The sequence below is a fragment of the Streptomyces sp. NPDC055962 genome (genome assembly GCF_042270185.1).
In the GTDB taxonomy this organism is placed as follows: domain Bacteria; phylum Actinomycetota; class Actinomycetes; order Streptomycetales; family Streptomycetaceae; genus Streptomyces.
In genome coordinates this window covers 55898-113568 of sequence record NZ_JBHJYN010000007.1, presented here as the reverse complement: position 1 = coordinate 113568, position 57671 = coordinate 55898, and the positions used below count along the sequence as shown (strand labels likewise).

General features: G+C 72.0%; 45 protein-coding genes, 1 tRNA gene and 1 pseudogene (2 of these 47 running past the window's edge). 33 read left to right on the top strand and 14 right to left on the bottom strand.

Annotated features, from left to right (window positions below; translation table 11 throughout):
* Nucleotides 1-1423, bottom strand: partial view of a SulP family inorganic anion transporter gene (locus ACFC51_RS21165; RefSeq protein ID WP_376368693.1) — the 5' portion only. 1085 nt of this gene lie to the left of the window's left edge; only the first 1423 of its 2508 coding nucleotides appear in the window; its start codon is at nt 1421-1423; its stop codon lies off the left edge, out of view.
* Nucleotides 1424-1722: 299 nt separating this feature from the next.
* On the opposite strand from ACFC51_RS21165, the gene ACFC51_RS21160 reads away from it, so the two are divergent.
* Nucleotides 1723-3084, top strand: coding sequence for a hypothetical protein (locus tag ACFC51_RS21160; RefSeq protein ID WP_376368692.1), 1362 nt, complete (start codon nt 1723-1725; stop codon nt 3082-3084).
* 34 nt (nt 3085-3118) lie between these two features.
* Here the strand turns inward: ACFC51_RS21160 and ACFC51_RS21155 are convergent, their stop codons facing one another.
* Nucleotides 3119-4114 carry an ATP-binding protein gene (locus ACFC51_RS21155; RefSeq protein WP_376368691.1) on the bottom strand — a complete coding sequence of 332 codons (996 nt, stop codon included), beginning with the start codon at nt 4112-4114 and terminating at the stop codon, nt 3119-3121.
* 102 nt (nt 4115-4216) lie between these two features.
* On the opposite strand from ACFC51_RS21155, the gene ACFC51_RS21150 reads away from it, so the two are divergent.
* On the top strand, nt 4217-5041 hold the full coding sequence (locus tag ACFC51_RS21150; protein ID WP_376368690.1) for an oxidoreductase: 825 nt from the start codon (nt 4217-4219) through the stop codon (nt 5039-5041).
* Between the two features lie 502 nt (nt 5042-5543).
* Here the strand turns inward: ACFC51_RS21150 and ACFC51_RS21145 are convergent.
* On the bottom strand, nt 5544-6383 hold the full coding sequence (locus tag ACFC51_RS21145) for an HAD family hydrolase (RefSeq protein WP_376368689.1): 840 nt from the start codon (nt 6381-6383) through the stop codon (nt 5544-5546).
* A 502-nt stretch (nt 6384-6885) separates the two neighbouring features.
* Between ACFC51_RS21145 and ssd the strand changes: the two genes are divergently transcribed.
* The 7 genes and pseudogenes from ssd to ACFC51_RS21110 all read left to right on the top strand — a co-directional run.
* Nucleotides 6886-8025: a septum site-determining protein Ssd gene (gene ssd, locus ACFC51_RS21140; protein ID WP_376530410.1), complete on the top strand. Its 1140-nt coding sequence runs from the start codon at nt 6886-6888 to the stop codon at nt 8023-8025.
* Nucleotides 8022-9170 carry a TadA family conjugal transfer-associated ATPase gene (locus tag ACFC51_RS21135; RefSeq protein ID WP_376530183.1) on the top strand — a complete coding sequence of 383 codons (1149 nt, stop codon included), beginning with the start codon at nt 8022-8024 and terminating at the stop codon, nt 9168-9170. Before ssd ends, ACFC51_RS21135 begins: the two co-directional genes overlap by 4 nt.
* A gap of 44 nt (nt 9171-9214) precedes the next feature.
* Nucleotides 9215-10033: a type II secretion system F family protein gene (locus ACFC51_RS21130; protein ID WP_376530409.1), complete on the top strand. Its 819-nt coding sequence runs from the start codon at nt 9215-9217 to the stop codon at nt 10031-10033.
* Between the two features lie 5 nt (nt 10034-10038).
* On the top strand, nt 10039-10833 hold the full coding sequence (locus tag ACFC51_RS21125) for a type II secretion system F family protein (protein WP_376530181.1): 795 nt from the start codon (nt 10039-10041) through the stop codon (nt 10831-10833).
* 102 nt (nt 10834-10935) lie between these two features.
* Nucleotides 10936-11175, top strand: coding sequence for a DUF4244 domain-containing protein (locus tag ACFC51_RS21120; protein WP_376368686.1), 240 nt, complete (start codon nt 10936-10938; stop codon nt 11173-11175).
* Nucleotides 11162-11530: a TadE family type IV pilus minor pilin gene (locus ACFC51_RS21115; RefSeq protein WP_376530178.1), complete on the top strand. Its 369-nt coding sequence runs from the start codon at nt 11162-11164 to the stop codon at nt 11528-11530. The genes ACFC51_RS21120 and ACFC51_RS21115 overlap by 14 nt, the downstream gene beginning before the upstream one ends.
* Nucleotides 11422-11805, top strand: a pseudogene (locus ACFC51_RS21110) (Rv3654c family TadE-like protein); the annotation flags it as partial. The gene ACFC51_RS21115 and the pseudogene ACFC51_RS21110, both read left to right, overlap by 109 nt.
* 133 nt (nt 11806-11938) lie before the next feature.
* Here ACFC51_RS21110 and ACFC51_RS21105 read toward each other — a convergent pair.
* Nucleotides 11939-14533, bottom strand: coding sequence for a DEAD/DEAH box helicase (locus ACFC51_RS21105; RefSeq protein ID WP_376530175.1), 2595 nt, complete (start codon nt 14531-14533; stop codon nt 11939-11941).
* A 79-nt stretch (nt 14534-14612) separates the two neighbouring features.
* On the opposite strand from ACFC51_RS21105, the gene bldG reads away from it, so the two are divergent.
* From bldG to ACFC51_RS21045, 12 genes are all read left to right on the top strand, one after another.
* Entirely contained in the window at nt 14613-14966 is a 354-nt protein-coding gene (gene bldG / locus ACFC51_RS21100; protein ID WP_093799810.1) for an anti-sigma factor antagonist BldG, read from the top strand.
* Between the two features lie 206 nt (nt 14967-15172).
* Complete coding sequence (locus tag ACFC51_RS21095) at nt 15173-15622, top strand: ATP-binding protein (RefSeq protein WP_376368683.1); 450 nt, start codon at nt 15173-15175, stop codon at nt 15620-15622.
* An 880-nt stretch (nt 15623-16502) separates the two neighbouring features.
* The gene (locus tag ACFC51_RS21090) at nt 16503-18953 is read left to right on the top strand and encodes a sodium-translocating pyrophosphatase (protein WP_376368682.1); all 2451 of its coding nucleotides are present in this window, start codon (nt 16503-16505) and stop codon (nt 18951-18953) included.
* A gap of 267 nt (nt 18954-19220) precedes the next feature.
* On the top strand, nt 19221-19847 hold the full coding sequence (locus ACFC51_RS21085; protein ID WP_376368681.1) for a small secreted protein: 627 nt from the start codon (nt 19221-19223) through the stop codon (nt 19845-19847).
* Between the two features lie 353 nt (nt 19848-20200).
* Nucleotides 20201-21706: a methyltransferase gene (locus ACFC51_RS21080; RefSeq protein WP_376368680.1), complete on the top strand. Its 1506-nt coding sequence runs from the start codon at nt 20201-20203 to the stop codon at nt 21704-21706.
* 590 nt (nt 21707-22296) lie between these two features.
* Nucleotides 22297-22494 carry a hypothetical protein gene (locus tag ACFC51_RS21075; protein ID WP_031090916.1) on the top strand — a complete coding sequence of 66 codons (198 nt, stop codon included), beginning with the start codon at nt 22297-22299 and terminating at the stop codon, nt 22492-22494.
* Between the two features lie 279 nt (nt 22495-22773).
* Nucleotides 22774-25644 carry a type I DNA topoisomerase gene (topA, locus tag ACFC51_RS21070; protein WP_376530172.1) on the top strand — a complete coding sequence of 957 codons (2871 nt, stop codon included), beginning with the start codon at nt 22774-22776 and terminating at the stop codon, nt 25642-25644.
* 332 nt (nt 25645-25976) lie between these two features.
* The gene (gene tmk, locus ACFC51_RS21065) at nt 25977-29087 is read left to right on the top strand and encodes a dTMP kinase (protein ID WP_376530170.1); all 3111 of its coding nucleotides are present in this window, start codon (nt 25977-25979) and stop codon (nt 29085-29087) included.
* Between the two features lie 118 nt (nt 29088-29205).
* Nucleotides 29206-30411 (top strand): DNA polymerase III subunit delta', encoded by a 1206-nt coding sequence (locus tag ACFC51_RS21060; protein WP_376368677.1) that lies wholly within the window; start codon nt 29206-29208, stop codon nt 30409-30411.
* Nucleotides 30412-30520: 109 nt separating this feature from the next.
* Nucleotides 30521-32050 carry an alpha/beta hydrolase gene (locus tag ACFC51_RS21055; RefSeq protein WP_376530167.1) on the top strand — a complete coding sequence of 510 codons (1530 nt, stop codon included), beginning with the start codon at nt 30521-30523 and terminating at the stop codon, nt 32048-32050.
* A gap of 98 nt (nt 32051-32148) precedes the next feature.
* A tRNA-Thr gene (locus ACFC51_RS21050) sits at nt 32149-32222 on the top strand.
* A gap of 165 nt (nt 32223-32387) precedes the next feature.
* Nucleotides 32388-33257, top strand: coding sequence for a sulfurtransferase (locus tag ACFC51_RS21045; RefSeq protein ID WP_376530164.1), 870 nt, complete (start codon nt 32388-32390; stop codon nt 33255-33257).
* A 197-nt stretch (nt 33258-33454) separates the two neighbouring features.
* Here the strand turns inward: ACFC51_RS21045 and ACFC51_RS21040 are convergent, their stop codons facing one another.
* Together ACFC51_RS21040 and ACFC51_RS21035 are read right to left on the bottom strand one after the other, a co-directional pair.
* Entirely contained in the window at nt 33455-35932 is a 2478-nt protein-coding gene (locus tag ACFC51_RS21040; protein WP_376530161.1) for an ABC transporter permease, read from the bottom strand.
* Complete coding sequence (locus tag ACFC51_RS21035; protein ID WP_376530159.1) at nt 35926-36666, bottom strand: ABC transporter ATP-binding protein; 741 nt, start codon at nt 36664-36666, stop codon at nt 35926-35928. The genes ACFC51_RS21040 and ACFC51_RS21035 overlap by 7 nt, the downstream gene beginning before the upstream one ends.
* Nucleotides 36667-36799: 133 nt before the next feature.
* Between ACFC51_RS21035 and ACFC51_RS21030 the strand changes: the two genes are divergently transcribed.
* Together ACFC51_RS21030 and ACFC51_RS21025 are read left to right on the top strand one after the other, a co-directional pair.
* Entirely contained in the window at nt 36800-38089 is a 1290-nt protein-coding gene (locus tag ACFC51_RS21030; protein WP_376368672.1) for a sensor histidine kinase, read from the top strand.
* A 7-nt stretch (nt 38090-38096) separates the two neighbouring features.
* Nucleotides 38097-38741 carry a LuxR C-terminal-related transcriptional regulator gene (locus tag ACFC51_RS21025; RefSeq protein ID WP_376368671.1) on the top strand — a complete coding sequence of 215 codons (645 nt, stop codon included), beginning with the start codon at nt 38097-38099 and terminating at the stop codon, nt 38739-38741.
* A gap of 13 nt (nt 38742-38754) precedes the next feature.
* Here the strand turns inward: ACFC51_RS21025 and ACFC51_RS21020 are convergent, their stop codons facing one another.
* Nucleotides 38755-39447: a phosphotransferase gene (locus tag ACFC51_RS21020; RefSeq protein ID WP_376530157.1), complete on the bottom strand. Its 693-nt coding sequence runs from the start codon at nt 39445-39447 to the stop codon at nt 38755-38757.
* A 37-nt stretch (nt 39448-39484) separates the two neighbouring features.
* A complete protein-coding gene (locus ACFC51_RS21015) occupies nt 39485-40540 on the bottom strand; it encodes a DUF2804 domain-containing protein (protein WP_376368669.1) in 1056 nt (351 codons plus the stop codon).
* Between the two features lie 241 nt (nt 40541-40781).
* Here ACFC51_RS21015 and ACFC51_RS21010 point away from each other — a divergent pair, with 241 nt between their 5' ends.
* Entirely contained in the window at nt 40782-42149 is a 1368-nt protein-coding gene (locus tag ACFC51_RS21010) for a carbohydrate-binding protein (RefSeq protein WP_376530154.1), read from the top strand.
* Nucleotides 42150-42210: 61 nt separating this feature from the next.
* Here ACFC51_RS21010 and ACFC51_RS21005 read toward each other — a convergent pair whose 3' ends face one another.
* The gene (locus tag ACFC51_RS21005; protein ID WP_376530152.1) at nt 42211-43917 is read right to left on the bottom strand and encodes a bifunctional 3'-5' exonuclease/DNA polymerase; all 1707 of its coding nucleotides are present in this window, start codon (nt 43915-43917) and stop codon (nt 42211-42213) included.
* 121 nt (nt 43918-44038) lie between these two features.
* On the opposite strand from ACFC51_RS21005, the gene ACFC51_RS21000 reads away from it, so the two are divergent.
* From ACFC51_RS21000 to ACFC51_RS20990, 3 genes are all read left to right on the top strand, one after another.
* Nucleotides 44039-44968 (top strand): NADP-dependent oxidoreductase, encoded by a 930-nt coding sequence (locus ACFC51_RS21000; RefSeq protein WP_376530149.1) that lies wholly within the window; start codon nt 44039-44041, stop codon nt 44966-44968.
* Nucleotides 44969-45164: 196 nt separating this feature from the next.
* Complete coding sequence (locus tag ACFC51_RS20995; RefSeq protein WP_376530147.1) at nt 45165-46346, top strand: DUF2786 domain-containing protein; 1182 nt, start codon at nt 45165-45167, stop codon at nt 46344-46346.
* 56 nt (nt 46347-46402) lie between these two features.
* The gene (locus tag ACFC51_RS20990) at nt 46403-48484 is read left to right on the top strand and encodes an FUSC family protein (protein WP_376368664.1); all 2082 of its coding nucleotides are present in this window, start codon (nt 46403-46405) and stop codon (nt 48482-48484) included.
* A 10-nt stretch (nt 48485-48494) separates the two neighbouring features.
* Here ACFC51_RS20990 and ACFC51_RS20985 read toward each other — a convergent pair whose 3' ends face one another.
* Nucleotides 48495-48989 carry a hypothetical protein gene (locus tag ACFC51_RS20985; protein ID WP_376530144.1) on the bottom strand — a complete coding sequence of 165 codons (495 nt, stop codon included), beginning with the start codon at nt 48987-48989 and terminating at the stop codon, nt 48495-48497.
* Nucleotides 48990-49266: 277 nt separating this feature from the next.
* Here ACFC51_RS20985 and ACFC51_RS20980 point away from each other — a divergent pair, with 277 nt between their 5' ends.
* Nucleotides 49267-49509, top strand: coding sequence for a DUF397 domain-containing protein (locus ACFC51_RS20980; protein ID WP_099173559.1), 243 nt, complete (start codon nt 49267-49269; stop codon nt 49507-49509).
* 123 nt (nt 49510-49632) lie between these two features.
* Here ACFC51_RS20980 and ACFC51_RS20975 read toward each other — a convergent pair whose 3' ends face one another.
* The gene (locus ACFC51_RS20975) at nt 49633-50169 is read right to left on the bottom strand and encodes an ATP-binding protein (RefSeq protein WP_376368662.1); all 537 of its coding nucleotides are present in this window, start codon (nt 50167-50169) and stop codon (nt 49633-49635) included.
* 340 nt (nt 50170-50509) lie between these two features.
* Between ACFC51_RS20975 and ACFC51_RS20970 the strand changes: the two genes are divergently transcribed.
* From ACFC51_RS20970 to ACFC51_RS20950, 5 genes are all read left to right on the top strand, one after another.
* On the top strand, nt 50510-51394 hold the full coding sequence (locus ACFC51_RS20970) for a helix-turn-helix domain-containing protein (RefSeq protein ID WP_376368661.1): 885 nt from the start codon (nt 50510-50512) through the stop codon (nt 51392-51394).
* Between the two features lie 54 nt (nt 51395-51448).
* Nucleotides 51449-52906: an aldehyde dehydrogenase family protein gene (locus ACFC51_RS20965; RefSeq protein ID WP_376368660.1), complete on the top strand. Its 1458-nt coding sequence runs from the start codon at nt 51449-51451 to the stop codon at nt 52904-52906.
* Nucleotides 52907-53041: 135 nt separating this feature from the next.
* A complete protein-coding gene (locus ACFC51_RS20960) occupies nt 53042-53683 on the top strand; it encodes a PadR family transcriptional regulator (RefSeq protein WP_376368659.1) in 642 nt (213 codons plus the stop codon).
* A gap of 85 nt (nt 53684-53768) precedes the next feature.
* Entirely contained in the window at nt 53769-54725 is a 957-nt protein-coding gene (locus tag ACFC51_RS20955; RefSeq protein ID WP_376530406.1) for an ATP-binding cassette domain-containing protein, read from the top strand.
* Entirely contained in the window at nt 54722-55528 is an 807-nt protein-coding gene (locus ACFC51_RS20950) for an ABC transporter permease (protein WP_376530141.1), read from the top strand. The genes ACFC51_RS20955 and ACFC51_RS20950 overlap by 4 nt, the downstream gene beginning before the upstream one ends.
* A gap of 20 nt (nt 55529-55548) precedes the next feature.
* On the opposite strand, the gene ACFC51_RS20945 is transcribed toward ACFC51_RS20950, so the two are convergent.
* The 3 genes in view from ACFC51_RS20945 to ACFC51_RS20935 are tightly spaced (at most 35 nt apart) and all read right to left on the bottom strand, a layout consistent with a single transcriptional unit that may run on beyond the window.
* Complete coding sequence (locus ACFC51_RS20945) at nt 55549-56973, bottom strand: glutamate decarboxylase (RefSeq protein WP_376368656.1); 1425 nt, start codon at nt 56971-56973, stop codon at nt 55549-55551.
* Nucleotides 56974-56984: 11 nt separating this feature from the next.
* The gene (gene wrbA, locus ACFC51_RS20940) at nt 56985-57608 is read right to left on the bottom strand and encodes an NAD(P)H:quinone oxidoreductase (protein WP_376368655.1); all 624 of its coding nucleotides are present in this window, start codon (nt 57606-57608) and stop codon (nt 56985-56987) included.
* Between the two features lie 35 nt (nt 57609-57643).
* Nucleotides 57644-57671: the end of a YbjQ family protein gene (locus ACFC51_RS20935; protein ID WP_376368654.1), read on the bottom strand. Its footprint extends 338 nt past the window's final position; the window shows 28 of its 366 coding nt (coding positions 339-366); its start codon lies beyond the right edge, outside the window — the gene reads right to left on this strand; the stop codon is at nt 57644-57646.

Below are 57671 nucleotides of genomic sequence, written 5' to 3'. Positions count from 1 at the left end.
GGGGGACGGCCAGGAAGGTCAACTGTCCGCGAGCCGACACGAGGTAGCGGCCGTCCTGCTCCGTCACGGTGATGCGCGTCCGGGCGAGCCGGTGCAGGGCGACAGCCACTGCCACGACGATGCCGATGGCCACACCCTCGAGGACTCCGGCGAGGATCACACCGCTGATCGTTGCGCCGTAGACGAGGAACTCCCGGTGTCTGTGCACCTTGCGGATGTGGGCGAAGCTCACCATCTGGATGCCGACGACCATGACGAGGGCCGCGAGCGCCGCCAGAGGAATCCACTCGAGGGCGGTGACCAGCAGAGCGGCTGCCAGGAGCACCCAGACCCCGTGCATCACGGTGGAGGCGCGGCTCTCCGCGCCCGCCCGCACATTGGCGGAGCTGCGTACAGCGCCCCCGGACACGGCGAGTCCTCCGGCCAGCCCCGAGAGCGCGTTGGCGACGCCCTGGGCCCGCAGCTCCCGGTCGAGGTCGGATCGCTGGACCGGTGCGGGAGGCGTGGACCCGTCCTTCGGCGGCGAGGCCGACCGGTCCGCGGCGAGTTTGTCCACGGAGACCGCGGCGAGCAGGGATTCGAGGCTGGCCACCAGCATGACGGTGAACACCGCTGCCGCGAGCCCCGCAACCGGACCCTGCGGAAGCTCGGGCAGAGCGTGCGAGCGCCATGACGGCAGGTCCACCCGGGCGATTCCCGGGGTCGCCACGGCAGCCACCGCGGTGGCGACGACCACGGCGGCGAGGGCGGCAGGAATCCTGCGGAGCGATGCTCCGAGCCGTCCGGGCAGACGTGGCCAGACGACGAGGAGGGTGATCGTCAGCGCTCCGATGAGAGGAGCGGCCGGCTCGAACTGCGCCAAGTGGGCCGGAAGCGACAGGGCGTTGTCGAGGGCGGAGCTCTGCGGTGCCTCGCCGAGCACGATGTGCAGCTGGGCGAGAGCGATGGCCACACCGATGCCCGCGAGTGTGCCGTGGACGATGGCGGGACTGACCGCGAGAGCGCTGCGGGCGGCTCTCAGCGACCCGAGCAGGATCTGCAGGAGACCTGCCCCGACGGTGATCGCGCAGGTGGTGCGCCAGCCGTAGATCTGGATCAACTCGGCCGTGACCACGGTCAGCCCGGCGGAGGGCCCGCTGACCTGGAGGGGGGTGCCGCCCAGAAGCCCGGCGACGATGCCGCCGATGGCGGCCGAGACCAGGCCGGCGGCGAGGGGAGCGTCCATGGCTACGGCGAGACCGAGCGACATGGGTACGGCGATCAGGAAGACGGTGATCGATGCGGACAGATCGGCGCCCGAGACACGGAAGCGTCCACGACGGGGCGGTGGCGGCGGGCTGTGAGGACGCTTGAATCCCGAGGCGCGGGAAGGGCGCGCGTTGCGGGATGAATGGTCGTTGCGGGTAGGGACGCAGGCAGACATGTTCCCGTCTCCTCCGGGGCAGCGCGGTCGCGGTATACGAGTGACGGCGGCCGTGGATCACGGCGTGCAGCGGTGGGGTACAGCGGCGGGATTTCTCAACTCTCCGTAAATGAATCGTAATGGAGAGTAAAGAAGCATGTCCATGTTTTCGAGCACATAGCCCAATGGCTCACTCGTTCAAGTGAATAAGCAGCTTTTCATTCGGCTTGTCGTACTGATTCCAGCAGGACTGCGTGTGAGGTTGGCCGCGCCGTATCGGCACTTGACCGCACGAATCCTGCAAGGAAGAGGGTGGACGGATGATGGCCGCCACGAAGCGGATCGCCCTGGGTGCCGTGGTCACGGCCCTGGTCGCCGGCCTCGCCGGGTGTTCGGGCCCCGGTACAGGGGCCGCCGGTCCGGGAGCCGGGAAGGAGGCGGCTGAGGGGAACTCGCCGGCGGCGGCGCCGAAAGCGGCGGTCGACCTCATCGGTGACGGGTCCACGGCCTTCACGGGGGCCCAGCCGAAACTTCCTGCGGTCAAGCGTCTCCAGCCTGGCCGGAAGCCTCCGCAGTTCGTGGTGTTCTCCTGGGACGGTGCCGGCGAGGACAGCCAGAAGCTGTTCTCGCATTTCCGGAACGTCGCGAAGAAGTACGACGCCAGGATGACGTACTTCCTGAGCGGTGTGTACCTCCTCCCGGAGGAGAAGAAAGCGCTCTACGACCCGCCTCAGCACGCGCCGGGCCGCTCCGACATCGGGTTCAACGACGCCGAGGGGATTCGGCACACACTGACGGAGCTGCGTGCGGCCTGGCTGGACGGGAACGAGATCGGTACCCACTTCAACGGGCACTTCTGCGGGCCGGACGGAGGTGTCGGCACCTGGTCGGTCGAGGAGTGGAAGAGCGAGATCAGCCAGGCGAAGTCGTTCGTGAAGAGCTGGAAGACCAACACCCCGGCGCTCAAGGGCGAAGCGCCGTTGCCCTTCGACTACGACAAGGAGCTCATCGGCGCGCGCACCCCGTGTCTGGAGGGCCAGAAGAACATGGTCGCCGCCGCGCGGACCATGGGATTCCGCTACGACTCCAGCGGCGTCGGCAATCAGGTCTGGCCGGCGAAGAAGGACGGCCTCTGGGACCTCCCGCTGCAGCTCGTCCCCGTACCGGGTCGCGCGTTCGAGACGCTCTCGATGGATTACAACTTCATGTTCAACCAGTCCGGTACGACGACACAGGGAGACCCGGACAAGCACGAGTACTGGGGTAACCAGATGCGGGACGGTCTGCTCCAGGCGTTCGACCGTGCCTACAACGGCAACCGCGCGCCGCTGATCATCGGGAACCACTTCGAGTCCTGGAACGGCGGCAGTTACATGCGCGCCGTCGAGGAGACGATCAAGACGGTGTGCACCCAGCGGGATGTGCACTGTGTGTCCTTCCGCCAGCTCGCCGACTGGCTCGACGCGCAGGATCCCGCGGTGCTCGCGAAGCTGGGAACGCTGAAGGTGGGTCAGGAGCCCGCGCCGGGCTGGACGGCCTTCCTGGCGGGAACGGCTCCGGGAAAGCCTGCGGCCAGCCCCGTGCCCGCCAGGCCGGCGGACGAGCCGGCAGGCAAGGGGGCCGGTGTGAGCGAGGACCAGGAGGTCACTCCGGGCTCAGCTCCACCTGGTCGGACCGGCTGAGCGCGGAGGTCGCTCCTGGCACCGCTCCGCACGGTCAGACCGGCTGAGCGGCGCCCGATCCCGCGCAGTGCTCGTGGAGGACGAAGGCGGGGTCGACCTGGGCAGCCAGGTCGGCGCCCGTCTTCTCGTTGCCCCAGCTCTCCGCGTTCTTCAGATGGAAGTGCACCATCTGCCGTGTGTAGCGCTCCCAGTCGCGCAGCTCGTACGAATCCTCCGCGGCGTTCTGCAGGGCCTGCAGTGCCATCCGGTTGTCCGCCTCCAGCAGATCGAACGGGGCGGGGCGGCCCTTCTCCATCGCGCGCACCCAGTCGGACTGGCCGACACCGACGAGCAGGTCGTCGCCGACCTCGTCGCGCAGGAAGTCCAGATCGTCCGCGCTCTGCACCTTGTTGCCCACCACCTTCAGCGCGATGCCGAAGTCCCGTGCGTACTCCTTGTACTGGCGGTAGACGGAGACTCCCTTCCGGGTCGGTTCGGCGACGAGGAAGGTCAGGTCGAAGCGGGTGAACATGCCCGAGGCGAACGAATCCGACCCCGCGGTCATGTCGACGACCACGTACTCGTCCGGGCCGTCGACCAGGTGGTTGAGGCAGAGCTCCACGGCCCCGACCTTGGAGTGGTAGCAGGCGACACCCAGGTCGGACTCGGTGAACGGACCTGTGGCCATCAGCCGGATGTTCCCGTCGTCGAGACGGACCGTACGGGCGCAGGCGTCGTAGACAGGGTTGTCCTCGCGGACACGGAGGAGCCGGGACCCCTCCCCGGGAGGTGTCGTCTTGATCATCGTTGCCGCGGAGGCGATACGGGGGTTGTTTCCGCGGAGGTAGTCCTTGATGAGAGGCAGCTGGGCGCCCATGGCCGGCAGCGCGGCTGCGTCGTCCTCGTCGAGGCCGAGGGCGGCCCCGAGGTGCTGGTTGATGTCGGCGTCCACCGCGACGACATGGGCTTCATTGGCAGCGAGGTGGCGGATGAAGAGCGAGGACAGCGTGGTCTTGCCGCTGCCGCCCTTCCCTACGAAAGCGATCTTCATGTTCACCTAGGGTAGCGGTGTCATCGCTCAGTGCAGTCGCTCTTCGTGAAGAACGCCACTCCTGGGCGGCATCCGGACGCGGGACGCGTAGCCTCCCTACTTATGAGTACGACTTCCTCGGACCCTCTTGCCGCCCTGGGCGACCTGCCGGGCGTCGCCGACGCGGTGGACTCCGTCCGCAAGGCTGTGGACAGGGTCTACGGACACCGCGTCATGCGGCGCCGCAGCAACGAGGTCACTGCGGAGGCGGCCCTGCGAGGCTCCCGCGGTTCGGCGGCGCTCTCGGGTGCCGACTGGAATCTTGAAGAGGTGCGCCGGCGTACGGACTTCAGTGGTGAGGACGAGGCGCGCATCGTCGGCGCGGCCCTCAGGCTCACGGCGGAGGCCGGGCAGCTGCTCTCCATCTGGCGGCAGTCGCCCCTGCGTGTCCTGGCCCGGCTGCATCTGGTGGCGGCGGGTGGCGCGACTCCCGACGAAACGGTCGGGCGGCCCCGCCTGGCGGGTGAGCCGGTCGACGAACCGTTGATCGAGGCGCCGGTTCCTGACGCCGGTGAGGTGTCCGGGCGGCTCGAGGGTCTCTCCGGGCTGATCATCGCCGGCAGCTCGGCGCCCGCTCTGGTGACCTCGTCGGTGGTGCACGGCGAGTTGCTCGCGCTGCGCCCCTTCGGGTCGCACAACGGCTTGGTCGCTCGCACGGCTGAGCGGATCGTGCTGATCGGCAGCGGGCTCGACCCCAAGTCGATCTGCCCTGCCGAGGTCGGGCACGCGGAGCAGGGGCGTGCCGCCTATGTGGCGGCGTTCGAGGGGTATCTCTCCGGCAGGCCGGAAGGTATGGCCGCCTGGATCGCTCACTGCGGCCGCTCGGTCGGTCTCGGCGTGAGGGAATCGACCGCGGTGTGTGAGGCGCTGCAGCGGGGCGCGGCCTGAGCCTGTCGAGCGCCTGCGAGGGTCGGCATCGGATCCGGTTCATCCCGGTCATGCCGGCCCGACGGATGACGCGGGTGGTGGTGCACGAAGGTGCGCCAGGAAAGGGTTGCGGCGGCACCGTCTCCGGTACCGCCGCTGGCACGTCCGCCCAGTTACCAAGCGTCCTCGATGTATGCCCATCAGGTCGGGTTCTTTGCCCGTCACCTGGTGCGGCTGGCCCGTAATCGACGGGTCGACGTCGCGTGGGTACTCGACTTCCGTGCTCGGTCCGTGGGGCCATCTGTGCGTGGAAGGGAATCCTCTCGGATGCCTTCGGTCTCGCGGGCCGTTGAATCCTTTGTACTCCTGGACCAGGAGGAGCGGAAGCCCTGACTACACTTCTTTACTTTCCTGTTCAAGCACCCTGGAGTCGTTCATTCCGGGCGCGTTTCGTGATCGAGTTCGGGATGGTGGGCGGGCGCGGGGGCCGGTGCTCCTGCGGCGCCGTGTCCTGCCGTTCGGGTCAGGTGGGGAGTGCGGCGGCGCGGCGGCGGTTGGCGTACCAGACCACGCCTGCTGTCACGGCTGCCGCGCCCAGCGCAGCGGCGGCCACGAGGGCCGGTCGAGGCGGCATGGAGAACGCGGGCAGGCGCTGCTTGAGCCGGACCGGTCGGTCGAAGACGAGAATCGGCCATTCCCGCAGAGTGGCCTCGCGCCGCAGTGCCCGGTCCGGGTTGACGGCGTGCGGATGGCCCACCGACTCCAGCATGGGGACGTCGGTGGCGGAATCGCTGTACGCGTAGCAGCGCGAGAGGTCGTAGCCTTCCGACTCGGCGAGCGCCCTGACCGCCTCCGCCTTGGTGGGTCCGTAGGCGTAGTACTCGATCTCGCCGGTGAAGCAGCCGTCGTCCCCCACGACCATCCGGGTGGCGACCACCCGGTCGGCGCCGAGGAGTTCCCCGATCGGTTCGACGACTTCGGCGCCGGAGGTCGAGACGATGACCACATCGCGGCCGGCGGTGTGGTGCTCCTCGATGAGGGTCGCCGCCTCGTCGTAGATGATCGGGTCGATCAGCTCGTGCAGGGTCTCGGCGACGAGGTCCTTGACCTGCTGGACGTTCCACCCCTTGCAGAGAGCCGAGAGGTAGTCCCGCATCCGCTCCATCTGATCATGGTCGGCACCCCCGGCGAGGAAGACGAACTGTGTGTAGGCGGTGCGCAGCACGGCGCGGCGGTTGATCAGCCCGCCTTGGTAGAAGGACTTGCTGAAGGTCAGTGTCGATGACTTCGCAATGACCGTCTTGTCCAGGTCAAAGAAGGCTGCTGTGCGCGGCGAGAAGCAGTTTTCCACAAAGGTGAGCATAGGGGCCCGCCATTCGGCGTAAAGCTCCGGCGGGTGGGTTTGCTTGAGAAGGGGCTCGGGTACACCATGGAAGTCACGGATCGTTCGCGACCGTGCTAACCCGGTCCGGCTCCTCCCCCCCCGAGTCGGCCGTGGGGACGACCCCCGCTCTCCCCCCCGGCGGGGGTCGTCGCATGTCCGGATGCATTTTCGGGCAGGGGGTCGGACTCTGCCGCTCCGACGGCACCTCGGTGATCTCTTCTCTTCCGGTGATTCACCCGATCTTGACTCGTCACCGTGCGTAGCGGAAGGGGTGCGCTCCGAAAGTCCCCTGTACGAGCTACGGAGTTATTCACAGAGCTGGAGTTCTCCACAGTTCTTGAGCAAGATCCACATGTTTTTCCCAGGCGCTGCATGTTGATTCCACCCGCGAAGTCCGCGGGTTCCGGAATCGCGCATCTCGGATGTGTTCGAGATCCCCGCGAAACCGCACCGAAGGGACAGGGAGAAGGGGGCGGAGATCGTGGCTGGATCTATCGCGGGGGAGGGGCCGCCGAGCGCCGAGGGGCATGGGGGCGGTCCGTTGATCGTGACCGAGGACGCGGATCTGCTCGACGATCTGCTCAGGCTCTGTGCTGCGGCCGGGGCGGTGCCCGAGGTGCGCCACGGACCACCGTGGGAGAGGGGCGGCTGGGAGCGGCCCCCGATGGTTCTGGTGGGTGACGACGCGGTGCAGAGGTGTCGTGGAGTGTCCCGGCGGCCTGGCGTCATGCTGGTCGGCCGAGATCAGGACGACCCCGATGTATGGCGCCGCGCGGTCGAGATCGGCGCAGAGTACGTGCTGAGACTGCCCGATTCCGAGAGCTGGCTCGTCGACCAGATCGCCAACGCCGTGGAAGGCGTGGGCCGAGCGGCGCTCACGGTGGGAGTGATGGGGGGCCGCGGCGGTGCCGGCGCGTCCACGCTGGCTTGTGCGCTGGCGGTGTCCGCTGCGCGATCGGGTCGGCGGACCATGCTGATCGACGGTGACCCTTTGGGCGGTGGCATCGACGTGCTGCTCGGTGGCGAGGAGTCCGAAGGCTTGCGCTGGCCGGATTTCGCCCGTTCGAAAGGAAGGGTGGGCGGAGGGGCACTGGAGGAGTCCCTGCCTGCGTTACACGGGTTGCGTGTGCTCAGCTGGGGGCGGGACGACGAGGTGATCGTGCCGCCGCAGGCCATACGGTCGGTGCTCGCCGCAGCGCGTCGGCTCGGTGGGGTGGTCGTCGTGGATCTCCCACGGCGGGTCGACGAAGGCGTGGCGGAGGCTCTCGCGCAGCTGGATGTCGGGCTGCTCGTCGTGCCAGGTGAGCTGAGAGCGGTCGCAGCAGCGCAACGTGTGGCCTCGGCGGTCGGCATGGTGCTGGAAGACCTGCGTGTCGTCGCCAGAGGGCCGTACACGGCGGGCCTGGACGAGCAGTGGGTGGCGCAGGCACTGGCGCTGCCTCTCGTCGGCGAACTGCCCATGGAGGCGGGGCTGCCCGCGGCCCAGGACAACGGTGTTCCCCCGGGCGGGGCTGCCCGCGGTGCGCTGGCCCGTTTCTGCGCGGCCTTCTGGGACCAGGCGGACCCACCCGGCCGATTCGAGGGTTCCCCGGCGCGGGTGTCCGGGAGCGGGACGTCATGACCGATGCGTTGCTCGACGCCGTACGCCAGCGGCTGGCCCGGAGCGGTGCGCCACCCACGCCGGCCGGGGTGGCGGCGGCCCTGAGGGAACAGGGACGCCTGCTCGGCGATGCGGAAGTCCTCGGCGCAGCAGAGGAGTTGCGGGGTGAGCTGGTCGGCGCAGGAGTGCTCGAGTGCCTGCTGGCCGATCCGGCCGTGACCGATGTGCTGGTGTCCGCCCCGGACCGCGTGTGGGTGGACCGCGGAGGCGGACTGGAGCTGACCCGGGTCACGTTCCGGGATGCGGCGGCCGTTCGGAGGCTGGCTCAGAGGCTTGCCGCCGTGGCAGGACGTCGGCTGGACGACGCCAGGCCGTGGGTGGACGCCCGCTTGCCCGACGGGACACGTATGCACGCGGTCCTGCCGCCGGTGTCCGTCGGTTCGACGTGCCTCTCGCTCCGGGTGGTGCGGCCCAGAGCCTTCACCCTGGCGGAGCTGGTGGCGGCCGGGACGATCCCGCCCGGTGGCGACCGGTTCCTGGCCGCGCTGGTCGAGGCCCGGGTCTCCTATCTGATCAGCGGGGGGACAGGGGCGGGGAAGACGACTCTCCTGTCGAGTCTGCTGGGGGCGGTGGGGGAGCGCGAGCGCATCGTGCTGGCCGAGGATTCGGCGGAGTTGCGCCCTGATCACCCGCATGTGGTCCGCCTGGAGTCACGTCCCGCCAACCAGGAAGGCGCCGGGCGCGTGACGCTGCGGGACCTCGTGCGCCAGGCACTGCGTATGCGGCCCGACAGGCTGGTGGTGGGAGAGGTCCGGGGAGCCGAGGTGACGGAGCTTCTGGCTGCGCTCAACACCGGACACGAAGGCGGGTGCGGCACGGTCCACGCCAACGCGGCGGAACACGTTCCCGCGCGTCTGGAGGCTCTGGGTACTGCTGCCGGTCTCGACCGGGCCGCCCTGCACAGCCAGGTCGCGGCTGCACTGTCCGTGGTTCTCCACCTCGTGCGTGGCAGGGACGGGCAGAGGAGGCTCGCCGAAGTGCACGTGCTCGAGCGGGATTCCGCCGGGCTGGTCGTCACCGTACCCGCGCTCCGCTGGGGCGCGGAGGGATTCGAGCCAGAGCAGGGCCGGGAGCGGCTCGGCGCACTGATCGGGGAGGGGACGTGACGGGGGCGGCCTCCGTCTGGCTGACGCAGCTTCCCGGCTGGGTCATGGCGGGTTGTGCGGGGCTGGCCGGCTGCCTGGCCGTGGCGCGTGACCCCGGTGCGCGACGAGCGCGGTCTCTGATGCGACGAGGACAGGAGGAGCCGTGGGGCTCCACGGCAGGGGTGATGCTGCGCGTGCTCATCGAGGGACGGAGGGAATGGCTGTGTGCCCCTGTGGCGGCTCTTCTCGCCGTGCTGGGCGACTCGGTGCTTCCCCTTGCTGCGGGAGCCGTGGCGGTCCCGCTCGTGAGGCGGTGGCTGCGACGGCGGGCGTGCCGCCGTGAGCGTGAGCAGGCCACCGACGCGGTGATGTCGCTCTGTGGTGCGGTGGTGGGCGAACTGCGAGCGGGGCGTGAGCCCGGTGAGGCCCTGATCGCCGCCGCGCGGAGCGTCGGCGCGCTGGGAGCGGCCGAGTCCGCTGTGCTGGCCGCTGCGCGGTTCGGCGGCGATGTGCCCGGCGCACTGCGTCAGGCGTCGTCCGGACCCGGTCTCGACGGTCTGGCGGGGATGGCGGCCTGCTGGCGAGTGGCGGTGGACGGCGGAGCGGGCCTCGCGGCAGGTCTGGCGCGTCTGGAGAGTTCCCTGCGGGGCGAGAGGCGCCGACGGGAGGAGCTGCGGGCGCAACTAGCCGGTGCGTGGTCGACGGTCGCGGTCCTGGCACTGCTGCCCGTCATGGGGCTGGGGCTGGGGACGGCGCTCGGGGCGGATCCCTTGGGCGTCCTGCTGCACAGCTCGGGTGGACTCGTCTGTTCGGTGGCGGGTGGCCTGTTGGAGGCCGCGGGCCTGTTCTGGGCCACGCGGATCGTGCGGGCGGGGGAGGCGTGAACGGGATGTCCGGTCTCGGGGAGACCGTGGGACCTGCCGGCACGGTGTTGGGCACAGCCGCGTATCTCACCGTGCTGATCACCACACGACGGCGTGAGCGAGCCCTGCGGAGGCGGGGCGCGCGGCTGACCGGATGCCGCCCGCGCCCGGGGAAGCGGGGGTGGCGCGGCCTGAGGACGTCCTACGGGAGACGCGCACGGCGATGGGCCGTGTTCCTGGCGGCCTGGGCGATCGGCTGGATCCTCGTCGGCGGACCGGCCGGCTGCGTGGCCGGTCTTGTGGTGGCCTTCGGAGTGCGGTGGTGGCAGCGATCCGGACGACGGCGGCCTGCCGCAGGCAGGGACGCGGAGGCTGTCCTGATCGCCCGGCAGTTGCCGCTCGCAGCCGATCTGTTGGCGTCCTGCATCTCGGCGGGTGCCGGACCGAGGGACGCCGCTGAGGCCGTCGGCGAATCCATGGACGGTCCTGTCGGCGAACGGCTGTCCCGTACGGCGGCTGAGCTCCTGCTCGGCGGCGAACCGGCCGAGGCGTGGGGCCGGTTCGGAGAGATACCCGGAGCCGCGCCTCTGGCGCGTTGCCTGGCGCGCGCCGCGATCACGGGAGCGCCTGCGGCGGAGCCCGTGTCCAGGATCGCCGATGAGATGCGCGCCGAGCGGGCGAGCGCGGCGGTGGCACGGGCGCAGCGAGCGGCTGTGCTGATCACCGCGCCGGTGGGGCTCTGTTTCCTGCCCGCCTTTCTGGCGGTGGGTGTGGCACCGGTGGTGATCGGCCTGGCGACAGGTCTGCTGCACGGCACGTGAAGCTGCGGAAGCACACCCCGGACCGTGCGGGCCTGCTCGGCGTGCTCGACCTTGACCGACGTTCCGAACGAGACGACGCGAGATCTGAACATGGGGGTTGGAATGAAAGCGGTGAGGCTGTTTCGGCGCGGACTGCGTGGGCTGCGCCTGTTCTGGGAGTCGAGGTTCGGCAGGAGCGCCCGGCGCGTCGGCTTCGACAGGGGGATGACGACCTCCGAGTACGCGGTGGGGACCATCGCCGCCTGCGCCTTCGCGGCGGTGCTCTACAAAGTGGTGACCAGCGGAGCGGTGTTGTCGGCGCTCCAGTCGCTGATCAAGGACGCGCTCGATGCGAAGTTCTGAAGCGCGGCGGGGCGACAGCGGCGCGGTGACGGCGGAGGCCGCCATGGCTCTCCCCGTGCTCGTGGCCTTCGTGCTCGCTCTGGTCTGGGCGCTGGTGGCAGCCGCGGACCAGATTCGCTGTGTGGATGCCGCACGGGCGGGAGCGCGGGCAGCGGCCCGGTCGGAGCCGGAGGAGGCGGTACGGGCCGTGGCGCGGGAAGCGGCGCCGGGCAGGGCCCGGGTCGTGGTGGAGCGGGCCGGGGAGCTGTGGCGGGTCCGGGTGGAGGCGCCGACGCCGGGGCCCGGCCCTCTGGCCCTGACGCTGAGCGCCGAGGCGATCGCTTTGGCCGAGGACACGGTGGGGGCCGACCTGTGAGGGGGATCGGGGGTGGCGCGGGCGACCGGGGGCTGGCGACGGTCTGGGCAGTCGTCACGACGGCGACGCTCTGTGCGTTGTTCGCCACGGTGCTCGCTCTCGGCCAGGCTGTGGCCGTGCGGCACCGAGCCGGTGGCGCTGCGGATCTGGCGGCACTCGCCGCTGCGGACCAGGCGCTGCGAGGCGAGGAAACGGCGTGCCGGGCCGCGAGGGGGGTCGCAGAAGCGCAAGGAGCGGAGATCGTGCGCTGCGGAGTCCACGGCGAGATCGCCGACGTGACGGCTCGTGCCCGCTTCGGTCCGTACGCACCGGAGGTCCGGTCGAGGGCGGGGCCGGCGGAGGTCCCCCTGCCCGCCCTGCGTGCGGCGGTCGCCTCGTCCGCCGGGGACCAGGAGCAGGCGGACGGCCTCAGCCCCCCGCTGCTTCCGGGCCTGGCTCCTGGTCAGTTCCTGCCGGACTCGGCTCCTGGTCAGTTCCTTCCTGGCCTGGCTTCCGGTCAGCTCCTTCCGGGTCTGACTCCTGGGAGGCCTCCGGCCGGGCCCCTTCCCCGAGATCCGGTGGCGCGGTTCTGAGCAACTCGGTGAGCAGGCGCACAGCGCCTCGCTTGTGCAGGGGGTCGTTGCCGTTCCCGCACTTCGGGGACTGGATGCAGGACGGGCAGCCCGCCTCGCACTCGCAGGACGCGATGGCCTGACGTGTCGCCGTGAGCCATGTGCGGGCGGTGTGGAAGGCGCGTTCCGCGAAGCCGGCACCTCCCGGGTGGCCGTCGTAGACGAAAACCGTGGGAAGGAGTGTGTCCGGGTGCAGCGGAACGGAGACACCACCGATGTCCCAGCGGTCACAGGTGGCGAAGAGGGGGAGCATCCCGATGGAGGCGTGCTCGGCGGCGTGCAGGGCACCACCGAGGATCTCGGAACCGATCCGGGCCGCATCGAGCTGGTCCTCGGTGACCGTCCACCACACGGCACGTGTGCGCAGGGTGCGAGGCGGCAGGTCGAGCTTGGTCTCGCCGAGGACCTCCCCGGTGATCAGCCTGCGGCGCAGGAAGGAGACGACCTGGTTGGTGACCTCGACGGAGCCGAAGCAGAGGCGTCCGTCGCCCCATGGGATCTCGGTGTCGGTCTCCAGCACGGCGATCGCGGTCGTGTCGCGGGCGTTGGTCGAATACGGAGGGACGGCTTCCTCCACCAGCGCCACCGAATCGTCCAGATCCAGCTTTCTGACCAGGTAGGTCCGGCCCTGATGGAGGTGGACGGCGCCCTCGTGCACGGCGGTGTGTGCGGCTGATTCGTCGACGGTTCCGAGCAGGCGGCCGGTGCCCTCCTCGACGATCTGGACCGGGCGGCCGCCCCCGCCACGGATGTCGGTGAGGTCGGCGGCTCGCTCGCGACGCGTCCAGTGCCAGCCCGTGGTCCGCCTGCGCAGCAGCTTCGCTGCTTCCAGCTGCGGCAGCAGGTCGGGCACGGTGGGGCCGAAGAGCGCGATGTCGTCGTCCGTGAGTGGTATTTCCGCAGCCGCGGCGCACAGGTGCGGGGCGAGGACGTAGGGGTTGTCCGGGTCCAGGACGGTCGACTCCACGGGCTGCTGGAACAGCGCCTCGGGGTGGTGGACGAGGAAGGTGTCCAGCGGGTCGTCACGGGCGACGAGCACGGCGAGGGCTCCCTGCCCCGCGCGCCCGGCGCGCCCGGCCTGCTGCCAGAGGGAAGCGCGGGTGCCCGGGTAGCCGGCGATGACGACGGCGTCGAGCCCCGAGACGTCGATCCCGAGCTCCAGGGCCGTGGTGGCGGCCAGTCCGAGCAGTTCGCCGGAGTGCAGGGCTCGTTCCAGGGCCCGGCGTTCCTCGGGCAGGTAACCGCCGCGATAGGCGGCGACGCGCCCGGGCAGCGAGCGGTCCACCTCGGCCAGCCGTTCCTTGGCGATGACGGAGATGAGCTCGGCGCCGCGCCGGGAGCGTACGAAGGCGACCGAGCGCACGCCCTGGAGCGTCAGGTCGGTCAGGAGGTCGGCGGTCTCGGCCGTGGCGGTACGGCGTACCGGGGCCCCCTTCTCGCCGTGCAGCTCGGTCAGCGGGGGCTCCCAGAGGGCGAAGACCATCTCGCCCCGGGGCGAGGCGTCGTCGGAGACCTCCTTGACGGGCAGGCCGGTCAGGCGTCCGGCGGCGACCGAGGGCTGTGCCGCGGTGGCGGAGGCGAGCAGGAAGACGGGCTCGGAGCCGTAGCGGGCGCAGAGGCGACGGAGACGGCGGAGCACCTGGGCGACGTGGGAGCCGAAGACACCTCGGTACGTGTGGCACTCATCGATGACGACGAAGCGAAGGGAACGGAGGAAGGAGGCCCAGCGGGGGTGGGACGGGAGGATGCCCCGGTGGAGCATGTCGGGGTTGGTCAGGACGTAATTGGCGTATTGACGCACCCATTCGCGTTCTTCGACCGGCGTGTCTCCGTCGTAGACCGCCGGCCGGACGGCGGAGCCGAGGGGCGCGGCCAGCACCTTCACCGCGCGACGCTGGTCGGCGGCCAGGGCCTTGGTGGGGGCGAGGTACAGGGCGGTCGTGCCGCGGCCGTTCGGGGCATGCGCGCCGTCGAGGAGGGTACTCAGTACCGGAGCGAGGTAGGCGAGCGACTTGCCCGAAGCGGTTCCGGTGGCGATGACTACGGACTCGCCGTCGAGTGCGTGCTCGGCGGCGGCGGCCTGGTGGGTCCACGGATGGTCGATTCCGGCCCGGCCGATTGCCGAGATCACTTCTGGCCGGATGCGATCCGGCCAGATGGCATGGGTTCCCGCACGTGGGGGCAAGTGCTCCGTATGAGTGATGCGCGCTGCCCGGCCCGCCGCTGCGGCGAGCCGGTCGAGAACCACCGTGGGAGAGGGGCGCGAGCCCGCGTTCTCGGGTGGTCGACTGGGGCGGTGATTCTTGGCCATCGGCACCGAGTGTGTCACTGGCGTGACGGACAATGGTCCCAAGGCGTCGTGCATGGCTGCTGGTAAGTGATTGAATGCCATCGCGGCTGGCGATCCGTCCCCTGGCCTCCGTCGGGGAGACCGAGGGGCGACCGCTCGATAGCAAGGTGCTGGAGGATCCGTGGACCTGTCCCTGTCGACTCGCAATGTGTCCGGCCCTGGTGGCGACCGTACGGTCGTCGAGGTCGGTGGCGAGATTGATGTGTATACCGCGCCCAAGCTGCGCGAGCAGTTGGTCGAGTTGGTGAATGACGGCAGCTACCACTTGGTTGTCGACATGGAAGGCGTCGACTTCCTCGACTCCACCGGCCTCGGCGTGCTCGTGGGCGGCTTGAAGCGTGTCCGGGCCCATGAGGGCTCGCTGCGCCTGGTGTGCAACCAGGAGCGCATTCTCAAGATCTTCCGGATCACAGGTCTGACCAAGGTGTTTCCCATTCACACCTCGGTCGACGAGGCTGTCGCGGCCACCGACTGACCGTCGGGTGCAGGCCGACAGCTCCCGGGTCGGCAGGCACGGCAGTGACAGACCGGCAGGCGGCAGCAGACAGGCCGCCAGGGGCAGGTGGTCGACCATGTGGTCGGCTGCCGGCTTCGTCGGTTACCGGAGGAGAATGAGCAGGGGTACCGGGCGCCACGCCCGGGCCCCTGAGACGCACGCCCATACGTTTGTAGGGGGATGGCATGCCAACCGTTGAACTCCGCTTCAGCGCTCAGCCTGAACACGTCAGGACGGCCCGCCTCGTGGCAGCCGCCGTGGCGCGCCGGGCCGGCGTCGACGAGGCGGTGCTCGACGAGGTCAGACTCGCCGTCGGCGAGGCGTGCAGCCGTGCCGTCGGGCTGCATCGGAGCCATGACATCGCTGCCCCCGTCACGGTCGTTCTGACCGAGGACGAGAAGGCTTTCTCCATCGAGGTCGGCGACGGGCTCGCCGCCTCGGGAAGCGGCCACTCCCAGCCGGGAACGCCCGGTGGAGGCGGCCCGGACGATCCTGAGACCGAGGCCGACAGCGAGGACGAGATGGGTCTCGCCGTCATCAGCGGCCTGGTCGACGACGTGGAAGTCCTCGCGGGTGCGGACGGCGGTGTGATCCGCATGACCTGGCCGACGACTCCGGCCGTGGTGCTTCCCTGACCGACTCGCGCAGTGCGCGTTCCCGTTCCCGTCTGGCGCGGTTCGTCCTGCCCGGGGTGGTCCAGGTGTGATCCTCGGCCGCACGTGCGGACCTCTTCTCGCACGCGGTCCTGTCCCGCTTTCCGCGGTTCTTCCCCGCCTTGCGCCGCCCCTTCTTGCGCCGCGCGTACGCTTCCTGCCCCGAGCCGACCCTTCCTGCCCCACGGCGGGCGCTTCCGCCGCGCGTGGGCCCTTCCGCCCTGCGTGGAGTGCCCGATCGGCAGGCCTGGTCCGGTTCTGCCGGGCACCCCCCGGCAGCAGCAGCGGCGGCTGCTCGCGGCGGCCGGCGCCACCGTACGGTGCGTTCCTGGCACACGCGGACTCACAACGCCGCCCGTCGCGGGTTTCGCCCCATCGTTCGTCCCGGGCTTCGCCCGACTGCCCGTCTCGGGCTTCGCTCCACTGTCCGTCCCGGGCTGCGCCCCGCCGTTCGTCCCACCGATGTCCTGCGGCGTCCCGGAACCCCCGCGTTGCCGACCTCCGCGTTGCGCCGCCCTCGCGTTGCGACCTCCGCGTTGCGCCGCCCTCGCGTTGCGACCTCCGCGTTGCGCCGCCCCCACGTTCCGCGGCCCAACCCGTCGGCACGGCTATCGGGTGGATGGTGTGATCGCGTTGCGTGGCCCTGCTGAACAGGATCCTTTTCCTTTTGCTTGATCAGTGATCTCCGGGAATTTCGCGCCGCCATGCCTCTGCCCCATTACTGCATTCGGGTCCGGTCGGGCGCGAGATCATTTGTCATTGGGTGGACGAAAGTCGATTTCATTGACCACCCACTGTTTTGATCGGGCTCTGCTCCCTACAATCCGTCCACGACTTGAGCGCTCAGCGTCAAGGAGGACGTATGGCGGAGTTCTTCAACACCCCACTCGCAGAACTGACGCACGTTTCCGTACCTACCGGCCGCTCCACCCCACTCGCGGCCGCCGTGCTGACCGATGGCAACCGGCTGATCGTCGTCGTCATCGCAGTCGTGGCCCTTGCCGCGCTGGTCGTCGCCCAGCTGCTCGTGCGTCAGGTGCTGGCGGCCGGTGAAGGCACCGAACGGATGAAAGAGATCGCCGCAGCGGTCCAGGAAGGCGCGAATGCCTATCTGGCCCGGCAGCTGCGTACGGTCGGCGTGTTCGCCGCCGTCGTGTTCTTCCTGCTCCTCCTGCTCCCCGCCGACAACTGGTCCCAGCGTGCCGGGCGCTCGCTGTTCTTCCTGGTGGGTGCGCTTTTCTCGGCGGCCACCGGATACATCGGCATGCGACTCGCCGTACGCAGTAATGTGCGCGTGGCCGCCGCGGCCCGTGAAGCGACTCCTGCTGAGGGGGAGCCGGAAAAGGATCTCACCGCCGTCTCGCACAAAGCGATGAAGATCGCTTTTCGAACAGGTGGTGTGGTCGGAATGATCACGGTGGGCCTCGGCCTGCTGGGCGCGTCCTGCGTCGTGCTCGTCTACGCCGCCGACGCGCCCAAGGTGCTGGAGGGGTTCGGCCTCGGTGCCGCGCTGATCGCCATGTTCATGAGGGTCGGGGGCGGCATCTTCACCAAGGCCGCCGATGTGGGCGCCGACCTGGTGGGCAAGGTGGAGCAGGGCATTCCGGAGGACGATCCGCGCAACGCCGCCACCATCGCCGACAACGTGGGCGACAACGTCGGTGACTGCGCGGGCATGGCCGCCGACCTCTTCGAGTCGTACGCCGTGACGCTGGTGGCCGCGCTCATCCTGGGCAAGGCCGCCTTCGGCGACTCCGGGCTGGCCTTTCCCTTGATCGTCCCGGCGATCGGAGTGGTGACGGCGATGATCGGGATCTTCGCCGTGGCTCCCCGGCGCGCCGACCGCAGCGGGATGAGTGCCATCAACCGCGGATTCTTCGTGTCCGCGGTGATCTCGCTCGTCCTCGTGGCGGTGGCGGTCTTCGTCTACCTGCCGTCCTCGTACGCCGAACTGGACGGGGTCACCGACGAGGCCATCGCGTCGCACGGTGGCGATCCGCGACTCTTCGCCCTGGTCGCCGTGGCCATCGGGATCGTGCTCGCCGCCCTGATCCAGCAGCTCACCGGCTACTTCACCGAGACCAGCCGGCGTCCCGTCCGGGACATCGGGAAATCCTCCCTGACCGGTCCGGCGACGGTCGTGCTCGCGGGCATCTCCATCGGCCTGGAGTCGGCGGTCTACACCGCGCTCCTGATCGGTCTCGGCGTCTACGGGGCGTTCCTGCTCGGCGGTACGTCGATCATGCTGGCGCTCTTCGCGGTGGCCCTGGCGGGGACCGGCCTGCTCACCACCGTCGGAGTCATCGTCGCCATGGACACCTTCGGTCCGGTGTCCGACAACGCCCAGGGCATCGCCGAGATGTCCGGGGACGTCACGGGTGCGGGAGCCCAGGTGCTCACGGACCTCGACGCCGTCGGCAACACCACCAAGGCCATCACCAAGGGCATCGCGATCGCCACAGCGGTCCTGGCGGCCGCCGCGCTCTTCGGCTCGTACCGGGACGCCATCGCCACCGCGGTGGACGACGTGGGTGCCCGGGCGGGGGAGCTCGGGCTGAGCCTGGACATCTCGCAGCCGAACAACCTGGTGGGCCTGATCCTCGGAGCAGCGGTCGTCTTCCTCTTCTCCGGGCTGGCCATCAATGCGGTCTCCCGTTCGGCCGGAGCCGTGGTCCACGAGGTGCGGCGGCAGTTCCGGGAGCACCCCGGGATCATGGACCGCACGGAGAAACCGGAGTACGGACGAGTCGTCGACATCTGCACCAAGGACGCACTGCGTGAGCTGGCGACGCCGGGACTGCTCGCCGTGCTGGCGCCGATCGCGGTGGGATTCACCCTGGGGGTCGGCGCCCTCGGTTCCTATCTCGCGGGTGCGATCGCGACCGGCACCCTGATGGCAGTCTTCCTCGCCAACTCCGGTGGAGCGTGGGACAACGCCAAGAAACTCGTCGAGGACGGCCACTACGGCGGCAAGGGCAGCGAGGCCCATGCGGCCACGGTCATCGGCGACACCGTGGGCGACCCGTTCAAGGACACGGCGGGCCCGGCCATCAACCCTCTCCTCAAGGTGATGAATCTCGTGGCACTGCTCATCGCGCCGGCGGTGGTGCAGTTCAGCTACGGCGATGACGCGAACGCCTGGGTACGGGCCCTGGTGGCCGTGGTCGCGATCGTCGTCATCGTCGGAGCGGTCCACGTGTCCAAGCGGCGGGGGATCGCCGTGGGTGACAGCGAGGGGCCGGGCGGCGGCGGGGGAGGCGGCGACGGTGGGGGCGGCCCCGTCGAGTCCACCGGACCTGCGGCGGTTTCGTGAGGCGGCGGTACGGCGTCCGATGTGACAGCTGATCAGTGACGCGGCGGGCGACACGTTCTGATGTGTCGTCCGCCGCTTCTGTGCTCCTGGTCCGCTGCCGGAGAGCGGGGCCGCACGTGTGTCCGAGTGGGCAGGTGAGTTGTATCTCCCTCGTACTGCTTGGTGCAAATGGCTGCAAAAGAATATATATCGGATGCACGGCGCCTGATTGTGGTCCACGTGGCGTGTAAGTTCCGGGGCCGAGAGCCTTGGAAGGGACCCAAACCGGTGAACAAGAAGCTTGCAGCCGCACTGTCCGGCGGTGCGGTACTCGTACTGACGCTGTCGGGCTGCAGCGACGACAGCGACAACAAGGTGGATGACTGGGCGAAGAAGGTCTGCGACCAGGTCCAGCCGCAGTTGCAGAAGATCGCGAACGCCAACGCCGCGATCCAGCAGCAGACGGCCGACAACAGCAAGCCCGCTGACGTCCAGAAGACCGACTCCGCCGCCTTCCAGCAGATCTCGCAGGCGTACAAGGCGCTGGGCACGGCCGTGCAGTCGGCGGGTGCCCCGCCGGTGGACGGCGGGGAGGCCACGCAGAAGGAGGCCGTCAAGGAGCTCAACGCCTCCTCGGTGGCCTACGCCGAGCTGAAGACGAAGGTCGACGACCTCGACACCAAGGACCAGGCGAAGTTCGCCGACGGTCTCAAGGGGATCGCCGACGAACTGAACAAGATCAGCACCAACGGTGACCAGGCGCTGAAGAAGCTGCAGTCCGGCGAGGTCGGGTCCGCGATGGCGAAGCAGAAGGGATGCCAGAAGCCGACGGCGTCAGCTCCGCCCGCCTCGGCCCCGTCCGCCCCGGCGTCGAAGTCCGCGTCGCCCTCGGCCTCGGCGAGCGAGAAGGCGTGACGGCTGAGGGCGGAAGCCGTGCAACGCGTGCGTCGTGACGACGGAGTGCGGAAGGCGGGGTGCCCCGAACGTCGTGACGGTGCGGTGTGGAAGCCGGGTGTCGCGGGCGTCGTGACGACGGTGCGCGTGGCGGCCGGGTGTCGCGGGCGTCGTGACGGTGCGGCGTGGAGGCCGGGTGCCCCGAACGCCGTGAGGATGCGGAGTGGGCAGCCGTGACGGCTGGACACCCGCGGCTGCCGGAAGGCGTGAACGACGCGCAGTCGTAGCGGAGAAGACCCGCACGCGGCGGCCCGGCCGTCCCTCGTGGAGGCCGGGCCGCTGCCGTTGTCGGCGGGAGCGGACACAATGGTCGGGTGAGTACGACCAGTCTCCCCGCATCCGACCGTGCCCCCCGGCTCCGTGAAGCCCTGATCCGTGCGGCGTTCACCGCCGACGGCCTCCTCGAACGGCTCGGCGCGCCCGCGTACGCCGCGCTCGCACGCAGCGAGACCGTCCCGGCGCTCCGGGCCACCCGGGGGGATTCGCCCCTCGACACGCTGGTGCGGCTGTTCCTTCTGCAGCGCTCCGTTCCGGCCGCGGCTGCCGCCGCCGCCCTCCCGCTGGAGGAGTGCCTGGAGGACGGCTGGACCGTCCGTGACGGGGACCTGGTCGCAGCCACCGTCGACGTCCGGCCCTACGGAGGGCCCGAGGGCCAGGACTGGTTCATCGTGTCCGACCTGGGGTGCGCCGTCGGTGGCGCGGGTGGCATCGGCTCGCACGAGGAGGGCGTCGTCCTGGGTGTCGGCGGAGCCTCCACCACACTCGCCGGCATCACGGTGCGAAGGCCCGTCACCTCGGCCCTCGACCTCGGTACGGGCTCCGGCATCCAGGCCCTGCACGCCGCGCAGCACGCCACCCGGGTCACGGCCACGGACGTCAACCCCCGGGCCCTGGAATTCACCCGCCTGACCCTTGCGCTGTCCGGAGCGGCCCCCGCCGAGCTGCTGGAAGGGTCCCTCTTCGAGCCGGTCGGCGGCGAGACGTACGACCTGATCGTGTCCAATCCGCCCTTCGTGATTTCGCCCGGCGCCCGGCTGACGTACCGCGACGGCGGCATGGGCGGTGACGACCTGTGCCGGACGCTCGTGCAGCAGGCCGGCGACCGGCTCAACGACGGCGGTTACGCGCAGTTCCTCGCCAACTGGCAGCACGTGGAGGGCGAGGAGTGGCAGGACAGGGTGCGCTCCTGGATCCCCGCCGGCTGTGACGCCTGGATCGTGCAGCGTGAGGTGCAGGACATCACCCAGTACGCCGAGCTGTGGCTGCGCGACAGTGGCGACCACCGCACCGATCCCGCCCTCTACGCCGAGCGGTACGAGGCCTGGCTGGACGAGTTCGAGGCGCGGAGCACCAAGGCCGTCGGCTTCGGCTGGATCACGCTCCGGAAGTCCGTGGCGGCCGCCGCCGGGAACCCGTCGCTCGTGGCCGAGGAGTGGCCGCACGCGGTGGAACAGCCCTTGGGGACCGCCGTCGAGGCACATTTCGCCCGGCAGGACTATCTGCGGGAGCACGACGACGCGGCTCTGCTCGCCGCCCACTTCACCCTGGCGGAGGAGATCGTCCAGGAGCAGGTCGGGCTGCCGGGCGCCGAGGACCCGGAGCATGTGGTGCTGCGTCAGCACCGCGGCATGCGGCGGGCGACCAAGGTCGACGCGGTCGGGGCCGGGTTCGCGGGCGTGTGCGACGGCTCGCTCCCCGCGGGCAGGATCCTGGACGCCATCGCCCAGCTCATGGCCGAGGACCCGGTGCTGCTCCGCGACCGCACACCGCAGGCGATCAGGCTGCTGGTGGAGGAAGGCTTCCTGGAACCCGTGCGCTGAGCGGCAGCGCGGCGGGGGCACACCACGGCTCGGCACACCACGGCTCGGCACAACACAACGCAACACGGCTCGCCCCACACGGCGCGGCGCGCGCCAGGGCCGGTCTCTTCATGCGGGGCAGGCCTCCCCGGCGCGCGGACGCGTTGGTCCCCGCGTCACGCACTCGCCCCGCGTCCCGTCCGCGTGCCACCCCGCGTCCCGTCCGCGTGCCACCCCGCGTCCCGTCCGCGCGCTCACTTCCCGTCCCGTGCCCACGTACCACCCCGCGCCCCGCCGCCGTGCGCGAACACCCGTTCCCTGCCCTCCGCTCCCGCGTACCGGGATCTGCCCCTCGGCCCTCGACGCCTTTCCGACCAGCCCTTTCGCGAGCGCTCAAGGTCTCCTCCGGTGCGGTCGACAGGTTCCGCTCGCAGCCGTTCCCCGGGCAGCCGCACGGTGTTCATCCGGGATTCGCGCCGAGGACGTCCCGGCGTGGCAGCCTCCCCTCTGCCGAGCCGCCCCCGCCAGGTGCGGGGCTCGGGAGCCACGGCCGGTACGGCGGCGCACGAGCGCCACGGCGGCAGCCGGGGGAAGAGCTGAGGGGTACGGACATGGAGAGTGTCACCGCGGTTTTCGCAGGTGCCGCATTCGCGCTGTTCGGTGCCGCCCTCCTCGTCTGGACGGGGGCGCGCACCATCCAGCGCGCGCCCGTGGCGCTCGGTGTGAGCCCCGTCGCCTCCACCGCTCTGGCCACGCTCTTCGGCGTACTCTTCCTCGTCCTCGGCGTGTGGTGCTTCACCCGCATCTGATCCACTTCTCCGGCACGTACCGCGGCCTCCGGCCGGACCTCCCGCGGGTTCCCGGACGGGACCTCGAAACCCGCAGGCGACAGCACCGCGAAGCGCGGACCGGTCGGTCCGGGCGGCAGGAATGGCGGAAGTCGGGTTACCGTTCGAGTGGCCGTTGCGGGCTTTTGCCGTTTGACACGGGGGCGGGTTGTACCGTCACACTCCGCAGCGACAGCACCGCGAGCAGCGCACTACCGCTGCCCGGATGCCCACGAGTGCCGACCGGAGAGAAGAGCGAAGTTGTCCCCGACCAGCGAGACCGCAGGCCGCCGACTCGTCATTGTCGAGTCGCCTGCCAAGGCGAAGACGATCAAGGGCTACCTCGGCCCCGGATACGTCGTCGAGGCGAGCGTCGGGCACATCCGCGACCTGCCGAACGGCGCCGCCGAGGTGCCGGACGAGTACACCGGTGAGGTACGCCGCCTCGGTGTGGACGTCGAGAACGACTTCCAGCCGATCTACGTCGTCAACGCGGACAAGAAAGCCCAGGTCAGGAAGCTCAAGCAGCTCCTCGCCGAATCCGACGAACTCTTCCTCGCCACCGATGAGGACCGCGAGGGCGAAGCCATCGCGTGGCACCTGCAGGAAGTCCTCAGGCCCAAGGTCCCCGTCCACCGGATGGTCTTCCACGAGATCACCAAGGACGCGATCCGGGCCGCCGTCGCCAATCCGCGCGAGCTCAACCAGCGCATGGTCGATGCCCAGGAGACCCGCCGCATCCTCGACCGCCTCTACGGCTACGAGGTCTCGCCGGTCCTGTGGAAGAAGGTCATGCCGCGGCTCTCCGCGGGCCGTGTCCAGTCCGTCGCCACCCGCCTCGTCGTCGAGCGGGAGCGCGAGCGCATCGCCTTCCGTTCCGCCGAGTACTGGGACCTGACCGGCACCTTCGCCACCGGGCGCACCGGTGACGTGTCCGACCCCTCGACGCTCACCGCCCGCCTCAGCGCGGTCGACGGGCGCCGCATCGCCCAGGGCCGTGACTTCGGCCCGGACGGGCAGCTCAAGCAGGGCTCCGCCCAGACGCTGCACCTGGACGAGACCAACGCCCGCGCCCTGGCGGCGGCGCTCGCCGACTCCGCGTTCGCGGTCCGCTCGGTCGAGTCGAAGCCGTACCGCCGCTCGCCGTACGCGCCCTTCCGCACGACGACTCTCCAGCAGGAGGCGAGCCGGAAGCTGGGCTTCGGGGCCAAGGCCACGATGCAGGTGGCGCAGAAGCTGTACGAGAACGGCTTCATCACCTATATGCGTACGGACTCCACGACCCTCTCGGACACCGCGGTCTCCGCGGCCCGGGCGCAGGTCACGCAGCTGTACGGCGCGAACTACCTGCCCGACAAGCCGCGGACGTACGCCGGCAAGGTCAAGAACGCGCAGGAGGCGCACGAGGCGATCCGCCCCTCCGGCGACCGCTTCCGGACCCCGGCGGAGACGGGCCTCACCGGTGACCAGTTCCGGCTCTACGAGCTGATCTGGAAGCGGACCGTCGCCTCTCAGATGAAGGACGCCGTCGGGAACTCGGTCACCGTGAAGATCGGTGGCCGGGCGAGCGACGGCCGGGACGCCGAGTTCTCCGCGTCCGGCAAGACGATCACCTTCCACGGCTTCATGAAGGCGTATGTCGAAGGCGCCGACGACCCGAACGCCGAGCTGGACGACCGGGAGCGCCGTCTGCCGCAGGTCGCCGAGGGCGACGCGCTGACCGCCGACGAGGTCACGGTCGACGGCCACGCCACCAAGCCTCCGGCCCGGTACACCGAGGCCTCGCTGGTCAAGGAGCTCGAGGAGCGCGAGATCGGCCGCCCGTCGACCTATGCGTCGATCATCGGGACCATCCTCGACCGCGGATACGTGTTCAAGAAGGGGACGGCGCTCGTCCCGTCGTTCCTCTCCTTCGCCGTGGTCAACCTGCTGGAGAAGCATTTCGGCCGGCTCGTCGACTACGACTTCACCGCCCGCATGGAGGACGACCTCGACCGCATCGCGCGGGGCGAGGCCCAGTCCGTGCCGTGGCTGAGGCGCTTCTACTTCGGCGAGGGCGACGACACGGCCGGTGCCGGCGCGGCCTCCGACGCGGGCAACGGCGACGGGGACCACCTCGGCGGTCTGAAGGAGCTCGTGACCGACCTGGGCGCCATCGACGCCCGGGAGATCTCCTCGTTCCCCGTCGGCAACGACATCAAGCTCCGTGTCGGCCGCTACGGCCCGTACATCGAGCGCGGCGAGAAGGACTCCGAGGGCCACCAGCGCGCCGACGTGCCCGAGGACCTGGCACCCGACGAGCTGGACGTGACCCTCGCGGAGGAACTGCTCGCCAAGCCGAGCGGGGACTTCGAGCTCGGTGCCGATCCGGTCAGCGGCAACCAGATCATCGCCAAGGACGGGCGCTACGGCCCGTACGTCACCGAGGTGCTGCCCGAGGGCACGCCGAAGACGGGCAAGAACGCGGTGAAGCCGCGGACCGCCTCGCTCTTCAAGTCGATGTCCCTCGACACGGTGACGCTGGCCGACGCGCTCAAGCTGATGTCGCTGCCGCGCGTGGTCGGCGAGGACGCCGAGGGCGTCGAGATCACCGCACAGAACGGCCGCTACGGCCCGTACCTGAAGAAGGGCACGGACTCGCGGTCGCTCACCTCGGAGGACCAGCTCTTCGACATCACGCGCGAAGAGGCCCTCGCGATCTACGCCCAGCCGAAGCAGCGCGGGCGGGCCGCGGCCAAGCCGCCGCTGAAGGAGCTGGGCACGGACCCCGTGAGCGGGGCTCCCGTGGTCGTGAAGGACGGCCGCTTCGGCGCGTACGTCACCGACGGCGAGACGAACGCGACGCTGCGGACCGACGACAGCGTCGAGGACATCACGCCGGAGCGCGGCTACGAGCTGCTCGCCGAGAAGCGGGCCAAGGGGCCGGCGAAGAAGAAGACGGCCAAGAAGGCTCCGGCCAAGAAGGCTCCGGCGAAGAAGGCGACCACGGCCAAGAAGGCGACCGCCAAGAAGACGACCGCCACCAAGACGACGGCCGCGAAGAAGACGTCGGCCGCCGCCAAGAAGGCGCCCGCGAAGAAGACGACGGCCGCGGCGAGGAAGACGGCCACGGCGTCACCCGAGGAGAGCTGACACCGGTTCCGGGCGGGCTTGGGCCGGTTCCGGTCGTGCTGACACCGGTTCCGGGCGGGCTTGGGCCGGTTCCGGTCGTGCTGACACCGGACCCGGCCGCACGGACGCCCGGCACGGGGAACTGATCTCCGCCCGGGCGGCGCGGATCATCCGTCGTCGCCCGCGGAGGCATGGGCGACGGCCGCCGGACGCACATGGAACGCCGGAAGGGCGGGCCCCACCGGGCCCCGCAGCCCTTCCGGCGCTTCTCCCGTCGTGCGGCCCGTGTGCCCGTTGGTCATATGTTCGGACGCGGCCCCCGGGCACCGCACCACTGCCGATAGGCTGGGCGGATGACGCGAGCCGAGCAGCCATTGGTCGTGAGCCCCACCTCCGACCCACTTGCCGCAGACTCACGCGAGCGCGCCGTACGAGCCCTGTTGCGTGTCCCCCCGCTCCGGCGGTTGTGGAGCGCCCAGCTCGTCGGCAGTATCGGCGATTCACTCGCCCTTCTCGTGCTTGTGCTGTTGTCGCTGCAGGCGGCGGTCCTCGAGGGCTCATTCGGGGCCGGATACCGCGGGGCGGCCTTCGCCGTCGCCGCCGTGTTCGGCGCCCGGATCCTTTCCACCGTGCTCTTCGGAGCCGTACTCCTGGGGCCTCTGACGGCGCTCACGGCGCCCGGCGGTCCGGTCGACCGACGCTGGCTGATGATCGGGGCGGACGGGCTGCGGCTCGCGCTGCTGATCGTCGCGCCCCTGTGGATCGACTGGATGCCTGACAGGGCACTCATGATGATCCTCATCACCGTCTTCGTGGCCGGTGCCGGCGAACGCCTGTGGGCTGTTGCCAAGGAGAGCGCGGCCCCCGCGCTGCTTCCCGCCCCGCCGCCGGAGGGCGCCGCCGTGCGCCCCCTGCCGGACCACCTCGACGCGCTGCGCAGGCTCTCCCTGCGGACGAACTTCCTCGCCGTTCCCGCGGCCGCGGCCGTGCTGGTCGTCGCCGCGCTCGTCGGTGAGCTGCTCGGGACCGGCTTCGACTGGTTCTCCGTGCACCAGGCAGCTCTCGGGTCGTACATCGCGGCGGGACTCTTCTCCGCCTCGGTCTCGACCCTGTACTTCCTCGAACTGCCGGCCACCCGGACCCCCCGTCCCCGCTCGCCCCTGGAGGGGCTGCGCAGGCCGGCCACCGGCACGGGACCGGCCAAGGACAAGGGCCGCACCGGCAGCATCCCTCTCGTCGTCGCCGCGTGCGCCGCGGTCGCCGGGGCGATCGCCGCCGCCGCGTCCGTCTCCGTGCTGCACGCCTCCGACCTCGGCGGCGGCCCCGCCACCTTCGCGCTGCTGATCCTGGTCCTGACCGGCGGCACCGCCCTCGGTATCCGCACGGCGCGGAAGGTGCTGCCCGCCCTGTCGCGGCGCCGTCTGCTGGCCCTGGCGGTCGCCCTCACGGGTGTGTCGCTCCTCGCGCTCGGCCTGGTGCCCGACACCGCGACCGGGCTGCTGATCGCCCTGCTCGCCGGTTACTCGGCGGGCGTCGCGGCCCACATCGGCCACGCGGTCATCGACCAGGAGACCGAGGCGGCCCAGCAGACGCGGGTCACCGAGCACCTCCAGGCCGTCGTACGGGTGCTCGTCGCGCTCGGCGCCGTGGGCGGACCGCTGCTCGCGGCCGCCATCGGCCGGCACCGTCTCGGGTCCGGCGACTTCGTCTTCGCACACGGTGGTGCGGCCTTCGCCCTGATGCTCATCGGCGCGCTGCTGCTGCCGGTCGCGGTCATCGTGCTCGCCAGGACCGACGACCGGGCCGGGGTGCCGCTCCGCCGTGACCTGCGCGAGGCGCTGCGGGGCGGCGACCCCGCGGTCGCGCCCGCGGCGAACGGCTTCTTCCTCGTCCTGGAGGGCGGCGACGGAGCCGGCAAGTCCACCCAGGTCGAGGCACTCGCCGAATGGATCCGGGCCAAGGGCCACGAGGTCGTCGTGACCCGCGAGCCGGGGGCCACCCCGGTCGGCAAGCGGCTCCGTTCGATCCTGCTGGACGTCTCGTCGGCCGGTCTCTCCAACCGGGCCGAGGCCCTGCTGTACGCCGCCGACCGGGCCGAGCACGTGGACTCCGTGGTCCGCCCCGCCCTGGAGCGCGGCGCGATCGTCATCTCGGACCGCTACATCGACTCGTCCGTCGCCTACCAGGGAGCCGGCCGGGACCTCGCCCCGACGGAGATCGCCCGGATCTCGCGCTGGGCGACGAGCGGGCTCGTACCGCATCTGACGGTGCTTCTGGACGTCGACCCGCAGACCGCGCGGGAACGGTTCACCGAGGCCCCCGACCGGCTGGAGTCCGAGCCGGCGGAATTCCACACCCGGGTGCGGTCGGGCTTCCTGACCCTCGCGGCCGCCGACCCGGCGCGCTACCTGGTGGTGGACGCCGGGCAGGAGCCGGAGGCGATCACCACCGTCGTGCGCCACCGCCTCGACCGGGTCCTCCCGCTCTCCGAGGCCGAGATCAAGGCCCGTGAGGAGGCGCGCAAGGCAGCCGAGGAGGAGGCCAGGCGCAAGGCCGAGGAAGAGGCCGCCCGCAAGGCGGAGGAGGAGCGCCTGGAGGCCGAGCGGCAGGCTCAGCTCGCCAAGCTCCGTGCCGAGGAGGAGGAGCGCAGGCGCCGCGAGGAGGAGGAGGCGCGGCAGCGCGAGGCCGAGCGGCAGGCGGAGGAGGCCCGGCAGCGCGCCGAGGAGGCCCGCCGCCGTGCGGAGGAGGAGCGCGCCCGGATCGAGGCCGAGGAGCGGGTGCGCGAGGCCGAGCAGGAGCGGCTGCGCCAGCAGGCCCAGGAGGAGGCGCGCCTGCGCAAGGAGGCGGAGGAACTGCGCCTGGAGAAGCAGCGCAAGGCGGAGGAGGCGCTGATCCGTTCCGAGGAGGCGCGCCGCCGCGCCGAGGCCGAGGCGGCCGCACGCGCCGAGGAGGCAGCGGCAGCCGCCGCCGCGGAGCGTTCCCGGGAATCCGGCCGGTCCGGCTCCGGGACCTCAGGGTCGTCCGTGCAGGACAACGAGCTCACCGTCCCGACCCCGGTCGTCAGTCCCAACGAGATCACGCAGCCCGTACCGGTGGCCCGGCCGGACCACGACGCCGACGAGACGACGGTCCTGCCGTCCGTCCGCGACGCGGAGGAGACGGCCGTGCTGCGGCCCGTACGCGACGAGGACCCCTCGGACCGGGTGCCGCCGGGTGTCTTCCGCGACGAGCGCCGGTCCTCCGACGCCGAGAGCGAGAACGAGCGCACGCGTGAGCTGCCCCAGGTCAGCGACGATCCGCAGGCAGGACGTGCTGCCAAGGGCCCCGGCCGCCAGAAGCGGCCGCGCCCCGACTGGGCGGAGGAGACGCCGCTCGACGATCTGCCGTCCCTGGCCGACGAACTGCTCGGCGACAAGGACGACGACCAGGGCTCCGGCCGGGGCGGTCGCCGGCCGCGCCGCTGACGGGCGGAGGCCGGAGGGCCGTGTACGGAACGCCGGGACTGTCGGACCCTTCCCGCACAATGGGGAGGCGCCGGGAGTCCCGGCGTTCCGCGCAGCACGCCACGGAAGGGCGGTGACCATGACCGTATGGGACGACCTGGTCGGACAGGACCGGGTGCAGGAGCAGCTCGGCGCCGCCGCCCGGGACGCCGACGTGCTGGTCACCGCCCAGTCCGAGGGCGAGCCGGTGCCGCCCGGCTCGAAGATGACCCATGCCTGGCTGTTCACGGGCCCGCCCGGATCGGGCCGGTCCACCGCCGCCCGTGCCTTCGCCGCGGCGCTCCAGTGCACCAGCCCCGACCGCGCCCTGGGCGGGGCGCCCGGCTGCGGATTCTGCGACGGCTGCCACACGGCCCTGATCGGCACCCACGCGGACGTCGACGTGATCCGCACGGATCTGCTCTCGATCGGCGTGAAGGAGACCCGTGAGCTCGTCCGGCGGGCCCAGCTGTCCCCGGCCGTGGGCCGCTGGCAGGTCATCGTCATGGAGGACGCCGACCGGCTCACCGAGGGCGCGGGGAACGTCCTGCTGAAGGCCGTGGAGGAGCCCGCGCCCCGCACGGTGTGGCTGCTCTGCGCGCCGTCCCTCGAGGACGTGCTGCCCACGATCCGCTCCCGCTGCCGCCATCTCACGCTGCGCACACCGCCCGTGGAGGCGGTGGCCGACGTCCTGGTCAGGCGCGACGGCATCGACCCGGAGCGGGCCGCGTCCGCCGCCCGTGCCACGCAGGGGCACATCGGCAGGGCGCGTCGTCTCGCCACGGACGAGCGGGCGCGTGCCCGCCGTGCCGCCGTGCTCAAGCTCCCGCTGCGCGTCCACGACGTGGGCGGCTGTCTCAAGGCGGCCCAGGAGCTGATCGACACGGCGACGGACGACGCCAAGCAGGTCGCCGAGGAGATCGACGTCAAGGAGACGGACGACCTGAAGGCGGCGCTCGGCGGCGTGGCCGGGGGCCGGATGCCGCGCGGGACCGCCGGCGCGATGAAGGAGCTGGAGGACCGGCAGAAGCGCCGCAGGACGCGTACGCAGCGCGACAGCCTCGATCTCGCGCTGAGCGAGCTCACCGGCTTCTACCGTGACGTGCTGGCGCTCCAGCTCGGCTCCCGGATCGCCCTCGCCAACACCGACGTACGGGACGCCCTCGACCGGGTCGCCGAGGAGTCCACCCCCGAGCGCACCCTGCGCCGGATCGAGGCCGTGATCGCCTGCCGCAGCGCGCTCGACCGGAACGTCGCGCCGCTGCTCGCCGTGGAGGCGATGGCGGTGGCGCTCCGGGCGGGCTGACGCCCCGTCCGCCCTGCCGGGAACAGCCCTGCACGTCGCCGGACCGTGCGAATTCACCCGTATGAGCAGGGAATCGGTCGAGTCGTCAGGTGGCGGCTACGCTCCGGGGATGGACACCAGGCGCCTGCTCCGTATCTTCGCCACCGCGCTCGGCACTGCCGGCCTCCTCGTCTCCGGCTGCAGCAGCGGAGGTTCGGCGCCCAGTGCGTCGGCGACGGGATCGGCCGTCGCCGAGGAACTGGAGCCGTACTACGCGCAGAAGCTGCGCTGGCGGGACTGCGGCGTGGAGGGCTTCCAGTGCACCACGATGAAGGCGCCGCTGGACTACGGGAAGCCTGACGGAGGCGACGTCCGGCTGGCCGTCTCCCGCAAGAAGGCCACGGGGCCGGGCAAGCGCATCGGCTCGCTCCTGGTGAATCCCGGCGGGCCCGGCGGTTCGGCCGTCGACTACCTCCAGGGGTACGCGGCCATCGGCTACCCCGCCCCCGTCCGCGCCCGGTACGACATGGTGGCCGTCGACCCGCGCGGGGTGGCCCGCAGCGAACCCGTCGAGTGCCTCACCGGCAAGGAGATGGACACCTACACGCAGGTGGACCAGACCCCCGACGACAGTGCCGAGACCGAAGCGCTGAACGCGTCCTTCGAGAAGTTCGCGCAGGGCTGCGAGAAGCGCTCCGGCAAGATCCTCCCGCACGTCTCCACGATCGAGACGGCGCGCGACATGGACATCCTGCGCTCCCTGCTCGGCGACGAGAAGCTGCACTACGTCGGAGCGTCGTACGGCACGTTCCTCGGCGCGACCTACGCGGACCTCTTCCCCGCCCGGGTGGGCCGGCTCGTCCTGGACGGGGCGATGGACCCCTCGCTCCCTGCGATCGACATCAACCGTGATCAGACCGCCGGCTTCGAGACGGCGTTCCAGTCCTTCGCCGCGGACTGCGTGAAGCAGACGGACTGCCCGCTGGGCACCACGTCCACCTCCGCTGCGGCGACCGCCCTGAAGAAGCTCTTCGGCGATCTGGACTCCGAGCCCGTGCCGACCGGCGAGACCCGGCAGCTGACCGAGTCCCTGGCGACCACGGGTGTGATCGCGGCGATGTACGACGAGGCCGCCTGGCCGCAGCTCCGCGAAGCCGTCGCCGGTGCCCGGCGTGGTGACGGCTCGGGCCTGCTGTCCCTGGCCGACAGCTACTACGAGCGAGAGCCCAGCGGTAAGTACGCCAATCTGATGTTCGCCAACGCGGCCGTGAACTGCCTCGACCTGCCCCCCTCCTTCTCCGGCCCCGCGGCGGTGGAGAAGGCACTCCCGGAGTTCGAGGAGGCATCCCCCGTCTTCGGCAGGGGATTCGCCTGGGCGGCCCTGAACTGCGACTCCTGGCCCGTCGAGGCCACCGGCACCCCGCACCGCACGGAGGCGGAGGGCGCCGCTCCGATCGTCGTGGTCGGGACCACGCGGGACCCCGCCACCCCGTACAAGTGGGCCGAGTCCCTCGCGGACCAGCTCTCGTCCGGCTCGCTGCTCACCTACGAAGGCGACGGGCACACGGCCTACGGCCGGGGCAGCGACTGCATCGACACGGCGATCAACACCTACCTGCTGGACGGCACACCGCCCAAGGACGGCAAGAAGTGCAGCTGACCTGCGGATACGGCTGCGACGGCGGGCGGTACGGAGCACCCCTGGAAACTGTGTAGACTTGGCGTCGCTGCTGACCGCACCATGGTGTGACAGCGCGTGCCGCCTTAGCTCAGTTGGCCAGAGCAACGCACTCGTAATGCGTAGGTCTCGGGTTCGAATCCCGAAGGCGGCCCTGTAGAAGCCCCAGGACTCACTCGCCGTGACCTGGGGCTTTTGCTTGTGGCCGACAGTGTGGCAGCGCTTCCTCCGGCTCCGTGCGAGGACGCCGGGCGGGATGTGAGGCGGGGCACCGGCCGGGGCACGCGCGCGGAACACGTCGACACGGGGGATGCCTGCCATGACCACCGAGTACAGGAGCCACGCCGCCGGCACGGGGGCGGGGGACCTGCCGGGGGCGCTTGTGGGCGCGGACCGGCTCGCCGCGTGGCTCACGAGGCCGGGGACCGTCGTCCTCGACGCCTCGGTGGGCGCGCACCGCGCGGCCGGCCGGCGCATCCCGGGAGCCCGGCGCTTCGACATCGACGGTGCGCTGTCCGACCACGCCGCACCGCTGCCGCACACGATGGTGGGCGCGGCGGAGTTCGAGCAGCGGATGCGGGCCCTGGGCGTGGACGGCACGGACACCGTCGTCGTCTACGACACCGCGGGGATCTACTCCAGCGCCCGCGCCTGGTGGATGCTCCGCGCGATGGGTTTCGACCGTGTCGCGGTGCTCGACGGTGGACTGCCCGCCTGGGAGGCGGCCGGGTACCCGGTGGAGGAGCGTGAGCCGGGAGGAGCCGAGCGGACCGGTGACTTCACCGCCCGCCCGCGCCCCGGAGCCCTCGTCGGCAGCGATGCGGTCGTGCGGGCCCTGGCCGACCCGGGCGCGGCCGTTCTCGACGCGCGCTCCCGTGAGCGGTTCGCCGGTACGGCGGCCGAGCCCCGGCCGGGGCTGCGAGGCGGCCATATGCCGGGGGCGGTGAACCTTCCCTTCGGTACCGTCCAGCGCGACGGTCGGATGCTTCCGGCCGAGCAACTCCGCGCCGTGTTCGAGGCGTCGGCGGGGGGCAGGGAGCGGCTGGTCGTCAGCTGCGGGTCCGGCGTCACGGCGTGCGTCCTGGCGCTGGGGGCCGAACTCGCGGGGTATCGCGAGGTGTCCGTGTACGACGGGTCGTGGAGCGAATGGGGCCTGCCCTCGGAACTCCCGGTCGAGACGGGCCCGTAGCCGGTAGCCCGGAGCCGGTAGCTCGTAGCCGGTGGCCGGTACCGGCCGGGTCACGTGGGCCGGGCCTGCCGCCGGTAGCCGGCCGGGGCACGGACCGGGCCCGTGACTGCCCGAGGACGGGCCGTCCCTACCGGCCGGGGACGGCCATGGGGCCGGGTACCGGCGGGGGAGGCGGGCCAGGTCCGTGGTGTGTCGCCTCACTCGCGGGTGCCCGCGAGCTCGACGGGCCTCGTCCGCAGGGCCGCGAGTGCGGGGAGCACGGCGCAGACCACGGCCGCCGCGGCGCACGCGGCCAGTACCGCGCCGACGCCCGCCCAGGGCACGGACACCGGGGAGTTCACCGAGAGGAGCTCCAGGGCGCCCTTCACGCCCAGCAGGTTCAGCCCGGTCACCGCGCCTCCCAGGGCCGCCCCCACCGCGACCACCAGCAGGGCCTCGACCGCCACCAGCCGGAGCACCTGAGCCTTCGTGGCACCGGTGAGCCGGAGCAGGGCCAGGTCGCGGACCCGGTCCGAGGTCGCCATGACCAGGGTGTTCGCCAGGGCGATCCCCGTGTACAGCAGGGCGATGCCGAGGATGAGCAGCAGCCCCGCCCGGGTGGCGCCGCCGGCTCCGGGGCGGTGCGCTTCGAGCCATGCCTGCCTCGTCATGACCGGAGTGCCCGTGTCGCGGCCGGCCTGCTCCAGCAGGGCGCGTACGGCCGTGGGGTCCGCTCCGGCGAGAAGCGTGACGTCGACGCGGTCGACCTCGGCGCCGGCCGCGTTCGCGGGGGTCAGGTAGACCCCGTTGCTCCCGGTGCCGGTCCGCATCACGGCGGCGACGCGGAGCGACACCTTGCGGCCGTCGCCCAGCCAGACGCTCACGCGCCGGCCCACCGTCCGCGTCTCCCACTCCTCGTTGACGATGACGGAGCCGTCGTCCAGGTCGCTGACCCGGCCGGCGACGAGGGGCAGGCGGACGGTCGCCGCCAGCGCCGCCGGATCGGCCGCCCGCGCCTCCGAGGAGACGAGCGCGGTGCCCTCTTCGAGGACGGTGACCCCGGTGGCACGGGAGGCACTGGTCACCGCTCCGGGAAGGCTCCGTACGCGCTGCACGAAGCGGGGGTCCAGCGGGCCGTCCCCGCCGGCCACGTAGTCCACTCCCTGGACGGCCGCCGCCACCTCGGCGGCCTTGCCCTCGTTGATCGTGGCCACGGTGCCGAGCAGCGAGCCCGCCAGCGCGACGGTGATCAGGACCGGAGCGGCGACCGCGGCGGTGCGGCGGGTGCTCGTCGAAGCGTTCCGGCGGGCCAGGAGCCCCGTAGCTCCGGGCAGCCGGGCGGGCAGCCAGGTGAGCAGCCGCGTCAGCGGCGGCACCAGGAGCGGTGCGAGCAGCGCGACACCGACGATGATCCACAGGGGCTGGAGGATGTACGTCTTGCGCTTCAGTACGTCCCCGGGGTCGGTCACCAACGACCAGCCCAGCAGCCCCAGTCCCGCCAGCAGGACGGCGGCGCCCGTCAGCAGGCGGCTCAGCGGCATCCCCCCGGTGTCGACGGCGGCGTCGCGGAGCGCCTCGGCGGGCCGGATCCGGCCCGCCCGGCGGGAGGAGACGACGACCCCGGCGAGGGCCACGGCCTGCCCCGCCCAGAAGGCGGTGTGCAGGGGCCAGGTCGCGTCGCCGACGGCGAACCACACCGGGGCGAGCCCCTCGTCGACCAGCCGGCGGGTCAGCAGGGGCGCCGCGGCCCGGCCCAGCAGGCACCCGGCGGCCGACGCGAGCGCGCCGATCACGAGGGCCTCGACGACGACGGTGCGCCGCACCTGGCCCGGCGTGGCGCCCGCCGTGCGGAGCAGTCCGAACTCCCGTCGGCGCTGGGCCACCGCGAAGGAGAACGTCGAGGCGACGACGAAGACCGAGACGAACCCCGTGATGCCGGCCGCCGTGCCGAGCAGCGCGTTGACGGCCGTCAACGCCTCGCTGTCCCGGTCGGGGTCGGGATCGGCCCGGTGCCGGGCGTCGCCGGTGAGCACGTCCATGCCGGGGAACCGCCCGGTCAGCCGCCGTACGGCGTCCGCGCCGGCGTGCACGGCCACCGCGTCGACGGCCGGGTGGATGCGGGCGGCCTCGGCGTCGTCGAAGAACACCGCCGTCTCCGGCGCCGTGCCCGTCACGGTGCCGACGACCGTCCGGGTGCCCGTTCCCCCGGCGGCGCCCGGGGTGGTGATCCGGACCCGGGCTCCGGCCCGCAGGCCCGCCGACGCGTTCTCCGTCACGACGACCTCGCCGGTCGCGGCCGGGGCACGGCCCGAGGTGAGGCGGTACGGGGCTTCGCCGGCGACGGACCACGGATGTCCCACGGCCGCCGTGCCGGCCAAGGCGACGGCGAAGGTGCGGTCCTCGGCCGTACGCCCCAGGGCGGAGAGGGCGTCGGCCAGTTCGTCCGGGACGGGGCGGGGACCGGCGAGCCGGGCCGTACGCTCCCCGACGGGCGTGGCGACCCGGAGGGTGTCCGACGGCGCCACCACGACCGGCGCGCCGGCGAAGCGCTCCGGGGCGCGTTCCGGGGCGTCGAAGGTCGCGGCCAGGGCCAGGCCGGTCATCGCGATGAGCCCGACGCCCAGGGCGAGGGCGACGAAGGAGCCGATGAAGGTCACCCATCGGGTGCGCAGGGAGCACAGGGCCGGGATCAGCACGGGACCACCGCCAGGGCGGTCATGCGCGCGGCGACCTGGTCGGCGGCCGGCTCGCGCAGCTCGTCCCGTACCGATCCGTCGGCCAGGAACACCACACGGTCCGCGTACGAAGCGGCCACCGGATCGTGCGTCACCATGATCACGGTCTGTCCGGCGTCGGCCATCGACCGCAGCAGGGCCAGGACCTCCCGGCCCGTACGGGAATCGAGCGCGCCGGTCGGCTCGTCACCGAAGAGCACCTCGGGCCGGGTGACCAAGGCCCGGGCCAGCGCGACGCGTTGCTGCTGACCGCCGGAGAGCTCGGTGGGCCGGTGCCGGGCCCGGGAGCCGAGGCCGACCCGCTCCAGCACCTCGCGCACCTCCGCGCGCCGGGGTCCGCGGCCCGCGAGGCGGAGGGGGAGCGCCACGTTCTGCTCGGCGGTGAGGGCGGGCAGCAGATTGAACGCCTGGAAGACGAATCCGATCCGCTCGCGGCGCAGCAGGGTCAGCTTCCGCTCGCTCAGCCCGGTCATCTCCGTGTCCCCGAGGAACACCCGGCCGGACGTGGGCCGGTCGAGGCCGGCCGTGCACTGGAGGAGGGTCGACTTCCCCGAACCGGACGGTCCCATGATCGCGGTGAAGGAGCCGCGGGGGATGGAGAGGCTGACTTCGTCCAGCGCGGTGACCGCGTCGGTGGCCTTGCCGAAGGACCGCGTGACGGCGTCGAGCCGGACGGCTGCGGGTTGCTGATTCATGGTTCCACCCAACCGCCGTTGAGCGGGGCCCACATCGCAGCGAGGAGGAGTCCTCGGGGTGGAGCCAGCTCCACCTCCGTCCCCCCGCTCGCCGGGTGGTGGCGGACGGCCCGCGCTGTCTACGGTGCGGCGCATGAGTCCACTCACCCTCCGGCAGGCCCTCGTGCGGCGCCGCTACCTCTTCGGTGTCTGGCCGTGGCGCGCGGCCCTGTACCTGCTGAGCGGCGTCCCGGCCGGGATGGTCCTCCTCCTCTCGGTGCTGCTGCTGGCGGCGGCGGGCGGCGCCCTCGCCCCCGTGCTCGTCGGCCTGCCGCTCCTGCTGGTGCTCGCCCTCATCGGGATACCGGTGGCCGCCGTGGAGCGGCGCAGGCTGCGGCTGGTCGACCCCGTGCCGCTCGGCGATCCGCACCGGGCCCCGAAGCGCGCCGGTCCGGGGGCGTGGCTGCGGACCCGGCTGCGGGAACAGGCCACCTGGCGGGAGCTGGGGTACGCGCTGCTCGTCGCCGGGGTGCTCTGGCCCCTGGAGGCCCTGGCCGTCGGGGGTGTACTGGCCGTCTGCGGGGCCCTGTCGGCGACGCCGGTCGTCATGGCGGTCGTCACCGGCGGGGAGGAGGTGCGGGTGCTCAAGCTGTACCTGGCGGACTCGTACCCGCAGGCCTTCGGACTGGCGCTGCTCGGGCTGGTGCTGCTGCCGGTCCTCGCGTATCCGCTCGGGTGGGCGGCGGTGGCGCGCGGGGCCCTGACGCGGGTGATGCTGTCGGGCGGTTCCGACGGACTCGACTCCCGCATCGAGGAGTTGGGGCGCTCCCGGATGCGGCTGGTGGACGCCTTCGAGGCGGAGCGCCGCCGCATCGAGCGCGATCTGCACGACGGGGCGCAGCAGCGGCTGGTCGCCCTGTCGATGACGCTGGGGCTGGCCAGGCTGGAGAACCCCGCCGAGCCGCTGGGCGGACTGCTGGCCAAGGCCCACGAGGAGGCGGGGGAGGCGCTGGTGGAGATCAGGGAGCTCATCCGTGGCATCCACCCGCAGGTCCTGACCGACCGCGGTCTGGCCGCCGCGGTCGAGGACGTCGCCGACCGCTCGGCCGTACCCGTCGAGGTGGATCTCGACCTGCCGGAGCGGCTGCCACAACCGGTGGAGACCGCCGTGTACTTCGCGCTCTGCGAGGCGCTGGCCAACGTGGCCCGGCACAGCGGGGCGAGCCGGGCGTGGGTGACGGGGCGGGACGACGGGGAGCGGCTGACGGTCGAGGTGCGGGACGACGGTGCCGGGGGTGCGGCGACGGCCGGGGGCACCGGGCTCCAGGGGGTCGCCGACCGGCTCTCCGTGCTGGACGGACGGCTGCTACTGTCCAGCCCGGCCGGGGGGCCGACCGTGCTCCGGCTGGATGTTCCCCGGGTCCCCGCCCACCTGGTCGAATGAGGGTTGCATGCTGCGCATCGTGCTGGCCGAGGACAGCGTGCTCCTGAGGGAGGGTCTCGTCGGCCTGCTGGAGAGGTTCGGCCACCGCGTGGTCGCCGGCGTCGGCACGGCCGGTGAACTCACCGCCGCCGTCGCCGAACACGGTCCGGACATCGTCGTGACGGACGTGCGGATGCCGCCCGGCTTCTCCGACGAGGGGCTCCGAGCCGCCGTGGACCTGCGGGAGACCCGGCCCGGGCTGCCCGTGCTGGTCCTCAGCCAGTACGTCCAGCGCGCGTACGCCGAGGAGTTGCTCGACTCCTGCGACGGGACGGGCGTGGGCTACCTCCTCAAGGAACGCGTGGGGAAGGTGGAGGAGTTCGTCGACGCGCTCCAGCGGGTCGCCGACGGCGGCACGGTCGTCGACCCGGAAGTGGTGCGGCAGCTTCTCAGGCACCGCCGCGATCCGCTGGCGCGGCTGACGGCCCGGGAGCGGGAGGTGCTGGCGCTGATGGCGGAGGGCCGGTCGAACGCCTCCGTCGCCGAGGCGCTGACGGTGAGCGAGGGAACGGTCAGCAAGCACTTCGGCTCGATCCTCACCAAGCTCGACCTCTCCCTCACCGACGCGACGAACCGCCGGGTCCTGGCCGTGCTGGCCTATCTGCGGAAGTGATCCCCGCCCCGCCTCAGGCCGGCGGCCGGACCGTGAGCGAGGTGACCAGTCCTGCCGCCTCGTCCAGTCCCGCCGCCTCGTGCGCGGTGAGCCCCGGGTCCGCGCCGCGCAGGGCGGCGGCGCGGGCGAGCGCCGCGGCGGGGACACCGCCGTCGTCGGCGAACCGGAAGAGCAGTGTCGCCAGCAGGCCCCGCAGCTGACCGCCCGCGGGGAACGAGGGGGCGAGGGACACCTGGGCCAGGATCAGCGCGGTCATGGCCCGGTCCAGCGCCGGCGGCCCCTCGGAGGTCGTCGTCCAGTCGATCACCATGGCGCCCGCCGGAGACATGATCACGTTCTCCGGGTGCAGGTCCAGGTGCAGGATCCGGTCCTCGGGGTCCTGGGAGAGCCGCGGGGGGATGGCGTGCAGCTCCCGCAGGAGCCGGGCGAGCAGCTCCGCGCCGTCGTCCCCGGTCACCGTGCCCGCCAGCAGCGCCTCCGCCAGGGTCGGCCCGGTCAGCCGTTGCACCACGAGGTCCGTGGGGAGCGCGGCCTCGGCCGGTGGCCCTATGCGCGGGACCGGGAAGCCCGAGGCCGACAGGTACGACATCACCGCCAGCTCGCCGGTGGTGTCGATGCCGTCGCGGTAGCGGCGCAGGACCCAGGAGTCGTCGAGTGCGTACACGTCGGCGGTGCGTCCCGAGCCCAGGAGTGGGCCTGTATGCATGGGGGGAAACCTACCCGTGACCGCCCGGCCCGGGGAGTCACCAGCGCATGTGGACGTCCTCGGCCCAGCCCAGGAGCTGCTCCACGGCGATCTCGTCGCCGTCGTCCGTGCGGATCCGGCCGTTGTAGTGGCCGAAGCGCTGGTCGGTGCGGTTGGCGATCAGCCCGACATCGGTGTGCACGGCCCGGTTGTGGAACGGGGTGAACGTCAGATCGACCTGGCCGGACGAGGGCGTACGGAGGGTCCACGGAGCCAGCGGGTCGGAGACGGACCACTGCCAGTCGAGCTCCTCACCGATCTTGGTGAGCCGGCCGTCCACGCAGAGGCCGTTCTCGGTGGAGCCGGTGCCCTCCGTCCAGCGGCCGCCGAACTGCAGGCCGACGGTGTGCCCGTCCGTACGGCCCGACGCGGCAGCCCAGTTCCAGTCGACGGTGCGCGGCCAGCGGCCCCGGCCGTGGTCCAGGACGGCCCACGTCTCGTTGCCTTCGCCGCCGAACGTCAGGATCTCGCTGCCGATGCGCACCCGGCCGGAGGCGGGGAGGGCGGTGTGCTTCGAGGTGTACTGGAAGCGCTGTTCGTTCCAGGGCACGACCACCGAGAGCGATTCGTGTCCTTCCGGCCGGGCCACGAGGAGGCCGACCTCCAGCGGCAGCCGCTCCGGGGTCAGGCAGCGGGCCCGCAGCCGCGTCCCGGCGTTCTCGTCACGGATCTCGACGCGCACCTTGCCGCCGGTCGGCCGTGCCGGGCCGACGACCACGTCCTCCGATCCCGGCGCCCCGGCGATGGTGTCCGGGAGACGGACGCCCCGGCCGGCGGGGACGATCGAGGAGCACTCGAACTCGCGCCCGCCGGGGCCGAATTCCAGGACGTAGACCGTGTTCAGGGCCAGGAAGTCGAGGTCGCTCACGGTCAGGGCCACCAGATGGGTGGGCGTGGTCACGCACCAGTACTCCCACCGCTTCGTCCGGCCCCATCCCCGCAGATTGGCCCGGTGCAGCGGGGTCCTGGACCAGCCGACCGCCGCCGGATTCAGGCCCCCGTCGGGCAGGCAGAGGTCGACGGGCTCGGTGATCTCGTGCTCGTGCGTCGCCATGGCCGGAGCCTATAGCGGCACGGTGTGCTGCCCGGGTACGGCTCGGGGCGCGCCGAGGGCGTCTCCCCGGCCCGGTGCGGGCTTCCCCGGACCCGTCGCCGGAGGACCCCATAACGCGGCGTTAGGGGGCGTACGGGAGCTCCTGCGACGGGGGAGCGCGCGGCTACGTTCTCGACTGTTCCCCCACCCCCGAGCTCCGCTCCCCCGGGGCTCGACACCCCCCGAACGCAAGGAGAGTGACGTGGAGACAACTGCGCTCCGCAGACGCGCGTACGCCGCAGGAACCGCCGTCGTGGCGGTGGGCGCGCTCGCCCTCGCCGGTCTGACCGGCGTCGCCTCGGCCCGCCAGGCGGGCGACACCACGCCCGCCGCCGACCGGCTCTCGCCCGGACTGATCGACGCCATGGGGCGCGACCTCGGCCTCGACGCCGGCGAGGCCAGGGCCCGAATAAGGGACGAGTCCCGGGCGGCGGCCGTGTCGGCGGCGCTGGAGGAGTCGCTCGGCGCGGACTTCGCCGGAGCCCGGCTGAGCGGCGGCACGGCCGTCCTCACCGTCTCCACCACCGACCGGGCCGACGTCGCCCGGATCACCGCCGCGGGAGCCCGCGCCGAGGTCGTCGGCCACGGCCTGGACCGTCTCGAAGCGGCCCAGGACGCGCTGGACGCGGTGGCGCTGGAGAACGCGCCGGAGGACGTGCCCTCCTGGTACGTGGACATCGGTGCCAACCGCCTGGTCGTGAACACCGCCCGCGCGGGGGCGGCGGACGCCTTCCTCTCCGCCGCGGGTGTCCCGCGTGACCTCGTACGGATCGACCGCTCGGCCGAACAGCCCCGCGCCTACGCGGACCTGCGCGGCGGCGACGCGTACTACATGAACGGCTCGGGCCGCTGTTCCATCGGGTTCCCGGTCAGGCGCGGCACCCAGAACGGCTTCGTCACCGCCGGGCACTGCGGCACGCCCGGCGTCACCACCAGCGGGTTCGACCAGCGGGCCCAGGGGTCCTTCCAGGGCTCCACCTTCCCCGGCCGTGACTACGCCTGGGTCGCGACCAACACGAACTGGACCCCCCGCGCCCTGGTGAACGGCTACGGCAACGGCGATGTGACCGTCACCGGATCGACCCAGGCCGTGGTGGGTTCCTCGGTCTGCCGCTCGGGCTCCACGACGGGCTGGCACTGCGGGACGATCCAGCAGCACGGCAGCAGCGTCACCTACCCGGAGGGCACCATCACCGGCGTGACCCGCACCAGCGTCTGCGCCGAACCGGGCGACTCCGGGGGCTCGTTCATCTCCGGGAGCCAGGCACAGGGCGTCACCTCCGGCGGCTCCGGGAACTGCTCCCAGGGCGGCACGACGTACTACCAGCCCGTCAACCCGGCGCTGGCCGCCTACGGACTGACCCTCGTCACCAGCGGTACGCCGACCGATCCGCCCACTGATCCCACCGACCCGCCGACCGAGCCGGGCGGCACCTGGGCGGCGGGCACGACGTACACCGCCGGCGCGGTGGTCACGTACGGCGGCGCGCGCTACCGCTGTCTTCAGGGACATCAGGCGCAGGCGGGCTGGCAGCCGCCGAACGTCCCCGCACTCTGGCAGCGGATCTGACGCCCGCCCCGCCCGGGGCGCTCACCGGTCCGAGCGCCCCGCTCCCGCCCCGCCCCGGGGACTACTTGGCGTCCGAGTAGCGTTCGACGACGGCCGTGCTGAACGGGAAGCGCACCGGTGTCTCCCCGAACGCGACGCGTCCGGCCCGTTCCCCGGCCTCACGGATAGCCGCCACCACGGCGGGTGCCTCCTCGGCGGGGCAGTGCACGATCACTTCGTCGTGCTGGAAGAACACCAGCTCGGCCTGCATCCCCCGGTCGGCGAGCGTCTGCCGCAGCGCCGCCAGGAGCAGCAGGGCCCAGTCCGCGGCGCTCCCCTGGACCACGAAGTTCCGGGTGAAGCGGCCTCGCGCGCGGGCGTTCGACGAGGCGTAGCCCGGGGTGAAGCCGTAGGCTCCCTCGCTCTCCCCGGCCGGCGGCTCCTCGCTCTCCTGCGGGATGCCCGCCTCCTCGGCTTCTCCCGCTCCGGCGGCGGGCGGGCTCGTGCGGCCCAGCCAGGTGCGGACGAGCCTGCCCTCCTCGCCGGCCTTCGCCGCGTCGTCGACGTAGGCCACGGCCTGGGGGAAGCGGCGCCGGAGGGCCGCCAGGTTCTTCAGGCCGTCGCCCGAGGTCTGGCCGTAGACCGCGCCCAGCAGTGCGATCTTGGCGTCGTCGCGGTCACCGTGGAACGCCCGGTCGGACAGCGCCTTGTAGAGGTCGCCCTCGTGACCGGCCACCTCCATGAGCCCCCGGTCGCGCGAGATCGCGGCGAGCACGCGCGGCTCCATCTGGTCGGCGTCGGCGACGACGAGGCGCCAGCCGTCGTCGGCGACGACCGCCTGGCGGATCACCTTGGGGATCTGCAGGGCTCCGCCCCCGTTGGTCGTCCAGCGCCCGCTGACCGTGCCGCCCGGCTGGTACTCGGGGCGGAAGCGGCCCTCGCGCACCCAGTCCTGGAGCCAGCTCCAGCCGTGCGCCGTCCAGACGCGGTACAGCTTCTTGTAGCGGATCAGCGGCTCCACCGCAGGGTGATCGATCTCCTCCAGCTCCCAGCGCCGGGTCGACCGCACCTTGATCCCGGCCTGCGCGAACGCCTTCACGACATCGGCCGGCAGGTCGGGGCGGACCCGTCTGCCGAACGCCGCCGAGACCTCGTCGGCGGCCTCGGCCAGCCTCCGGGGCTCGCCGCCACCGGCGTACCGCTCGCCGAGCAGGCCGTTCAGCACCTCGCGGTGCACGTCGGCCCGCCAGGGGAGCCCGGCCGCGTTCATCTCGGCGGCGACCAGCATGCCCGCGGACTCCGCCGCCGTGAGCAGCAGCATCCTGCCGGGGTGCGCCGCGCCCTCGTGGCGGCGCAGCTGGTCCGCGTAGACCTCCAGGAGCGCCTCGAAGGGCAGGCCGGCGCCCGAGGGCGGCTCGAAGAGGGAGGACTGGGAGCCGGGCTCGGCCGAGCGGGCCGGCGGATCGGGCGGGACCGGGGTGTTGCGCAGCCGGGCCCACGCCGCCGCCGCGGAGCGGGGCTCCCCGAGCCGCCCCGCGTGGCCGAGCAGCAGCAGTTCGGCGCACTCGATGTCGTAGCACCGCTCGACCCGCACGCCGGCCGCGAGCAGCCGGGGGTAGATCCCGGCGGTCGATCGCCAGACCCAGCGGTGCACCTCGGGGCGGGAGCGGACGGACTCGACGACGTCGGGCTCGGCCAGGACGGGGCCGGCGGGCAGGCCGTCGCGCGTCAGGGGCACGAGGAGCGCGCCGCCCCCCTCCGCGGTGGCCAGAGCCCAGCGTTCGGTCATGAGCCGAGTCTTGCACCCGGCACCGACAGCGGGCCCGGCTCGCCGGGCGGGCGTGCCCGACAGCCGCGAGGATCGGAGTACGGCGCGTGCGGCGTGCGGCGAGGACGCGGAGGAGACGCTGGTGGAAGCGATCGTGTACGAGGAGTTCGGCGGGCCCGAGGTGCTGCGCCGGGCCCGGGTCGACGACGTCCATGCCGGCCCCGGGGAGATCCGGGTGGCGGTCAGGGCCGCGGGGGTCAACCCGAGCGACTACAAGATCCGCAACGGCTGGATGGAGGCCGCGTTCCCCACCCCGCTGCCCGCCACACCCGGCAGCGAGTTCGCCGGGGTCGTCGACGAGACGGGGGAGGGCGTCACGGAGTTCGCGGTCGGCGACGAGGTCCTGGGCCGGAGCACCACGGGGGCCTACGCGGAGTACGTGCTGGCCGACGTGGGTGCCGTCGCCCGGAAGCCGGAGGTCCTGGGCTGGGCGGAGGCGGCCGCACTGCCGGTCGCCACGGCGACCGCCACCCGGGTGCTGGACGAGCTGGGGGTGGCCGAGGGCGAGACGCTCCTGCTGCACGGGGCGTCCGGCGCGGTCGGCTCCGCCGCGGTCCAGCTGGCCGTGGCCCGGGGCGCCACCGTCGTCGGGACCGCCTCTCCGGCCAACCACGACTACCTGAGAGTGCTCGGCGCGGTCCCCGTGGCGTACGGGGACGGGCTGGTGGCCCGGGTGCGGGAGGCCGCGCCCCAGGGCGTGGACGCGGTGTTCGACGTCGCCGGCAGAGGTGCGCTGGCGGATTCGGTGGAGCTGCGCGGCGGGACGTCCGACCGGATCTCCACCATCGCCGACCTGGACGCGGCCCGCTTCGGCGTGGCCTTCTCGTCGGGTGGCGGGTACGACCCCGACGAGAGCAGACGGCTCGGCGGGTTCGCACAGGCGGCCGCGGTCGGCGGCCTGCGGATCCCGGTCGAGCGGACCTTCGCGCTCGGTGAGGCGGGACGGGCGCAGGAGCTGAGCGAGGCCGGGCACGTGCGCGGCAAACTCGTCCTGCTCCCCGGGGGCCATTGAGCGGGCCGTCCCCGGTCCCGTTCCTGGGGATCATCGAGCGGGCCGTTCGCCGGTCCCGTTCCCGGGAACCACTGCGGGCCGTCCCCGGTCCCGTTCCTGAAGATCCCTGAGCCGGCCGTTCGCCGGTCCCGTTCCCTTTCCCGCCGCCGACCCGTCCCGTCCCCGGAGCCGCCGGGCCGCCGCCTACCCTTGCCGCATGGAATCGGTGATCGACCGGGCCTGTGCCGCGGCCCTGTACTCGGACGGCGACGCGGGCCTGGACACCGGCGCCTCCCTGCTCGCCGCGGACCCCGCCGCCGACGACGAGCTGCACCGCCGGGGCGAGGAGTTCGTCCGGCGGGCCTGGGCGCGCGGCTGGCAGCCCGCCGACGTCGTACGGACCGTGCGGCGCGAGCTCGACGAGACCGGCGCCGCACTCGTCTCCGCCCTGGTCACGGCGGAGACGGCGGGATACGGGCAGCTCCCCCCGCGCTGGGCGGACCAGCTCGCCGCGATGCCCGCCCCGGCACCGCGCAACCGCCCCGACCGCTTCACCTACGCCTCCGCGCTCCTGGAGCTGTACCGGCTGCTGCTCCGGCTGCCGGCCATCGAGCCGGCCGGGCCGCAGCCCGGCACGTCCGCGACCGGCGCCCCGGCCGGGCCGCCCGCGCACGGCGAGCCCCGCATGCTGACAAGGATCAGGGCGCTGCTCGCCAAGGCGGAGGCGACCGGCTTCCCGGAGGAGGCCGAGGCGCTCACCACCAAGGCGCAGGAGCTGATGGCCCGGCACAGCCTCGACGAGGCGCTCCTCGCCGCCCGTACGCACAGCGCCGATACGCCGGGTGCCCTGCGGATCGGGGTCGACGCGCCGTACGAGAGCGCGAAGGCGGTCCTGCTCGACTCCGTCGCGTCGGCGAACCGCTGCCGGGCCGTGTGGAACAGCGATCTCGGCTTCACCACGGTCGTCGGCTTCGAGCCGGACCTGGAGGCCGTGGAGCTGCTCTTCACCTCCCTGCTGGTGCAGGGCGACGCGGCGATGACGAAGGCGGAGGCCGGGCAGCGGGCCGGCGGGCGTAAGCGGACCAAGACCTTCCGGCAGTCCTTCCTGATGGCGTACGCCCAGCGTCTCGGCAGCCGCCTGGCTGCGGACACCGCCCGGGTCACCGCTGCGGCGGGCTCCGAGGACGCCGGGTCCGGCGGCTCCGGCGGCGGCCCCGGAGCCCTGCTGCCGGTCCTGGCGGCCCGGGACGTCGCCGTCACCGACACCGCGGAGCGGATGTTCCCCCGGACGACCACCACGCGGCTGCGCGGGGCGACGGACGCCGAGGGCTGGACGCACGGCACGGCCGCGGCCGACCGGGCCCGGATGGGCGGCGGGGAGCAGGAAATTCGCCGCTAGGTCACTAAAGGTGGCATAAGTCGGAGTTGCCGGAGAATCCGGTTAGGCTCGGGGCCATGAGCTGGCTCCGGGCGCTGAGGGAGACCGCCCGCTCGGGACTGACGATCGAGCGCAGGCGTCTCGAACCGCTCATCGCGGTGCGCGGCGCGGCGGGCCTCGCCCTCGTGGTCGGGGTGAGCCTGGCGCTCTTCGGGCCGTCGATCGCCGCCGGCTCCGCCTTCGGGGCCTTCCAGGCGGCCATCGCCACGTTCCAGCGCAGTTGGCGCCCCCGGCCGGTGCTCGCCCTGGTCTCCGGTGCCAGTCTGGCCGTGTCGACGTTCGTCGGCTACGTCACCGTGACCCACACCCTGCTGTTCCTGGCCCTGCTGTTCCTCTGGACGTTCGCCGCCGGGATGGCCTGGGCGGCCGGACCGACGGGCGGCATCATCGCCGGCTCCAACGTCGCGATCATGCTGGTCACGATCACCCTGCCCACCTCCGTGGCCGACGCGGCCGCGCACGCCGCGATGATGGCGGTGGGCGGGTGTGTCCAGGCGGGGCTGATCGTGCTCTTCCCGGTGCGCCGGTGGGGCGCCCAGCGTGACGCGCTCGCCGACGCCCTCGCCGGCGAGGCCGACTACGCCCGCCGGCTGCGTCACGACCCGGTCGCACCCTTCGACCCCGTACCGCTGATGGCCGCGCGCAACGCCGCCGCCGTGACCCCTCGCCAGGCCCGGCGGCGCCCCACCGACCTGCACGGCGCGCGGGGGGTCGCGGAACGGCTGCGGCCGGTCCTCGCCTCGCTCGCGGACCCCGCCCTGGGAGTCCCGGCCGAGGGCCCGGAACGCTACTGGGCGCGGGAGATCCTCGGCGCGGCCGGCTCCCTGCTCGACTCCGCGGCCCGCGCGGTGCGTCACGGCGACCCCGTGCGGCTGGACGAGACGGCGCTGTCGGTGCTGAAGTCCCCCGACACCGAGGTCATCCTCGCCGGTCCGCCCCGCCGGGCCGCCGACCGGCTCGTCTCCCTGCTCGCCGACGTCATCGAGATCGCCGAGGGCACCGGTACGGACGACAGGACGCCGGGCGAGCCGCTGGTCCCGCACCGCCGCCGGCCCACCCTGGTGAAGCTGGTCCCGGTCATCTACCACTCCATGCGCCGGGAGATGCGGCGCGGATCGATGATCCTCAGGCACGCCGAGCGGGTCTCGGCCGTGGCGGTGTCGGGCTATCTCCTGGGGTCGGTGCTGCCGCTCGGGCACGGCTACTGGGCGCCGATGACCGCCGTGATGGTGATGCGCCCCGAGTTCACCCAGACGTATTCACGGTCCGTGGCCCGCTTCCTCGGCACGGTGCTCGGCGTCGGCGTCGCCACCGGGATCGTGCAGGCCGCCCACCCGAACGCCGGGTTCTCCGCCCTGCTCGCCGTGGTGTGCGCCGGTCTGATGTACCTGCTGATGAGGACGGGCTACGCGGTCAGCCAGGTCTGTGTCTCCGCCTACGTCGTCTTCCTGCTCGGCATGGCGGGCGACGACTGGTCGCAGACCGTCCCCGAACGGGTCGTCCTCACCCTCGTCGGCGGACTCCTCGCGATGGTTGCGTACGCCGTCTACCCGGCCTGGGAGACCCCGCGGCTGCGCGACCGGCTCGCGGGCTGGGTGATCACCGACGGGCGGTACGCGGCCACGGTCCTCGACCGGTACGCCGACCCCGCGTCCAGGAGCCTGGAGGAGGTGCGCACCGCCCTGCTCACCACCCGGGAGGCCCGCGTCGCCTGGCAGGAGGCGCTGGAGAGGGCCCGGCACGAGCCGGTCCGCCACCGGGGCATCGCCCGGACCTCCGCCGCCGACGCCCAGGACGCGCTCGCCCAGTTCGGCCGGGTCGCGATGCTGATGGAGGCACATCTGCCCGCCGCGTCCGCCACACCCGTGCCCGAGGCGGCCGGCCTGGCGGACGCGCTGCGCCGGGCCACGGAGGAGGGTGCGAAGGCGGTGCGGGAGCGCCGTGTCCCGGACTGGGAGCCGGTGAGAGAGGCGTTGGCGCGCCGGGACGCCGACCAGGATCCGCCGCCCGACTCCTTCGTGCGCAACGGGGCCACGCTGCTGCTCCGGGCCCTGGAGGACTTCTCGCGGGCGCTGGAGATCAGCAGCGGGCGGGCCTGAGGAGGCCGGGTCAGGCCTCGGGTGCCTCCGGCGGGCCCGTGGGCAGCTCGTCGGGATCGGTCCTGGTCAGGGTGTCCTCGGGGCCGCCGTCCCAGGAGACGACAAGCTTCTCGCCGCCGTCCGGCTCCACGGTCCCCCTGGTCCGCTCGGTGTTCCCGTCGAGGCATTTCAGGGCGAGCGTGGTGCCGTCCGCGTGCTTCACCACGCCCTGGCACACGTGCTGGTCGGCGACGAGTGCCACCTTGCCGGAGGTGACCGACAGGACGAGCGGCGAGCCGTCGTCCGTGCTCGCCCAGGTGCCCTCCAGTGCCGCGGCGTCCGCGTGCCCGGTCGCCGTGTCCTTCGGCGCGGAGGCCTCCGGTCCGGGGTCCTGGCCGCCGGCGGACGGTGAGCCCCGCCCGGCGTCCGGGGCTGCGGCGGGCCCGTCACTTCCGCAGGCGGACAGCGCGAAGGCGGCGACGGCGCCGGCCGCGAGAAGAGCACCCGAGCGCGGAAGTCTGCCCATGTGGAGTTCCCCCTTGTGGATTCGCTGCCGAAAGTCCGCGCCAAGCTACCAGGGCGGAAGAGAACAACTCCCGGAACCGGGAGCCAAATTGGCGTTCCGTTCGTCTCTTCCTCATAGAGGTGGGGGAAGGGTGAACAGGCGGCTGAGTGGATCAGCGGGAAAACTGTAATCGCGTGCGCACCGCCCGTGCACGTGCATCTGCTCATGCATTGGCATATGAACACAGCTATGATCCGAGCTAGTTGACACTTGCACCTTGCAACTCGGGGAGCGTCCTGTGCACCACGTGTACAACGGCATGGCGGCCACAGAGCTTCGCGGGGTCGTCTGGCAGAAGAGCAGACACAGCAACTCCCAGGGCTCATGCGTGGAGTTCGCGAAACTGCCCGGAGGGAATGTGGCGATGCGGAACTCGCGCCACCCCGACGGGCCGGCACTCGTCTACACACCGGCCGAGATCGAGGCGCTGTTGCTCGGAGTCAAGGACGGGGAGTTCGACCACCTGGCCGCCGGCGCCTGACCGCGCGTCCGTCCGCAGGTCCGGGGCGCACGTCTGCCCGCGGGACCTGCCGCGGCTCTTTTCCGCGCGTGGGAGGCGCCCCCGTTTCGCGCGTGGGAGGCGTCCCCGGTGCGGAGGTGCCCGCTACAGACTGTCGGGGAAGGCGTCGACCGGGACGGGCTCCGGCGCGGCGTGGTCGGTCAGCCGGAACAGTGCCCAGACCACCTTGCCGAACCCGCCGTCTGGTGACGGATCCCCGGCCGGTACGGGTGAGGGGTGCCAGCCCCAGCAGTCGCTGAACGACTCCACCAGGAACAGGCCCCGGCCGGACTCGGCCGAATCGGGCGCCTCGCCCGCGACCGGTCCCTTCTCGCTGGGGTCACGCACCGCGCACACCAGGCGCGAGGCCCAGCGCATCAGGTGCAGCCGCACGGTGGTGTCGTGCCGTTCCCCCGCCACCTCGGCGGGCAGGGCGTGCCGCAGCGCGTTGGTGACCAGCTCGGACACGACCAGGGCGACGTCGTCGAAGTGGTCGCACAGGTCCCAGGAGGACAGTGTCGTGCGGGTGAACCTCCGCGCGCCGCCCACCGCTTCGAAGCGGGCCGGAAGCGTGCAGGTGGCCGAGCCCGCGACCGCCGAGGGGTCGATGGGTGGAAGCCCCTGCCGTAACGGCTCGAGCATCGTCGATCCATTCGTCCCCATGCGAGGCACTCCCGGGATTCGCGGCTGTAGCGGCACTGCTTCTAGCGGGCACTGCGGGGTACAGCGGCACAACACGAACGAGCACGCAGGTGCGCGAGGCCCATGGTTCCCAATGCGCAGGGCAGATGCAAGGGCAGATGCACGTGCACGCGACGCGTTCTGCCCGTCCCGTGACGGTTCGGACTCATTTCTTCCACTTCACAGTTTTGGAGCTTTCGGAAAGTCTTGCCATTTCTGTAATCGAATGAGTACGGGCTGAAGCGTTTTGGTGGCAGAATCCGCCTCCGGGGTTCGGGGGAGCCCCGGAGTACGGGAAGCGATGGGGAGGGTCGGTAAGCCGGTGTCGGCAGGCGAGTCGAGTGGTTCCGTGGTGCGGCGCATCCTGCTGGGCTCACAGCTCAGGCGCCTGCGCGAGTCGCGAGGCATCACCCGTGAGGCGGCCGGCTACTCCATCCGCGCCTCCGAATCGAAGATCAGCCGCATGGAGTTGGGACGGGTGAGCTTCAAGGCCAGGGACGTCGAGGACCTGCTCACGCTGTACGGAGTCACGGACGAGGCGGAGCGGGATTCCCTCCTCGGTCTGGCCCGTGAGGCCAATGTGGCGGGCTGGTGGCACAGTTACGGCGATGTGCTGCCCGGCTGGTTCCAGACGTATATCGGTCTGGAGGGCGCGGCGTCGCTCATCCGGATCTACGAAGTCCAGTTCGTCCACGGCCTGTTGCAGACCGAGGCCTACGCCCACGCGGTCGTGGCGCGCGGAATGCCCGGCGCACCCCCGGCCGAGATCGACCGGAGGGTCGCACTGAGGCTGGCGCGGCAGAAGGCGCTCGTCTCCGAGCGCGCCCCGCGCTTCCATGCGGTGCTCGACGAGGCCGCGCTGCGCCGTCCGTACGGCGGGCGTGAAGTGATGCGTGCGCAATTGCGGCACCTGATCGACATGTCGGAGCAGCCGAATATCACGCTCCAGGTGATGCCCTTCAGTTTCGGCGGGCACGCCGGTGAAAGCGGGGCATTCACCATGCTGCGGTTCCCGGAATCCGATCTGTCGGACATCGTCTATCTGGAGCAGCTGACAAGTGCGCTCTATCTGGACAAGGCGGAAGAAGTCGCCCAGTACGAAAAGGCCATGGCCCGGCTCCACGAGGACAGTCCCGGGCCCGAGGAGAGCCGGGATCTTCTCCGCGGACTACTCCAACTGACCTGATTCGCACGTACGATGAGTGACCGACAGGAGTCTGCGCCTGCAGTAAGGGATTGCATGTCCTTCCTCAGTGAACTGGCCCACCAGTACATCGACGGCGAGTGGCTGACCGGCAACGGTGAGTGGGACATCATTGATTTCAATCCCTTCAACGGCGAAAAGCTCTGCTCCATCACCGTGGCCACCGCGACGGAAGTCGACCGGGCCTACCGGGCGGCCGAACGCGCGCAGCGGGAATGGGCGGCCGCCGGTCCCTATCTGCGCCGGGACGTCCTGGAGAATGCCGCACGGCTCGTGGGGGAACGCAGCGAGGAAATCGCCGAACTGATCGTCGACGAACTCGGCGGAACCCGGCCGAGGGCCGCGTACGAGGTGCGTGCGGCGCAGGAGTTCCTGCGTGAGGCCGCCGGGCAGGCGACCCGTCCGGTCGCGGGGCTGCTCCCCTCGGTCGCCGACGGCAAGGAGAACCGGGTCTACCGGTTGCCCGTCGGGGTCGTCGGGGTGATCAGCGCCTTCAACTTCCCCTTCCTGGTGACGGTGAAGACCGTCGCACCCGCGCTCGCGCTCGGGAACGCCGTCGTGGTGAAACCCCATCAGAACGCGCCGGTCGCGGGCGGGGGGCTGGTGGCCCGGATCTTCGAGGACGCGGGCCTGCCGGCGGGGCTCCTCAACGTCGTGGTCACGGACAGTGCCGAGATCGGTGACAGCTTCATCGAGCACCCCGTGCCCAAGGTGATCTCGTTCACCGGCTCGGACCGTGTCGGCCGCCATGTGGCCGCCGTCGCCGCCGGGCTGTTCAAGCGGACCATCCTCGAACTGAGCGGCAACAGCGCCCTGGTCGTGCTGGAGGACGCCGACCTCGACCACGCGGTCCGGGCCGCGGTCTACAGCCGTTTCCTGTTCCAGGGGCAGGTCAGCATGGCCGCCAACCGGATCCTGGTGGACCGGTCCGTGGAGAAGGAGTTCACCGAGCGGTTCACGGCCGCGGTGTCGGCCCTCCCGTCGGGGGACCCGCGGGACCCGGACACCCGCATCGGGCCGGTCATCAGCGCGTTCCAGGCCGAGGCGCTCACCGCGCTGGTCGACGGGGCGGTCGAGGCCGGCGCCACCGCCCTCGTCCGGGGCCGCACGCGCGGCAACCTCGTCGAACCGACCGTGCTGGCCGGGCTGCCGGAGGGGTCACCGCTCCTGGAGCAGGAGATCTTCGGTCCCGTGGCGCTCCTGCTGCCGTTCGACGGCGAGGACGAGGCGGTGCGCCTCGTCAACGACAGCCCCTACGGGCTGAGCGGAGCCGTCCACACGGCGGACGCCGAGCGGGGTGTGCGGTTCGCCCGGCGGATCGCGGGCGGGATGTTCCACGTCAACGGTGCGACCGTGCAGGACGATCCGGCGGTCGCCTTCGGCGGTGAGAAGAGCTCCGGCATGGGCCGGCTGAACGGCGAGGCCGCGGTGGAGGCCTTCACCACCCGGAAGTGGATCTCGGTGCAGCACGGACGGACCGTCTTCCCCTTCTGATTCCGGCACCGGTCCCGGCGGCCTCCCGGACCGTTCGCGGGGGCCGCCGGACGCCGGACCCCGGGGCGGCCCTCGACCCGGGCGCCGCGAGGGCGGGGCTACCCTGGTCGGAGTTGATGACAGAGGGTGGGTGCGATGTCGGCGATCCGTCTCCTGGTCCTGGGGGCCGTCCGCCAGCACGGCCGGGCACACGGCTACCAGGTGCGCAACGACCTGGAGTACTGGGGCGCCCACGAGTGGTCCAACGCCAAGCCCGGATCGATCTACCACGCGCTGAAGCAGATGGCGAAGCAGGGACTGCTGCTCGCCCACGAGATCGCCCCGTCCACGGCCGGCGGCCCGCCGCGCACCGAGTACGAGATCACCGAACGGGGTACCGAGCAGTTCTTCACCCTGCTGCGGTCCTCGCTGACCTCGTACGACCAGAGCGTGGACGTGCTCTCGGCCGGGATCGGTTTCATCGTCGATCTGGAGCGGGCCGAAGCGGTCGCGCTCCTGCGGGAGCGCGTCGCCGCCATCGAGGGGTGGAGGGCGTCGGTGACGGAGCACTACACCCCGTCCGAGGGCCCCGAGGTGCTCGGCCACATCGGCGAGATCATGAACATGTGGGTCCACTCCGCGGATGCCGGGGCCGAGTGGACCCGGGGGTTGATCGCGCGGATCGAGGCGGGGGCGTACACCTTCGCGGGTGAGGGGGAGCCCTTCGTCGGGGTGCTCTCCGAGGGACAGGAGAACCCCTACGCGACAGGGGTCCCCGACGCCGGGGATACTCACTGATCAAGTTTGACTAATGAGTCCGGCCGACTTACCTTCGACCTAGTAGTCAAGTTTGACTACGTGAGTGGGAGGGCTGGTGGGCACCGTGAGCGACGCCGTCGTCGTCGAGGGAGTGCACAAGCGGTACGGAGAGAAGCGCGCCCTGAACGGCCTGGACCTCGCCGTCCGTGGCGGTTCGGTCCACGGGGTGCTCGGCCCGAACGGGGCGGGCAAGACCACCGCCGTGCGCGTGCTGACGACTCTGCTGCGGCACGACGAGGGACGGGTGGAGGTGGCGGGGTTCGACGTGCGGTCCGAGCCCGCCGAGGTCAGACGGCGGATCGGGCTGCTCGGACAGCACGCGGCGGTGGACGAGGAACTCGGCGGCCGGCAGAACCTGGAGATGTTCGGCCGCCTGTACCACCTGGGCGCCCGCCGGGCGGGGCTGAGGGCCGACGAACTGCTGGAGCGGTTCGGGCTCGCCGACACCGGCCGCAAGGCGGTCAAGCAGTACAGCGGGGGCATGCGGAGGCGCCTCGACCTGGCGGCGTCGCTGATCACCGACCCCCAGGTCCTCTTCCTCGACGAGCCCACCACCGGGCTCGACCCGCGGGGCAGGGCCGAGGTGTGGAGCGCGGTCCGCTCCCTCGCGGCCGACGGCACCACCGTCCTGCTGACCACGCAGTACCTGGAGGAGGCGGACCAGCTGGCCGACCGGATCTCGGTGGTCGACGACGGCCGGGTCGTCGCCGAGGGCACGGCCGACCGGCTCAAGGCGATGGTCGGCGGCGACCGCATCGACGTGGTCGTACGCGACGCGGACCGGCTCGGGGAGGCGGCCGGACTGCTGGGCGAGGGGGTCACCGTGGACGCGGACAGGCGGCTGCTCCACGCGGCCGCCCCGGACCGCATGGCGGCCCTGGCCCGCACCGTGCGGGCGCTCGAGGAGGCGGGCATCGAGGCGGAGGACATCGCGGTGCGCCGCCCGACGCTGGACGAGGTGTTCCTCTCCCTCACCGGGGACGGAACCCCCGCCCCCGAGGACGCGGAGGTGGCGGCATGAGTACGACGGCGGCGGGGCCGGGGCGCATCGGCTGGGCGCTGACCGACTCCTGGACGATGACCCGGCGCGAGCTGGCGCACTGGGCACGGCAGCCCGTCCAGGTGGTCGTCGGCCTGGTCTTCCCCGTGATGCTGCTCCTGATGTTCAACTACCTGGTGGGCGGTGGTTCCGGGGTCGACGGGGACAACACGGACTTCCTGGTGCCCGGCATGCTTGCGCTGACCATGGCCTTCGGCCTGGAAGGCACGATGCTGGCCGTCACGCAGGACCTGAACAAGGGCGTCATCGACCGGTTCCGTTCCATGCCGATGGTCCCGGGCGCCGTCCTCGCCGGGCGGAGCGCAGCCGACATGCTCCAGTCGGTGGCCGCGCTGGCCGTGATGACCGGGATGGGGTACGCCCTCGGCTGGCGCTGGCACGGGGGCACGGCCGCGGCCCTGGCAGCTCTGGGGCTGCTGCTCCTCCTGCGGTTCGCGATGCTGTGGATCGGCATCCACCTCGCGATGGTGGCGGGCAGGCCCGAGATGGTGCAGGCCGTGCAGATCCTGGTCTGGCCGGTCGGCTTCCTCTCCAACGTCTTCGCCTCGCCGGAGTCGATGCCGGGGTGGCTGGGCGCGGCGGTCGAGTGGAATCCGATGTCGGCCACCGCGACGGCGGTACGGAACCTGTTCGGCAACCCGGGAGGAGCCTCGGGCTCCTGGGCCGCCGAACACTCCGGACTGTTGGCGGTGGCCTGGCCGGTCGCGCTGCTCGCGGTCTTCCTCCCGCTGGCCGTCAGGAGGTTCGCCCGGATCGACCGGTGACGGCCGCCCCCTGGGGGGCCTCAGTGGTGGAAGGCCGTCTGGACCTGCCGGTCCCGCTGCAAGGGGTGCGCCTGGGCGCGCAGTTCGGGCAGCAGTCTGCGCAGGTCGTCCAGCAGCAGCTCCGCGAGGTCCGAGGAGAACCCGTTGCGGCACACGACGCGCAGGACGGAGAGGTCCTGGCGGTTGGCGGGGAAGGTGTACGCCGGCACCAGCCAGCCGCGCTCCCGGAGCCGCCTCGACACGTCGAAGACGTCGTAGGCCTTGACCTCGGGTTTCGTCGTCACGGCGAACACCGGGAGCTCGTCGCCCCGGGTCAGCAGTCTGAAGTCGTCCAGGGCCTCGAACTCTCCGGCGAGCCGGCCCGCGATGTCCCGGGACGTCTGCTGGACGGCCCGGTAGCCCTCCCGGCCCAGCCGCAGGAACGTGTAGTACTGCGCCACCACCTGCGCGCCGGGCCGGGAGAAGTTCAGGGCGAAGGTCGGCATGTCACCGCCCAGGTAGTTCACCCGGAAGACCAGCTCCTCCGGCAGCTCGGCGGGCGAACGCCACAGCGCCCAGCCCACTCCCGGGTACACCAGGCCGTACTTGTGACCGGAGGTGTTGATCGACGACACCCGGGGGAGCCGGAAGTCCCACACCAGGTCCGGATCGAGGAAGGGCGCGATCATCGCCCCCGAGGCGCCGTCGACATGGACCGGGACGTCGAGCCCGGTGCGCTCCTGGAGGTCGTCCAGGGCGGCGCACAGCTCGGCGATCGGCTCGTAGGAACCGTCGAAGGTGGAACCGAGGACCCCGACCACGCCGATGGTGTTCTCGTCGCACAGATCGGCGGCCGCCTGCGGGTCCAGGTGGAAGCGCTCCCCGTCCATGGGGACCTGGCGTGCCTCGACCTCCCAGAAGTTGCAGAACTTGTCCCAGCAGACCTGCACGTTGACGCCCATGACCAGATTGGGCCGGGCGTTCCCCGGATACCGGTCGGCGTTCCTGGCCGCCCAGCGGCGCTTGAGCGCCATCCCCGCCAGCATGCAGGCCTCGCTCGACCCCGTGGTCGAGCAGCCCACCGCGGTCGACGGATCGGGGGCGTTCCAGAGGTCGGCGAGCATCGCCACACAGCGCCGTTCCAGCTCGGCGGTGCGCGGGTACTCGTCCTTGTCGATCATGTTCTTGTCGCGGCACTCGGCCATCAGCGCACCGGCCTGGGGCTCCATCCAGGTGGTGACGAAGGTCGCGAGGTTGAGCCGGGAGTTCCCGTCGAGCATCAGCTCGTCGTGGACGAGCCGGTACGCCGTCGACGGGGGCAGCGGGCCGTCCGGCAGGACGTGCGTCGGCGGCGCCGCGACCATCGGGGCGGTCGGGTCGGCCTCCCCGAAGAACGGGTTGAGGGCCAGTCTGCGGTGCTCCTCGGACGGAGCGGGCCTGCCGTGCGAACCCTGGTGGAGTGGCATGGACGGTCCCCTCAGTCCTCGGCCGCGAGTCCGGCCTTGATGGCCCGGGTGAACTTCACGACGCGCTCGGCCTGGACACGCGCGGCGGTCAGGGTCTGCTCGGCGACCGGGATGTCGCCCTGCCCCGAGACGTGGGAGGTGCCGTACGGGTTGCCGTCGACGAACTTGGAGGGGTCCGTGTAGCCGGGCGCGACCAGGATGCCGCCGAAGTGGTGGATCGTGTTGTACAGCGCCAGCAGGGTGGACTCCTGACCGCCGTGGGTGGTGCTGCTGGCGGTGAAGCCGCTGTAGACCTTGTCGGCGAGCTTCCCCGCCTGCCACAGGCCTCCGAGCGTGTCGAGGAACTGCTTGAGCTGGGCGGTGACGTTGCCGTACCGGGTCGGCGTACCGAAGATCACCGCGTCCGCCCAGACCAGGTCGTCCGGCGAGACCTCGGGGATGCCTGCGGTCGCCTTCGCGTGCTCGGCCCAGGCCGGATTGGAATCGATGGCCGCCTGCGGGGCGAGCTCGGCGACCTTGCGGAGCCGCACCTGCGCGCCGGCGTTCTCGGCGTCCGCCGCGATGGCCTTGGCGATCGTGGAGACGGTGCCGGTGGAGGAGTAGTAGACGACGGCGATGTTGACGGACGTGGGCATGCGGGGACCTCCGGTGGTGGGGTGGGGGGAGTCGGTCAGGACGGGCTGATCACGGCGGCCGTT

Excerpts from the sequence above, each read along its gene's own strand:
- ACFC51_RS21160 (WP_376368692.1), top strand. The coding sequence starts at position 1,723 with ATGATGGCCGCCACGAAGCGGATCGCCCTGGGTGCCGTGGTCACGGCC.
- ACFC51_RS21155 (WP_376368691.1), bottom strand. The coding sequence starts at position 4,114 with ATGAAGATCGCTTTCGTAGGGAAGGGCGGCAGCGGCAAGACCACGCTG.
- ACFC51_RS21150 (WP_376368690.1), top strand. The coding sequence starts at position 4,217 with ATGAGTACGACTTCCTCGGACCCTCTTGCCGCCCTGGGCGACCTGCCG.
- ACFC51_RS21145 (WP_376368689.1), bottom strand. The coding sequence starts at position 6,383 with ATGCTCACCTTTGTGGAAAACTGCTTCTCGCCGCGCACAGCAGCCTTC.
- ACFC51_RS21135 (WP_376530183.1), top strand. The coding sequence starts at position 8,022 with ATGACCGATGCGTTGCTCGACGCCGTACGCCAGCGGCTGGCCCGGAGC.
- ACFC51_RS21130 (WP_376530409.1), top strand. The coding sequence starts at position 9,215 with ATGGCGGGTTGTGCGGGGCTGGCCGGCTGCCTGGCCGTGGCGCGTGAC.
- ACFC51_RS21125 (WP_376530181.1), top strand. The coding sequence starts at position 10,039 with ATGTCCGGTCTCGGGGAGACCGTGGGACCTGCCGGCACGGTGTTGGGC.
- ACFC51_RS21120 (WP_376368686.1), top strand. The coding sequence starts at position 10,936 with ATGAAAGCGGTGAGGCTGTTTCGGCGCGGACTGCGTGGGCTGCGCCTG.
- ACFC51_RS21115 (WP_376530178.1), top strand. The coding sequence starts at position 11,162 with ATGCGAAGTTCTGAAGCGCGGCGGGGCGACAGCGGCGCGGTGACGGCG.
- ACFC51_RS21105 (WP_376530175.1), bottom strand. The coding sequence starts at position 14,533 with ATGGCATTCAATCACTTACCAGCAGCCATGCACGACGCCTTGGGACCA.
- ACFC51_RS21095 (WP_376368683.1), top strand. The coding sequence starts at position 15,173 with ATGCCAACCGTTGAACTCCGCTTCAGCGCTCAGCCTGAACACGTCAGG.
- ACFC51_RS21090 (WP_376368682.1), top strand. The coding sequence starts at position 16,503 with ATGGCGGAGTTCTTCAACACCCCACTCGCAGAACTGACGCACGTTTCC.
- ACFC51_RS21075 (WP_031090916.1), top strand. The coding sequence starts at position 22,297 with ATGGAGAGTGTCACCGCGGTTTTCGCAGGTGCCGCATTCGCGCTGTTC.
- tmk (WP_376530170.1), top strand. The coding sequence starts at position 25,977 with ATGACGCGAGCCGAGCAGCCATTGGTCGTGAGCCCCACCTCCGACCCA.
- ACFC51_RS21060 (WP_376368677.1), top strand. The coding sequence starts at position 29,206 with ATGACCGTATGGGACGACCTGGTCGGACAGGACCGGGTGCAGGAGCAG.
- ACFC51_RS21055 (WP_376530167.1), top strand. The coding sequence starts at position 30,521 with ATGGACACCAGGCGCCTGCTCCGTATCTTCGCCACCGCGCTCGGCACT.
- ACFC51_RS21045 (WP_376530164.1), top strand. The coding sequence starts at position 32,388 with ATGACCACCGAGTACAGGAGCCACGCCGCCGGCACGGGGGCGGGGGAC.
- ACFC51_RS21035 (WP_376530159.1), bottom strand. The coding sequence starts at position 36,666 with ATGAATCAGCAACCCGCAGCCGTCCGGCTCGACGCCGTCACGCGGTCC.
- ACFC51_RS21030 (WP_376368672.1), top strand. The coding sequence starts at position 36,800 with ATGAGTCCACTCACCCTCCGGCAGGCCCTCGTGCGGCGCCGCTACCTC.
- ACFC51_RS21025 (WP_376368671.1), top strand. The coding sequence starts at position 38,097 with ATGCTGCGCATCGTGCTGGCCGAGGACAGCGTGCTCCTGAGGGAGGGT.
- ACFC51_RS21020 (WP_376530157.1), bottom strand. The coding sequence starts at position 39,447 with ATGCATACAGGCCCACTCCTGGGCTCGGGACGCACCGCCGACGTGTAC.
- ACFC51_RS21015 (WP_376368669.1), bottom strand. The coding sequence starts at position 40,540 with ATGGCGACGCACGAGCACGAGATCACCGAGCCCGTCGACCTCTGCCTG.
- ACFC51_RS21005 (WP_376530152.1), bottom strand. The coding sequence starts at position 43,917 with ATGACCGAACGCTGGGCTCTGGCCACCGCGGAGGGGGGCGGCGCGCTC.
- ACFC51_RS20995 (WP_376530147.1), top strand. The coding sequence starts at position 45,165 with ATGGAATCGGTGATCGACCGGGCCTGTGCCGCGGCCCTGTACTCGGAC.
- ACFC51_RS20990 (WP_376368664.1), top strand. The coding sequence starts at position 46,403 with ATGAGCTGGCTCCGGGCGCTGAGGGAGACCGCCCGCTCGGGACTGACG.
- ACFC51_RS20985 (WP_376530144.1), bottom strand. The coding sequence starts at position 48,989 with ATGGGCAGACTTCCGCGCTCGGGTGCTCTTCTCGCGGCCGGCGCCGTC.
- ACFC51_RS20975 (WP_376368662.1), bottom strand. The coding sequence starts at position 50,169 with ATGCTCGAGCCGTTACGGCAGGGGCTTCCACCCATCGACCCCTCGGCG.
- ACFC51_RS20970 (WP_376368661.1), top strand. The coding sequence starts at position 50,510 with ATGGGGAGGGTCGGTAAGCCGGTGTCGGCAGGCGAGTCGAGTGGTTCC.
- ACFC51_RS20965 (WP_376368660.1), top strand. The coding sequence starts at position 51,449 with ATGTCCTTCCTCAGTGAACTGGCCCACCAGTACATCGACGGCGAGTGG.
- ACFC51_RS20960 (WP_376368659.1), top strand. The coding sequence starts at position 53,042 with ATGTCGGCGATCCGTCTCCTGGTCCTGGGGGCCGTCCGCCAGCACGGC.
- ACFC51_RS20950 (WP_376530141.1), top strand. The coding sequence starts at position 54,722 with ATGAGTACGACGGCGGCGGGGCCGGGGCGCATCGGCTGGGCGCTGACC.
- ACFC51_RS20945 (WP_376368656.1), bottom strand. The coding sequence starts at position 56,973 with ATGCCACTCCACCAGGGTTCGCACGGCAGGCCCGCTCCGTCCGAGGAG.
- wrbA (WP_376368655.1), bottom strand. The coding sequence starts at position 57,608 with ATGCCCACGTCCGTCAACATCGCCGTCGTCTACTACTCCTCCACCGGC.